We start from the raw sequence: 54,717 nt of genomic DNA on the forward strand, positions 1-54,717 counted from the left end.
TGGCGCTATTGCTGAAGGAGGACACCATCATGACGACAACGGATAGGGACGACATCGACACTATCGGCGACGATGCGCGCTGGGACGCCGTGCAGCGGCGCGATGCCGGCGCCGACGGCAGTTTCTATTATTCGGTGCGCACCACCGGGGTTTATTGCCGGCCCTCGTGCCCGTCGCGTGCTGCCCGCCGCGCCAACGTCGCCTTCCATGCCAGCAGCCAGGCGGCCGAGGCGGCGGGCTTCCGGCCCTGCCTGCGCTGCGCGCCGCACCTGCCGCCGCTGGCCGAGCGCCAGCGCGAGGCGGTGGCGCGCGCCTGCCGCCTGATCGAGGAATCGGAGGAGGAGCCCGATCTGGATACCCTGGCCAAGGCCGCCGGCATGAGCCACTTCCACTTCCACCGCGTGTTCAAGGCCCAGACCGGGATCACGCCCAAGGCCTATGCGGCAGCGAGGCGCGGCGCCCGGGTGCGCCAGGAACTGGAGGGGGGCGCCTCGGTCACCGACGCCCTGTACGGCGCCGGCTATGGCTCCAGCGGACGCTTCTATGCGGCGTCGAACGAGGTGCTGGGCATGCAGCCGTCGAACTACCGCGCCGGCGGGCAGGGCGAGACGATCCGCTTTGCCGTAGCCGAATGCTCGCTGGGCGCGATCCTGGTCGCGGCCACCGGGCGCGGCATCTGCGCGATCCTGATCGGCGACCAACCGGAACCGCTGGTGGAAGACCTGCAGGCGCGCTTTCCCAGGGCCGAGCTGCGCGGCGCCGAAGAAGGCTTCGAGCGCACCGTGGCGCTGGTGATCGGCCTGGTCGAGCAACCGCGCATCGGTCTGGAGCTGCCGCTCGATGTGCGCGGCACCGCCTTCCAGCAGCGCGTGTGGCAGGCGCTGCGCGCGATTCCCTCGGGCCAGACGGTGACCTATGCCGAACTGGCCGAACGGGTCGGCCTGCCAGAGGGCGCGCGCGCCGTGGCCGGCGCCTGCGCCGCCAATCCGGTGGCGGTGGCGATTCCCTGCCATCGCGTGGTGCGTACCGGCGGCGCGCTGTCCGGCTACCGCTGGGGGATCGAGCGCAAGCGCGCACTGCTCGAGCGCGAGGCACAGCAGTGACCGTCATCGATTGGGATGACGTCGGCGTCCGGCTCGACGACGCCGGCTGCGCCGTGATTCCGGGCCTGCTCGATGCGCGCCACTGCGCGCGCTTTATTAGCGCCTACGACGAGCCGCAGCGCTTTCGCAGCCGCGTCGTGATGGAGCGCCACGGCTTCGGCCGCGGCGAATACCAGTATTTCGGGTATCCGCTGCCGGAGCCGCTGGCCGCGCTGCGCGCCAGCCTGTATCCGCCGCTGGCGCGCATCGCCAACCGCTGGCAGGCGGCGCTCGGGCTGGACGTGCGCTTCCCAAGCGACCACGCCGATTTCCTGGCGACCTGCCACGCGGCCGGCCAGCTGCGTCCAACGCCGCTGCTGCTGCGCTACCGCGCCGGCGACTACAACTGCCTGCATCAGGACCTGTATGGCGAACAGGTGTTTCCGCTGCAGGTGGCGGTGCTGCTGTCGCGGCCTGGCGAAGACTTCGATGGCGGCGAGTTCGTGTTGACCGAGCAGCGGCCGCGCATGCAGTCGCGCGCCGAAGTGGTGAATCTGACGCAGGGCGATGCGGTCGTGTTCGCGGTCAACCAGCGGCCGGTGCAGGGCACGCGCGGCGTCTACCGGGTGGCGATGCGGCATGGCGTCAGCCGCGTGCGGCAGGGCCTGCGCCATACGCTGGGGATCATCTTCCACGACGCCACCTGAAGGGCCGCCGCCCTCATGCAGTACACTCTCCACACCGTGCCCACGAAGCGCGGAAACATACTTATCGGAGAGAAGAAAAAGCATGCGCGCGCGCCAGATATCCCTGCAGTGTTCCTTACTCGTCCTGGCTGCCCTCGGCAGCCTGTCGGCACATGCCGTCACCCTGATCGACAACGCCAACGGCTATACGCTGAACGTAAAAGGTGAGCTGGTCCAGTTTACGTCGATCGCCTTCGACGACAAGGGCCGCATCATCGCCGTCGGCAGCGGCGCCGACGTCGCCGCGAAAGCGCCGAACGCGAAGCGCGTCGACATGGGAGGCCGCACCCTGCTGCCGGGCCTGATCGACGCCCACGGCCACGTGTTCGGCCTGGGCCAGCAACTGACCCAGCTCGACCTGTTCCACAGCACCTCGCTGGACGGCGCCCTGAAGTCGATCGGCGACTACGCGCGGGCGAACGCTGGCCACGAATGGATCCGCGGCCGCGGCTGGAACCAGGAAAACTGGAAGCTGGGCCGCTTCCCGACCGCGCAGGAACTCGACGGCGTTATCAAGGATCGCCCGGTATGGCTGGAGCGCGTCGACGGCCACGCCGGCTGGACCAATAGCCGCGGGCTGGCGCTGGCCGGCATCACGAAATCGACGCCAGACCCGGTCGGCGGCAAGATCGTGCGCGACGCCAATGGCGACGCAACCGGCGTGCTGGTCGACACCGCGCAAGAATTGTTGACCCGCGTGCTGCCGCAGCAGACCGAGGCCGAGGGACGCCTGATGCTCGACCGCGCGCTGGCCGAACTGGCGCGCGTGGGACTGACCAGCGTGCACGACGCCGGCGTCGACGTGGCCCAGGACCGCCTGTACCGCGCCTATGCCGATGGGGGCAAGCTGACCACCCGCGTGTACGGCATGATCGCCGGCACCGACAAGGACTTCGACCAGCTGGCCGCCAAGGGCCCGCTGAAGGACTACGGCAACGGCATGTATGCGCTGCGTTCCGTCAAACTGTATTCGGACGGCGCGCTGGGCAGCCGCGGCGCGGCCCTGATCAAGCCCTACAGCGACGAATCGCATTCGCACGGCCTGCTGTTCTACAAGACCGCGCAGATGGACGCCATGATGGCCAAGGCCATGCGCCGCGGCTACCAGGTCAACGTGCACGCGATCGGCGACGCCGGCAACAAGCAGATCCTCGACATCTACCAGAAGGAACTGAAGGCGACGGGCAGCGCAGCCCAGCGCCACCGTATCGAGCACGCCCAGGTCGTGACCCCGGCCGACATCCCGCGCTTCAAGACGCTGGACATCATCCCGTCGATGCAGCCGACCCACGCGACCTCGGACAAGAATATGGCCGAGACCCGCATCGGGCCGGACCGCATCAAGGGCGCCTACGCCTGGCGCAGCTTCCTGCACCAGGGCTCGCGCATCGCCTGCGGTTCGGACTTCCCGGTCGAGTCGCCGAACCCGTTCTTTGGCATCCACGCCGCCGTCACGCGCCAGGACGCGCAGGGGCAGCCTGTGGCCGGCTGGTATCCGAACCAGGCGATGTCGCTCAAGGAAGCCTTCCGCTGCTTCACCCTGGACGCCGCTTACGCCGGGCACCAGGAAAAAGACCTGGGTTCGCTGGAGCCGGGCAAGCAGGCCGACTTCATCGTGATCGACCAGGACCTGTTCCGCATGCCGACCTACGACATCCACAAGACCGGCGTGCTGGAAACCTGGGTGGCAGGGCGCCAGGTATTCAAGAAATGATTTGACGAGGTTGTATAGACAACCTAGACTTCAGAGCAGCTTTACGGCGCGCGCCGCTGGCGTGCGCCGTGTCACCGACCGAAGGAGCCGCCATGTCCCAAGATACCCGTCCTCTCGACGACCCGCGTTTCGACCCTACCCGCGTCATCCAAGCCCCGCGCGGCAGTCAGCTCAGCTGCAAGAGCTGGCTGACCGAAGCCGCCTACCGCATGATCCAGAACAACCTCGACGCCGAGGTCGCGGAAAACCCGCAACGCCTGGTGGTCTATGGCGGCATCGGCCGCGCCGCCCGCAACTGGGAGTGCTATGACCAGATCCTGGCCTCGCTGCGCACACTCGAGGATGACCAGACCCTCCTGATCCAGTCCGGCAAGCCGGTCGGCGTGTTCCAGACCCACCCGGATGCGCCGCGCGTGCTGCTGGCGAACTCGAACCTGGTGCCGAAATGGGCCGACTGGGAACACTTCAACGAACTCGATCGCAAGGGCCTGTTCATGTACGGCCAGATGACGGCCGGCAGCTGGATCTATATCGGCACCCAGGGCATCGTGCAGGGCACGTATGAAACCTTCGCCGAGGCGGGCCGCCAGCACTTTGGCGGCGATATGGCGGGACGCTGGGTGTTGACGGCGGGCCTGGGCGGCATGGGCGGCGCCCAGCCGCTGGCCGCGACCTTCGCCGGCGCCGTCTCGCTCACCGTCGAATGCCAGCAGAGCAGCATCGACTTCCGCCTGCGCACCCGCTACCTGGACAAGCAGGCGCACGACATCGACGAAGCGCTGGCCATGATCCGCCAGCACAAGGACGCGCGCGACGCCATCTCGATCGGCCTCCTCGGCAATGCCGCCGAAGTGCTGCCGGAACTGGTGCGCCGCGCGAAAGAGGGCGGCCTGGTGCCGGACCTGGTCACCGACCAGACCTCGGCCCATGACCTGATCAACGGCTACCTGCCGATCGGCTGGAGCGTCGATCAGTGGAAGGCGGCGCAGCAAGACCCTGCGCAACACCCACGCCTGAAGGCGGAAGCGGCGGCATCGTGCGCGATCCACGTGCGCGCCATCCTCGACTTCAAGGCGCTCGGCGCCCATGCCGTCGACTACGGCAACAATATCCGCCAGGTGGCCAAGGACGAAGGCGTGCAGGATGCCTTCGACTTCCCCGGCTTCGTGCCGGCGTATATCCGGCCGCAGTTCTGCGAAGGCCGCGGCCCGTTCCGCTGGGTGGCGCTGTCGGGCGACCCGGAAGACATTTACAAGACCGACGCCAAGATCAAGCAGCTGTTCCCGCACGACGCCCGAGTGCACCGCTGGCTCGACATGGCAAACGAACGGATCGCCTTCCAGGGCCTGCCGGCGCGCATCTGCTGGCTGGGCCTGGGCGAGCGCCACCTGGCCGGCCTGGCTTTCAACGAGATGGTGCGCACGGGCGAGCTGAAGGCGCCGATCGTGATCGGCCGCGACCACCTGGACACCGGTTCGGTGGCCAGCCCGAACCGCGAGACCGAGGCCATGCGCGACGGCACCGATGCGGTGTCCGACTGGCCGCTGCTGAACGCCTTGCTGAACACGGCCGGCGGCGCCACCTGGGTCTCGCTGCACCATGGCGGCGGCGTGGGCATGGGTTACTCGCAGCATTCCGGCGTGGTGATCGTGGCCGACGGCACCGACGCCGCCGCCAAGCGCCTGGCGCGGGTGCTGGTGAACGACAGCGCCTCGGGCGTGATGCGGCACGCCGACGCCGGCTATGACAGCGCCATCGACTGCGCCAAGCGCAATGGCCTGAACCTCCCAATGATCAAGTAACGCGAGCACAAGCTGATGAACGACACCAACAACTTCACCCTGCAACCAGGCCAGATGGCGCTGAGCGACCTGCGCGCCGTGTGGGCCGGGCGCCAGACTTTGAGCCTCGCGGCCGACGCCTGGGACGCCATCGCGGCATCGGCCGCCACGGTCGAGGCCATCGTCGCCAAGGGCGACCCGGCCTATGGCATCAACACCGGCTTCGGCATCCTGGCCAAGGCCCACATCCCGCACGACCAGCTGGCCACCTTGCAGCGCAACCTGATCCTGTCGCATGCGGTCGGCACCGGCGAACTGCTGTCGGACACCATCGTGCGCCTGATCCTCTTGACCAAGATCGGCAGCCTGGCGCGCGGCTATTCGGGCGTGCGCCCGGTGATCGTCGAGACCCTGATCGCCCTGTACAACGCCAACATCATGCCGGCCATTCCCTGCCAGGGATCGGTCGGCGCCTCGGGCGACCTGGCGCCGCTGGCGCATATGACCTTGGCGATGCTGGGCGTGGGCCAGGTGCGCCACAATGGCGTGCTGGTGGAGGCGGGCGATGCGCTGCGCGCGGCAGGCATCGAAACGGTGACGCTGGCGGCGAAAGAGGGCCTGGCCCTGATCAACGGCACGCAAGTGTCGACCGCGCTGGCGCTGCACGGCCTGTTCATGGCCGAACGCCTGCTGGAAGCGGCGATGGTCACCGGCTCGCTGTCGGTCGACGCCGCGCGCGGCAGCGATGCGCCGTTCGATCCGCGCATCCACGCGGTGCGCGGCCAGCCGGGCCAGATCGCGGCGGCGAAGATCTACCGAGAACTGGTGGCCGGCAGCGCCATCCGCGCCTCGCACCTGGTGGGCGACGAGCGGGTGCAGGACCCGTACAGCCTGCGCTGCCAGCCGCAGGTGATGGGCGCCGTGATGGACCTGATCGCCAATGCCGGCCGCACCCTGCTGATCGAGGCGAATGCGGTGACCGACAATCCCCTGCTGTTCGAGGGCGGAGAAATCATCTCTGGCGGCAACTTCCACGCCGAGCCGGTGGCCTTCGCCGCCGACACGCTGGCGCTGGCGATCGCCGAGATCGGCGCGCTGGCCGAGCGCCGCATCGCGCTGCTGATCGACGCTAACCTGTCCGGCCTGCCGGCCTTCCTGGTGCGCGAGCCAGGCCTCAATTCAGGCTTCATGATCGCCCACGTGACCGCCGCCGCGCTGGCCTCGGAGAACAAGTCGCTGGCCCATCCTGCCAGCGTCGACAGCCTGCCGACGTCGGCCAACCAGGAAGACCACGTGAGCATGGCGACCTTCGCTGCGCGCCGTCTCGACCAGATGGCGCACAATACGGCGGTCATCGTCGGGATCGAGCTGCTGGCGGCAAGCCAGGGGATCGAATTCCACCGCCCTTTGAAGAGCTCCGGGACGCTGGAGTCGGTGCATGCCCAGCTGCGCCAGCACGTCGCCCCCTACGATGCCGACCGCTTCTTCGCGCCCGATATCGAGGCCGCGCGCAAGCTGGTGGTCGACGGCGCGCTGTCGGCGTCGTGCAAGGAGTTGTTCACCGTGCTGCACCCATAAACCTGTAACGGAGAGGAGTCGTGATGGAGTTCCGGTTCAAGGCAGGCAGGCTTCCCATGCTGGTATCGATGCCGCATGCGGGCACCGACATTCCCGACGAGGTAGTGCAATCGCTGGCGCCCTGCGCCGCGGCGCGCGCCGACACCGACTGGCACTTGCCGGAACTGTACGGCTTCCTCGAAGAGATGGGCGTCTCGACCATCTCGGCGCGCTGGTCGCGCTACCTGATCGACCTGAACCGCCCACCGGAGAACACCAATCTGTATCCGGGCCTGGACACGACCGGCCTGTGCCCGCTCGACACCTTCGGCCGCGAGCGTCTCTACAAAGAGGGCATGGAGCCCGATGCGGCGGAGGTGCAGCGCCGCCTGGAACGCTATTGGCGGCCGTATCACGAGCAGCTACGCGCCGAACTCGATCGCCTGAAGGCCGAGCACGGCCGCGTAGTGCTGTGGGAAGCGCATTCCATTGCATCCATCGTGCCGCGCTTTTTCGAGGGCAAGCTGCCGGACCTGAACTTCGGCACCGCGGAAGGCAAATCCTGCGACCCGGGACTCGAGGAGGCCATCCTCGGCGTGGCGCGCGCCCAGGAGCGTTACACGGTCGCCCTGAACGGCCGCTTCAAGGGCGGCCACATCACGCGCCACTACGGCCAGCCGGCCAGCGGCGTGCACGCGATCCAGCTCGAGAAATGCCAGTGCCTGTACATGAACGAGGCGCCGCCGTTCGACTACCGTCCTGACGTCGCGGGCCAACTGCAACCGCTGCTGCGCGATATGGTCAATGCCGCGGTGAACTGGGTGCGTTCATGACGACCGCCCTGTTCGCGCGCCATGCGCTGCTGCCGCAGGGCTGGCGGCGCGACGTGCTCCTCGAATGGGATGCGCACGGCGACCTGACCCGGGTGTCGCCTGGCGCCACGGCGTCCCCCGGCACACGGCAGGCGCAATACGTCCTGCCCGGCATGGTCAACCTGCATTCGCACGCCTTCCAGCGCGCGCTGGGCGGCCTGACCGAAGTCGCCGGCGACGGGCCGGACAGCTTCTGGACCTGGCGCGACCTGATGTACCGCTTCGCGTCCCGCATTACGCCGGACCAGATCGAGGCCATCGCGGCCCAGCTGTTCGTCGAGTGCCTGCGCCACGGCTACACCTCGCTATGCGAGTTCCATTACCTGCAGCGCGACGTCGATGGCGCCGCCTATGCGCGGCCGGCCGAGACGGCCGAGCGTGTGGCCGCGGCGGGGCAGGCGACCGGCATGGGACTGACCCTGCTGCCGGTGCTGTACAGCCACGCCGGTTTCGGTGAGAAACCGCTGGCGCCGGCGCAGGCGCGCTTTCGCACGGACGTCGACGAGGTGCTCGGCATCGTCGAGGCGTTGGCGCCGCTGCGCAGCGGACAGCTGGAGGTCGGCGCCGCGCCGCATTCGCTGCGCGCGGCCACCATCGGCCAGATCCGCGAACTGGCGGCCGGCCTGCCGGGACGTCCGCTGCACATCCACATCGCCGAGCAGCAGGGCGAGGTGGAACAGTGCCTGGCGCATGCGGGACGGCGCCCGGTCGAGTACCTGATGGACCACGTCGCGCTCGATGCGCGCTGGTGCCTGGTGCATGCGACCCATTTGAACGAGACGGAAATCGCGGCGCTGGCGAAAAGCGGCGCGGTCGCCGGCCTGTGCCCGACCACCGAGGCCAACCTGGGCGATGGCCTGTTCCCGTTGGCGCCCTTCATCGAAGCGGGCGGACGTTTCGGCATCGGCAGCGACAGCCACGTGTCGCAAAGCCCGGTGGAAGAGTTGCGCTGGCTCGAGTACGGCCAACGCTTGCTGCACCAGAAGCGCAATGTGGCGCACACGCCCGCCCAGCGCGACGTGGGCGGCTTCCTGTGGCAGGCTGCTTTGGAAGGCGGCGCGGCCGCGGCGGGGCGGCGCGTCGGGCGGCTCGAGGCCGGGAGCCGCGCCGACCTGCTGGTGTTGGACGACAATCATCCTAACCTCGATGGGATCATTGAGGCCGAAGTGCTCGGACGTGTTGTATTCTGTGGCAACGATAACCTGGTGCGCGACGTGCTGTGCGGCGGCCGCTGGGTGGTCGAGAACGGGCGCCACATGGCGCAGGAGGCGATCGCCGGGCGTTACCGGCAAGCGCTGAATCAGTTGCGCGCAGTGTCCCAGGAGGTGGCGAAATGACTGTCTTGATTCCATTTGCAGGCTTGTCCCCGGTGCCGTGGAAGAACGGCGGCGGCAGCACGATCGAGATCGCGATCGGCCCGACTGACGCCGGCTTCGACGATTTCGACTGGCGCGTCAGCCTGGCGACCATTTCCGAGGACGGCGCGTTCTCGCAGTTCCCCGGCGTGGACCGCACCCTGGCGCTGGTCGACGGCCATGGCCTGACCTTGCAGATCGACGGCGAGCCGACCCTGATCAGCGACGCCGAGCCCGTGATCGCGTTCGACGGCGCCTCGGAAGTGCAGGCCCGGCTCAATCGCGGGCCGACCCTCGATTTCAACGTGATGTCGCGCAGCGAGCGTTGCTGGCACCAGTTCGGGCGGCGGCGCCTGAGCGGCGACTCCACCTTCGTGGCGCGCGCCGAGGTGACGGTGCTGTTCCTGGCCGAGGGCGACAGCCTGCAGCTGGCCAGCGACGACGAGCGCATCGGCCTGGTGCGCTACGACGCCGTGATCCTCGACCAGGGCACGGTGTGGTCGCTGGAGGCGGGGCAGGCCACGATCTTCATCGTCGACGTCCATTACTATTCGGAGGACGACGACGAGGCGATGTATGACTGAAGGTCAGCCTGACTGCGTGTTCACCAACGTCCACCTGGCGACGATGGAAGACGGCTACGGCGAGATAAGAGATGCCGCGCTGGCGGTGAAGGATGGCCGCATCGCCTGGGTCGGCAAGCGCGCCGACGCCCCGCAGGCAAGCCGGGTACACGATTGCGGGGGCGCCTGGATGACGCCGGGCATGGTCGACTGCCATACCCACGTGGTCCACGCCGGCAACCGCAGCAATGAATGGGAAGCGCGCCTGAACGGCGCCACCTATGAAGACATCGCGCGCCAGGGCGGCGGCATCATGTCGACCGTGCGCGCCACGCGCGAGGCCAGTGTCGACGACCTGGTCGCGGCCAGCCTGCCGCGCGTGCGCGCCCTGCTGGCCGAGGGCGTGACCACGCTCGAGATCAAGTCCGGCTACGGCCTCGAACAGGGCGCCGAAGAACGCATGCTGCGCGCCGCGCGCCGCATCGGCGAGCTGCTGCCGGTGCGGGTGGCGACCACCTTCCTCGGCGCGCACGCGCTGCCGCCGGAATTCGCCGGCCGCCAGGACGATTACGTGACTGAAGTGTGCGAACGCATGCTGCCGGCGCTGGCGGAGCAAGGCCTGGTCGACGCGGTCGACGCCTTTTGCGAACGGATCGGTTTTACCAGCGCCCAGACCGAGCGCGTATTCGACGCCGCGCGCAAGCTCGACCTGCCGCTCAAGCTGCACGCCGAGCAGTTGTCGGACCAGGGCGGGGCGGAGCTGGTGGCGCGTTACGAAGGCCTGTCGGCCGACCACCTGGAACACCTGAGCCCGCAAGGCATCGCGGCGATGGCGCGCGCCGGCACCGTGGCGGTGCTGCTGCCAGGGGCTTATTACTTTCTGCGTGAGACCGTGATGCCACCGATCGAGGCGCTGCGCGAAGCCGGCGTGCCGATGGCGGTTGCCACCGACTGCAATCCCGGCACCTCGCCGATGACCTCGCTGCTGCTGGCGATGAATATGGCCTGCACCTTGTGGCGCCTGACGCCGCAGGAAGCGCTGCTGGGCGCGACCGCCTATGGCGCGCTGGCCCTGGGCCTGCAGGCCGACATCGGCACCCTGACGGTCGGCAAGCGCGCCGACCTGGCCTTGTGGAAGATCGCCCGTCCCGCCGACCTGGCGTATGCGATCGGCTTCAATCCCTGCCAGGCCGTCGTGAATGGCGGCGTGCTGCGCGCGCCTCATCTGGCTGTCTAGTTCGGCAACACCTGTCCCCTTGCCGCAACACAGGCAGCCACAGTGGGTAGGTGCTTGATCACCCTCAAGCCTGGGTTTCGCGCCTGGTTGATGATGGATTCAAGACGCAATAAAGACTGATAGTTACAGCGGCGGTTACAGCGGTAAGCAAATGTAAGCCTTAATGGATCATTAAGAATGGCCGACTATAGTCATTCATGTGATTCCCATCTCCCCTCCCCATTTGCCAAAATGGGTTTGCCCACGGTGCTACGGCCCGTGGGTTTTTCTTTGTGCGCCGGTTTATTCAATTCCTTAGCTGCGCTGCGAAAGTGCTATCAGGCTGTCGCCGGTAACGCGGCAGATACGCCAATCCGGCATGACGTCCGCCCCCATGGCTTTATAAAACTGGATGGCCGGCTCGTTCCAGTCCAGCACCGACCATTCGAAACGGCCGCAGCCGCGTTCGACCGTCAGTTGCGCCAGGCGTTGGAGCATCTGCGTGCCATAGCCCTTGCCGCGGTGCGCCTGCTTCACATACAGGTCTTCCAGGTACAGGCCCTTCTTGGTGAGGAAGGTCGAGAAATTGTGGAAGAACAGGGCGAAGGTGACGACTTCACCGTTTTCTTCGCCGACGATCGCTTCGCACGATGGATGCGCGCCGAACAGGCCTTCGTGCAGCAGGGCTTCGGTGGCCACTACCATGTGTTCGAGTTTTTCAAAGACGGCCAGCTCCACGATCATGGCGTGGATGTGGGCGACGTCTTGCGGCTGGGCGGGGCGGATGGAGAAATTAACAGTCATGGCGATTCGATGGCATTGTTCAGGTTAGCGGATTGCACGCTCCTGGCGGCAGGCGCGCGCACGGCCCAGGCGACGCTGGCCAGGCACAGCACCATGCCCAGGAATTCGAGGAGGCCCGGGCGATAGTCTTCGAGCTGGACCGACAGCAGCACCGACAGCACGGGCGTGACGACGCCGATGTAGACGGCCTTGTTGGCGCCGATGCGGCCGATCAGGGTGAAATAGGCGAAGAAGGCGATCACCGAGCCGAAGATCGACAGGTAGACCAGGCCCGCCCAATAGGTGGCGCTGTCGGGCAGGGTGAAGGTATTGCCATTGGCCAGCGACCAGACCGCCACCATCGACGCGCCCCACAGCATCGACCAGGCCATCGTCAGTGGAAGGTTGGAACATTGTTCCTTGACCTTGTTGACCACGATGCTGCCGGCCGAGCTGGCCAGGGTGGCGGCCAGCGCCAGCACCACGCCGGCCAGGAAATGGCCGTCGCCGCCTGTTTTCAATTCTTGCCAGGCATCGCTGATCGAGTGCCAGAACAGCAGGGCCACGCCGACGGTGGCGATGGCGCCGCAGGCCCAGGTGCGGCGGCTGATGGCAGTGCCGAAGAAGATGCGGCTCCAGATCGGCGTCCAGAACACCATCAGCGCGAACATCACCGCTACCAAACCGGACACGATGTGCTGCTCCGATTCATAGGTGCAAATATACGAGATGCCGAAGGTCAGGCCGCCCTGCAGCGCCATCCAGCGATGGGTGCGCCAGGGCAACCGCAGGCTGTCGCGGCGCACCAGGCAGATGGCGAACAGGGCAGCAGCGGCCAGGAAGAAACGGTAGGCCACCGACACGGCGGGAGCGACGTGTCCCAGCTGTAAAGTGATGGCCCAGAAGGTCGAGCCCCAGATCAGCGAGGCGACGATGAAGAGGACGGGAGAAGACATTCGCGGGAGTATAGTCCTCCCGCTTTGTTCCTGCCGGCATCTTTTAAGACGACGGGGCGGTGTGCTGTATCAAAACCGCAACATCGTCGTCCGGGTGGTCAATAGGCCAGCCGCATCCGCCGATACAGGAAGCTCAGCACGAACAATGGCCCGATCAGCAAGAAGCGCAGGTCGTCGAAGAACGACGGTTTCTTGCCCTCGATATGGTGGCCGATGAATTGCCCGATCCAGGCCAGCACGAACACCCCGATCGAGGTCACCAGCACGGTGCCCTCCGGCAGCATGTTCAGCAGACCCAGCATCACGGCGGCCATCGCCGCCATCCCGAGCGCGAACGGCCTGGACAGCCTGGCGTAATAGACCAGCGCGGCGGCCACGACCGCCAGGGCCACGATCGGGTGAATTGCCCACAGGATGCCCAGCAGGCTGAACACGATGGCGGGGATGCAGACGAAGTGGATCAGTTCGTTGACGGGATTGCGGTGGCTCTCGGCATAGCGGGCCAGCAAGACGTCGATATCGCGCGGCGTAGAGGAAAATTCCATGACGGCGTCTCCGGTTGTTATGCCGACGATTCTACGCCGGCTTCAGCCGCCTTGTCCCGCCTGCCGCGCGCTTGAAGGCAGGGCCGGCACGGGCGCCGCGGTGTCGGCCGGCTGCAGGCGCAGGTTCGGATGATTCGCGAACAGTTCCGAGATCCATTCGACGAACACCCGCACCTTGGCCGACAGGTGGCGGTTGTGCGGATAGACGATGTGCACCGGCAGCGGATCGCAGCGCCATTCGGGCAGCAGGCGCACCATCTTGCCGGTGGCCAGGTATTCGTTGAGCAGGTAGTCCGTCATATTGATCACGCCCAGGCCGGACAATCCCGCCTGGACATAGGCGCTGGAATCGTTCAGGGCGATCACGCCGGGCAGGGTCATCTCGATGCGCTCGCCATCGTGGTTGTAATCCCAATTCAGGATCTTGCCATTCCTTGCCGAGAAATAATTGACGCAGCGGTGGCGCTCCAGGTCGCGCGGGTGCATGGGCATGCCATAGCGTTCCACATAGGCGGGCGAGGCGGCGGTCACGAAGTTGATCACTCCGACACGGCGTGCGATCAGGTTGGTGTCCAGCAACTCCCCGCCTCGGACCGCGCAATCGACGCCTTCCTCGATCAGGTCGACCGGACGGTCGGTCGTGCCGAGCTCGAGCGTGATGTCCGGATAGCGCTCGAAGAAGTCGGGTAGGGCGGGAATGAGGATCTCGGACGTCAACCCGGTCGGCGTATCGACCCGCAGGCGCCCGCTGGGGCTGAAGCGGTGGCGCGACAGCGATTCCTCGGCATCGCGCACGTCCGACAGGATGCGCACGCAACGCTCATAATAGGCAGCGCCGTCCGACGTCACCGACACATGGCGCGTGGTGCGGTGCAAGAGCTTGGAAGCGAGCGATGATTCGAGCGACTGGATCAGCGTCGACACGGTCGCCTTGGGCAATTGCAGGGTCTCGGCAGCGCGCGTGAAGCTGCCGGCGTCGACCACCTGCACGAAGACTTCCATGGCCTGGAGTTTGTTCATATCCTGTTCTCTGGATCAAGGGGTAGAGAAAAATGCGCGGATTGTTCAGTAATCCGAACAATCAATTCGGTATTGCCATCTTTATCTGATTGTAGATGAAGACTATTATGTGTGCATCGCAACAATGTATTGACCAGGAAGACGGAGCAGGCCATGAGCCATCGGAACATTCAGAACGGAATCTTTACCACGGTAGCAGTCGCCCTGAGCGGCGTGGCACTGGCGGCACTGCTCTGCACCGATGCCTACTCGCGCGCCGCCGGCGCCGAGGCACGTGGTTTCCACGCGCTGTCCCTCGAAATGCAGATGAGCTGCGTGGGCGATTGCGCCGGCGTCGACGCTCGCATCGTCGAGCTCCAGAAACAGGGTGGCGCCCGATGAGCGCCGTGCTGGAAGCCGTCGACCGCACCCTGAAGGTGCGCGAGCTCGAGGTCGGTGGCGCCACCGGCCCGCTGGCCGCACGGTTGTATGCCGCCGGCCCGGCGGTCAAGCGCGACTTGCTGGTGGTGCACTTCCACGGCGGCGGCTTCGATCGCGGCGACCTGGACGAGTGTGACGATTTCCTGCGCACCATGGCCGAATGCGACCACCTGCCGCTGGTGCTGGCCTCCACCTATACGCTGGCGACCGTGAGCCCGTTCCCGGCCGCGGTGGAGGATGCCCATGCGGTGCTGCAATGGGCCAAGAAGAACAAGACCAAGCTGGGCTGGAATGGCAAGCTCCTGGTGACGTCCGGCATCGAAGCCGGCGCCAACCTGGCGGCGGTGTGCGCGCTGATGTCGCGCGACCGCGGCGGCCCGGCCCTGGCTGGCCAGATCCTGGTCATGCCGATGCTCGACCCGGCCCTCTCTACCGGTTCGATGCGCCAAATGACCTATTGTGCCGATCGCGAAAAAGCGGCTACCGTATGTGCGGCCGCCTACCGCGGCTATCTGCCGCATGCGGCCGACCGCTCGCATCCGTATGCGGCGCCGCTGCACTCGAGCCGCCTCAAGAACCTGGCCCCGGCCCTGATCTTGTCGGCCGAAGACGACCCATTGCGCGACGAGGCCGAACAATACGGCGCAAAACTGATCAATGCCGGCATCTGCACCACCGTGCGCCGCATGGCCGCACCAGACCTGCAGGATCCGAACGGGCGCAACGAGTGCGCCTGCAAGGTGCAGGCAATGCTTGAAATCTCCAGCTTCCTCGCGCGGCTGGAGGGGCGCGGGGGCGCCTGACGGTTCAGCACCAGTCCACCTGACGCCTGGCCGAGCCGGGCACACAATCGTATCGCAAGACACCGTGCCAAGTGCATTGGTGGGGGAATCGCTGTAACTGCGTCTTTCGCAGTTTATGCGGGTAAGTAAGAGTAAATCTACAAAGGAGGGTCGCCATGAATCACAACGAGCAGGCACGGGGCCGGCGGTTGCAAGCAGCGCGCGACTGTCCACGGGCCTGAGCCCGGCGCTGCCGGCATGAACTGACCGGCCGCGCTCCATCCAGATACTGAACTTTTTTCCGCGCTGCGGCGCGGAAGGGGATTCTTTTCGCCAGCGTTTCGCTCGACTCGACAAGTCGACGACGCCGGACGGGGTTTTATTGTCTTTTCAATCGTGTTTAATAAGAAGGGTTAATCATGAATAACCAACCAGAACTGGGCAAAACAAAGGGTCTGTTGCAGGGCAACCTGCGCGTGATCGTCGCTGCGCTGGCGCTCGCCGGCGTGGTCGGCGCCGGTGTGACCGGCTGCGCCGACGCCAACAGCAACGATGCGCCGGCCGCGCCCCCGGCGCCGCCGGTGTCCGCCGCCGTGGTGCTGCAAAAACCCGTCCTCGAGACCCAGGAATTCTCGGGCCGCCTCGAAGCGATCGACGTGGTCGAGATCCGTTCACGCGTCTCGGGCTACATCACCGCCGTCAATTTCAAGCCGGGCGCCGAAGTCAAGAAGGGCGACGTGCTGTTCGTGATCGACCCGCGTCCTTACCAGGCCGAGTCCGACCGCACCCAGGCCGCGGCGGCTGCCGCCCGCGCCCGCGCCGACCTGGCGCGCCTGGAGCTGCAGCGTGCCGAGCGCCTGCTGGGCGACAAAGCCATCGCCCAGCGTGAGTTCGACGAACGCGACGCCGGCCAGAAGGAACTCGACGCCACCGCCCGCGCCGCCGCCGCCGAACACGAAGCCGCGCGCCTGAACCTGGCCTATACCCGCGTCACTGCCCCGATCGACGGCCGCGTCTCGAAAGCCGAAATCACCCTCGGCAACCTGGTCGACGCCAGCGCGGTGCTGACCTCGGTCGTGTCGCTGGACCGCATCTACGCCAGCTTCGACGGCGACGAAAGCACCTATCTGCGCGTAAGCCGCCGCACCCACGCCGGCCAGCCGGTCGACGTGAAGGTCGGCCTGGCCGGCGAAGAAGGCTTCCCGCACAGCGGCAAGCTCGAATTCGTCGACAACCAGCTCGATAGCCGCAGCGGCAGCGTGCGCATGCGCGCCACCCTGGCCAACGCCGACCGCCAGCTGGCGCCAGGCCTGTTCGCCCGCGTCCAGATCGCCGGCGGCGCGCCGAGCCAGCAGATCCTGATCCAGGACCGCGCCATCAACACCGACCAGGACCGCAAGTTCGTCTACGTGGTCGATAAAGACGGCAAGGCCGAATACCGCGCCGTCAAGCTCGGACCGCTGGACGATGGCTTGCGCGTGGTGCGCGAAGGCCTGAAACCGGGCGAGAAGATCGTCGTCAACGGCCTGCAGCGCGTGCGTCCCGGCGCGCCGATCGCCGCCCAAACCGTGCCGATGGTGGCCCCCGCGGCCGCAGCCCCGGCGGCCAAGGACGCCAAAGTGGCGCTGGCCGACGTCAAGGAGTAATCGAACATGAACTTTTCCAGATTCTTTGTCGACAAGCCGATCTTCGCGGCGGTGCTGTCGGTGATCATCTTCGTCGGCGGCCTGATTTCGATCTTCCAGCTGCCGATCTCGGAGTATCCGGAAGTGGTGCCGCCATCGGTGGTGGTGCGCGCCCAGTATCCGGGCGCGAACCCGAAGGTGATCGCCGAAACCGTGGCCACGCCGCTTGAAGAACAGATCAACGGCGTCGAGGACATGCTGTACATGTCCTCGCAAAACACCTCGGATGGCGCGCTGATGCTGACCGTCACCTTCAAGATCGGCACCAACGTCGAGCAGGCCGAGACCGCGGTGCAGAACCGGGTCCAGCGCGCCTTGCCGCGCCTGCCGGAAGAGGTGCGCCAGATCGGTGTGACCACGGTGAAATCGTCGCCCAACATCACCATGGTGGTGCACCTGAATTCGCCCAATGGCCAATACGATGACCTGTACCTGCGCAACTACGCGGTGCTGAACGTCAAGGACCAGCTGGCCCGCATCAATGGCATGGGCGAGGTGCAGCTGTTCGGTTCCGGCGAATACGCGATGCGGGTCTGGCTCGATCCGCAGAAGGTGGCAGCGCGCAACCTGACCGCGGGCGATGTGGTCGAGGCGATCCGCGAACAGAACGTGCAGGTCGCGGCCGGCGTGATCGGCCAGGGTCCGGCCAAGGACGCCGACTTCCAGCTGACCGTCAACACGGTGGGCCGCCTGCAGAGCGTCGAGGAATTCGGCGACATCGTCTTGAAGACCAATGCCGACGGCGGCACCACGCTGCTCAAGGACGTGGCGCGCCTGGAACTCGGTTCCAGCTCGTATGCACTGCGCTCGCTGCTGAACAACAAGTCGGCGGTGGCGATTCCGATCTTCGCCGCCCCTGGCGCCAACGACCTGCAATTATCAAGCGACGTGCGCGCCACGATGGATACGCTGGCGCAGGACTTCCCGCAGGGCGTCGAGTACTCGATCGTGTATGACCCGACCCAGTTCGTGCGCGAATCGATCGACTCGGTGATCAAGACCCTGCTCGAAGCCGTGGTGCTGGTGGCACTGGTCGTGATCATCTTCCTGCAAACCTGGCGCGCCTCGATCATCCCGCTGCTGGCGGTGCCGGTCTCGGTGGTCGGTACCTTCGCCGTGATGCTGGCCTTCGGCTTCTCGATCAACACCTTGTCGCTGTTCGGCCTGGTGCTGGCGATCGGTATCGTGGTCGACGATGCGATCGTGGTGGTGGAAAACGTCGAACGGAATATCGCCAATGGCTTGACGCCGCACGATGCGACGATCCAGGCAATGAAGGAAGTCTCCGGTCCGATCATCGCCATCGCGCTGGTGCTGTGCGCCGTGTTCGTGCCGATCGCCTTCGTGGCCGGCCTGACCGGCCAGTTCTACCGCCAGTTCGCCCTGACCATCGCGATTTCGACCGTGATCTCGGCCTTCGTATCGCTGACCCTGGCCCCGGCCCTGTCGGCCTCGATCCTGCAGCCGCATCATGCGCCGAAGGACCGGTTGACGCGCATGATCGACGCCGTGTTCGGCCGCTTCTTCGCCGTGTTCAACCGCTTCTTCGCCCGTTCGTCCGAGAAGTACGAAGTCGGTGTGAAAGGTGTCCTGCGCCGCAAGACCGCCGCCATCGGCGTCTACCTGGCGCTGGCCGTGGCCGCCGTGTTCATGTTCAAGGCAGTGCCGCCGGGCTTCGTGCCGCAGCAGGATAAAGCCTACCTGATCGGCTTCGCCCAGCTGCCGGACGCCGCGTCGCTCGACCGTACCGAAGCCGTGATCCGCCAGATGTCGTCCATCGCCAAGGAAATCCCTGGCGTGGAATCGTCGATCGCCTTCCCGGGCCTGTCGATCAACGGCTTTACCAATGCGCCGAACGCCGGCATCGTGTTCACCAGCCTGAAGCCGTTCAAGGACCGCAAGGGCAAGGACATGAGCGCGGACGCCATCGCGGCCGAGATCAACAAGCGCATGGGCGCCGTCGAAGACGCCTTCGTGCTGGTGCTGTCGCCACCGCCTGTGAACGGCCTGGGCACCACCGGCGGCTTCAAGATGATGATCGAAGACCGCGGCAACGTCGGCTACGACGAGTTGAACAACGCGGTGCAGGCGCTGCAGGGACGCGCCTGGCAGACCCCTGAGCTGGCCGGCGTGTTCTCTGGCTTCCAGATCAACGTGCCGCAGCTGTTCGCCGACATCGACCGCGTGAAAGCCAAGCAGCTGGGCGTGCCGCTGTCCGCGATCAACCAGACCTTGCAGGTCAACCTGGGTTCGGTGTACGTGAACGACTTCAACCAGTTCGGCCGTACCTACCAGGTGCGCGTGCAGGCTGACGCCGAGTTCCGTTCGCACCGCGAGCAGATCGAGCAGCTGAAGGTGCGCAGCAATACCGGCGAGATGATTCCGCTGTCGTCGGTGATGCGCGTGAAGGACACCTATGGTCCGGACCGCGTGACGCGCTACAACGGCTATGTGTCGGCCGAGATGAATGGCGGCGCCGCTCCGGGCGTGTCGTCGGGCCAGGCGCAGGCCATCATGGAACAGCTCGCGAAAGAGACGCTGCCGAAGGGCGTGTCGTACGAGTGGACCGAGCTGACCTACCAGGACATCCTGTCGGGTAACACCATGATCTATGTGTTCCCGCTGTGCGTGCTGCTGGTGTTCCTGGTGCTGGCCGCCCAGTACGAAAGCTGGACCCTGCCGCTGTCGGTGATCCTGATCGTGCCGATGTCGATCCTGTGCGCGCTGGCCGGCGTCAAGCTGTCGGGTGGCGACAACAATGTGTTTACCCAGATCGCCTTGTTCGTGCTGGTGGGGCTGGCCTCGAAGAACGCGATCCTGATCGTGGAATTCGCCCGCGAACTCGAAGACCATGGCCGCAGCGTGATCGACGCCGCCCTGGAAGCTTCCCGCCTGCGCCTGCGTCCGATCCTGATGACGTCGATCGCCTTCATCGCCGGCGTGGTGCCGCTGGTGTTCTCGAGCGGCGCCGGCGCCGAGATGCGCCACGCGATCGGCATTGCCGTGTTCTGGGGCATGCTGGGCGTGACCTTCTTCGGCCTGTTCCTGACGCCGCTGTTCTACGTGCTGCTGCGCATGCTGGCCAAGCGCTTTGAAAAACCTGCGAAGGCGCCTGCCGTGGCGCACAACGCGGAAGGAGTACATTGAGATGAATAATCCATTCATTCGTCGCGGCGTCGCGCCGCTGCTGGCAGCCTTGCTGCTCACCGCCTGCGCCACGCCGGACTTCGTCCAGCCGCACGTCGCCACCCCGACCGCCTTCCGCGAGTCGCAGGCGCCGGCCGCGGCCGACGTCGAAGTAGCGGGCATCGACGGCGCGCGCTGGAAGCCGGCGCAGCCGGCCGAAGCACAGGCGCGCGGCCAGTGGTGGCTGGCCTTCAACGACCCGGCGCTCACCGCGCTGATCGAGGAAGCCGCCGCCAACAACGCCAACCTGTCGGTCGCGGCCAGCCGCGTCAAGCAGGCGCGGGCCATCGCCGGCATCGCCGAAGCCGACCGCATCCCGCAAGTGGGCATCGGCATCGGCGCCCAGCGCGCACGCCTGTCGCCGCTGGAATCGAACCTGCCGCAGGGCGCCGACACCGAAGCGCGCAACAGCTATACGGCGCGCCTCTCGGCCAGCTACGAGGTCGACCTGTTCGGCCGCGTGGCGGCCGGCGTGTCGGCGGCGCGCGGCGACGCGGCGACGTCCGAGGCGAACTTCCGCTCGGTGCTGCTGGCGCTGCAGGCCGACGTGGCCCAGACCTATTTCAGGCTGCGCGCGCTGGACGCCGAACTCGTGACGGTGGACCAGACCGTGCGCCTGCGTGAAGAGAGCGTGGGCGTGACCCAGCGCCGCTTCGACCTGGGCGACATCGGCGAATTCGACCTGTCGCGCGCCCGCACCGAGCTGGCCACGGCGCGCGCCGAAGCGATCGGCGTGCAGCGCCAGCGCGCCACCACCGAGCACGCGCTTGCCGTCTTGCTGGGCAAACCGGCGGCCGACTACGTGGCCGGCCCGAGCCCGCTGCTCGATGCGAGCCTGATGCCAGCGATTCCCGCCGGCCTGCCGTCGTCGCTGCTGGAGCGTCGTCCCGACATCGTCGCCGCCCAGCGTGCGATGGAAGCGTCCAACGCCCGCATCGGCGTGGCGCGCGGCGCCATGTTCCCGGCGCTGACCATCAGCGCCGATGGTGGCGGCGTGGGCGGCGTGTTCTCGGAAGTGTTCAAGTGGAGCAGCCGCTCGTGGGTGGTCGGCGCGCTGGCCTCCATGCCGCTGATCGACGGTGGCCGCAACCGCAACAACGTGCTGCGCAGCGAAGCGGCCCTCGAGGAATCGGTCGGCACCTATCGCCAGAGCGTGCTGGTGGCGTTCGCCGAAGTCGAGGACAATCTGGCCGGCCTGCGCATCCTGGCCGGCCAGTCGGCCCAGATCGACGCCGCCGTGGTCTCGGCGCGCCGTTCGGCCGACCTGGCGCAGAAGCTGTACGACGCGGGCCGTTCGAGCTACCTGGAACTGCTCGACGCGCAGCGCAACCTGGCGGCGGTGGAACGCAGCGCGGTGCAGCTGCGCGGCGACCGCGCGCTGACCACTGTGGCGCTGATCCGGTCGCTGGGTGGCGGCTGGGATGCGGCGCCGGCGGGAACGACGACCCTGGCACAGCGTTGAACTGATTTACCCCTGGCGTTTGTTTGCCCTTTGCGGCGGTGCGTGCGAGCGTACCGCCGCTTTTTTAATGCGATTGCGACATCGTGTTGTGGGCTATCCGTAGAAGCCAACCTCGCGCTGGTGTCGGATGGCGAGAATCAGGATAGCATCCTGTTCTGCTTCATAGCTATAGAGAGCGATATATCCAGTCTTCGCCTGAGAAATAATGAGCTCGCGCAAACCATGTTCTGCTAAGCGACCGATGAGTGGATGCCGGACGAGCACGTCCACTGCCTCGTCAATCAAATCGAGTGCTTCAAGCTGTGCGATCACGCCTTCCGGCGCAAGAAAATCGCTGATCCGTTCAAGGTCGGCCAGCGCGCGACTGGAATAGCTTAGTCTCGCCATGACTTCTTGGCAGGCCTGCCAACCTGGCCATCCTCGAGACGACGGCGCAGATAGGTCCGCACGTCCTCGGCCGTATGACCTTCGCCGTTTTCCAGCATCTCCGTTCTTGCTTGGCGCGCCTGGGCAACGAAGGTCGCGCGTTGCTCGACAGCGTGGGCGGCCTGGCGGATTGCATCCACCATGAACGCATGGGGACTGATGCCGAGTTCTTGCGCCGCGTTGACTGCGCGTTGCTTGAGCTCATCGGGAAGCTTGAGTGATGTTGTCGACATGGTATGCGTCATCTTAAGTGGTGCTACTAAGGTAGCACCTTCGCGACAGAGTTTCAAGGCGTCATACGGGGCGGCCGCTACAATGCAGCCATGCAGAATGCAATTGTTACCACTCTCACCGGCCTGGCGCCGGTTCTCGACACGAGCGTGCGCATCCTCGTCCTGGGCAGCTTTCCCGGCGCCGCCTCGCTGGCCGCGGGGCAGTATTACGCCCATCCGCGCAACCAGTTCTGGCGCCTGATTTCCAGCGTGGTGGACGAGGACCTGGCGGCGCTGCCTTACGTCGAACGCCTGCCGCGCCTGCTGGCGCATGGCATCGGCCTGTGGGACGTGCTGGGCGAGTGCGAGCGGGTTGGCAGTCTGGATTCGGCGATCCGCAAGCCGGCTGCCAATGACTTCGACCGACTGCGCGAGCTGTGCCCCTTGCTCGAGACGGTCGGCTTCAATGGCCAGGCGTCGGGCAAGTTCGCGTCGCAATTCGCAGCAGCTGCTTATCGTACCGTCGTGTTGCCATCCAGTTCGCCAGCGCATATGGCGATGTCGTTCGAACAGAAGCTGGATGTGTGGTCGAGACTCCGGCACGACAAGCAGCGGGGCTAGCGAAGGCGAGTCCCCGTCGTCGCCACCTTCCGCAAATGCGCCAACTTGGCCGAATACACCTCCCGCATATCCCCGCGCGTACTGTGATCGACCGCCAGCGCGATATGCTCGCGCGCATCGCCCAGATGCCCGAGCTTGAGGTGCGCGATCCCCAACCAGAACCTGAACTCATCGTTGTACGGCGCCCGCTTCACCTCGCGTGCGAAAAGCGCCACGGCCCCATCGAAGTTACCGGCCTTGAGCGCCACCATGCCCTGGTCGAAATAGTGATACGGCGGCGTCGGCTCGATCGAGGCGATCCGTTTGGCCAGCGCCTGCGCTTCCAGCGGTCGGCCCAGCGTCAGCAGCAGCGGCTCCAGGTTGCGCAGCACCGACAGGTTCTCGGGCTCGCGCGCCAGCGCGGCCTGATAGGCGCGCTCGGCCAGCGCCAGCTCGCCGTGGCGGTGGTAGATCACGGCCAGCGTATTGAGCGTGGTCGCCGTGCCGGGACGCGCCGCCACCGCCGCGCGCGCCCACCAGTAGGCATCGATGATGCGGCCCTGTATCAGCGCTTCGGCGGCGCGGTTGTTCAGGTAGAGGGCGACGACGTCTTCTTCTTCCAGCTCGCGGGTGCGCAGGCTCGCGGCTTCGTCGCGCGGGATGAAATCGACCACCAGCACCCGCTCCGGGTCGTAGCCGCGCAGGACGTCGGACGCATGCTGGCCCAGGCTGATGTTGATGTGGGCGCTCGACAGGTAGATGCCGTCGGTGCGGCTCCAGCTGTCCGCCACTTCCACGCTCTGGAAGCGCACCGGCATCCCGAGTTCCTTCGCGAAGGCGGCCGTCATGACGACCAGCGACAGGCAGTTGCCCATGCGCGCCTCATACGTTTCGCTGGCGGTGCGCGTGATGCGCGATTCGTATTCCAGTTTCAGGTCGGTCTTGCTGTACAGCGCATCCACCAGGCCATGGCGCATGCCCTTGGCGCGCAGGCGCTGGGTGAAGGTGGCGCTGCGCAGGTAGTCGCGCATCGCGGGACTGAGCGTGAACAGGTCTTGCGCGCCGACCGCTTCGGACGGCGGCGCGAAGCGCTCGTCAGCGAACAGCGCGGGTGGCGGGGAGGTGGGGGCGGTGCTGGCGCAGCCGCCCAGCAGCAGGGACAGCGACAGCAGTCCGGTCACGAGGCGCTTCATGTCTCCTCCCTGTACGCGCGGGTATTTACATCCCAGTATCCGCTTGCGTCAGGCAGAAGTCAAAAGGCTTCAGTCTTCGTGGAACGCTTCCAGCAATTCGTCCAGGATCTCGGCGGTTTCTTCGTCCGACAAACCGAGATAGGCGCAGGCCGCGGCGCCGCCCTTGTTCCACTCGTTCGACTCGGCGTGACCCTGGTAGCGGCAGATCGCATTCTCGGCCAGCAGCGACAACGCGACCAGCGAACGCACCGGCGATGCCGTCGACGTGTCGTCGATCACGGCGTAGTCGTGGTGGTGCAGGATGGCCCACGACACGTGGTCCGACAGTCCCCAATTACGCGCCAGCAGGCAGCCGACGGCGGCGTGGCTGGTGTCGTGGCGTTCGACTTCGAGCGCGGTGAAGGGACGGACGGCTTCGAGCGAGGCCGCGCCATAGGTGACGTTGTAATCCTTGAAACGCTCCATCAGCAGCGGCACGCCGGTATCGCAGAACAGGCCGAAGGTGTGGGCCACGTCCGCTTCGCCCATGCGCAGGCGGCGCGACAGGAACACCATCGCCTGCGCGCGGCGGGTGGAGATGTCCCAGAAGCTGGCCAGGGCCGCGCTGTTGGCGGGAATCGCCTGGCGCGCCAGCAGGCCGGTCATCATGGCCGCAACCTGGTTAATACCGAGGAACAGGATGGCCTGCTCGATCGACTTGGCCTTGCGCCGGCCGCCATAGATGGCCGAGTTGGCAAGTTTCAGGAGGGCGCCGGACATGCCGACGTCGCTCGCCACGATCTTGCCGATGGCGTCCAGCGACGGATCTTCCGCCGCCAGTTCGCGCTGCAGGTCGGCGAGCAGGCTGGGCCGAGGCGGGATGCGGATCGATTTGATCAGGGCATCGACCTGGTCGATCTGCGGAATGGACTCGACGACGGTGTTCATGGAGGTGGAGGCGCGAATGGGCTTCGCGGAAATGCGGAGGACTCTGCCACTATACCCGAGTCATTTCGATATTGCAGCAAGGCAATGCCATTATCACTCTGTTCTTGTGTCAATTTCACCAAAACGGCGGGTCATGCTGTCCCACGCTAGAATCGCCGCATGGCTACTTCTACAATTGCAGGGATCGATTTTTCGGCGCCGGCGGACCTCGTGGCGCGGCAGCTGATCGGCGTGACGGTGCTGGTCGACGGCGTCGGCGGCCGCATCGTCGAGACCGAAGCCTATGACCATGAAGACCCGGCTTCGCACGCGTTTTCCGGACCGACCGAGCGCAATGCGTCGATGTTCGGGCCGCCCGCGCATGCTTATGTCTACAGGTCGTACGGCATCCACTGGTGCCTGAATTTCGTGTGCCAGGAGGCCGGTCACGGCGCCGGGGTCCTGATCCGCGCGCTGGAGCCGGTGGCGGGGCTGGACCTCATGCGGGTGCGGCGCGATGCGGTCGATGAGCGCCTGCTGTGTTCCGGGCCGGGCAAGCTGTGCCAGGCACTGGGCGTGACGCGTGTGCACAATGGCATGGCGTTGTCGGAACAACCATTCGAACTGCTGCCGGCCACGCCGGGATTGACGGTTGTGGCCGGGCCGCGTATCGGGATTTCGAAGGCGGTCGACGTGCCTTGGCGGTTTGGGTTGGCGGGGTCGAAGTTTGTGAGCAGGCCGTTCAGGTAGTGCTTGGGCACCCGCCTTCGCGGGTGCGACGTGGTTGCTTCGCCAAGGGTGGTGATGTCTCAGGCGCGGCGGCGCGTGGAGGCGGCGGGTAGGGCGCGTACCGGGCCGTTTCGCATCGCGCTGCCCGATGCGCGCCGTTCGCCCACGCCCTGGAAGCCGGATTTCGGCGCTTCTTCCGTGATCGTCTCCTGCTGCGTTTCGACGCCGGCTGCGTCGCCGTCCGCTCCCGGCGCGATGCGGAAGATCGCCACCGCCTTCGCCAAGTTGACGGTCTGCTCGTGCAGGCTTTCGGCGGCCGCCGCGGCTTGCTCGACCAGGGCCGCGTTCTGCTGCGTCATGCCGTCCATCTGCCCGACCGCGCGATTGACCTCTGCAATGCCGTCGGCCTGCTCGGTGCTGGCGATGCTGATGCGGCCGATGATGTCATTCACCTGGCGCACCGAGGACACGATGTCGCCCATGCTGGCGCCGGCTTCGCTGACCGAGGCGTTGCCGCGTTCGATGATGTTCACCGAATCGGCGATCAGGCCCTTGATCTCCTTGGCCGCAGCCGCCGAGCGCTGGGCCAGGGTGCGCACCTCGGAGGCGACTACCGCGAAGCCGCGTCCCTGTTCGCCGGCGCGCGCCGCTTCCACAGCCGCGTTCAGGGCCAGGATATTGGTCTGGAACGAGATGCCGTCGATGACGCCGATGATCTCGACGATCTTGCGCGAGCTGGCCTGGATGGATTCCATCGTCGTCACCGCCTGCTGCACTGCCTGGCCGCCGCGCGCCGCCAGTTGCGCCGCCGTCGCCGACAATTCCGAGGCCTGGCGCGCATTGCTGGCATTGTCCTTGACCGCCGTGGTCAGGGTCTCCATGGTGCTGGCGGTCTGCTCGAGCGAGCCGGCCTGCATCTCGGTGCGGGTCGAGAGGTCGAGGTTGCCGCTGGCGATTTCCTGCGACGCCGTGTCGATCGAGCGCACCGCGTTCATCACGCTATGCAGGGCGGCGTTCAGGCGCGCGATGGTGTGATCCAGCGCGCGCGCGGTGTCGTCGATCTCGTCGCGGCCTTTCGCCTGCAAGGGCGGCGCGTCGAGCCGGCCCTCGGCCAGTTCGCCGACCGTGTGCGCGATCGCGTTGATCCCGGCCAGCATCGAACGCCGCACCAGCATCGTCACCGCCAGCGACAGGCCGATCGACAGCAGCACCAGGCCGGCCATGCTCAAGCCCAGGCTGCGGAACTCGGCCTTGGCGGAGGCGTGGGCATCCTCGCTCATCTTCTTCTCGAGCTGGGCCAGGCGCGTCAGTTCGACGTCGAGGGCGACGAACTGCTGCTCGGCCTTCTGCATCGAGTTGGTGGCGATCGACTGGTCGACCGACGCCATCTCGATGGTCTCGCCGACCGCCTTGCGGTAGCTCGTCAGCGCCGCCTGCGAGGCCTCGATCGGCGCGCGCTCGTCCGCTTCGGCTTCTAGCGCGAACTTGCCCAGCTTGTCGCCGATGGCGGCGTGCCTGCGCCCGATGTCGGCCGTCAGGGCCGTCAAGCGGTTCTGGGCGAAGCTGCCGTTGACCCAGGCCAGCAGCTGGTAGGCGTTGGCATGCGCGAAGCGCGCCTCGCCGGCGACGTCGGCCACCGCCTGCAGGCGCGCGGCGCGCACCTGCACCATGTGCTCAAGCGACGCGTTCTGGCGCACCATGCCGTAATAGGCGGCCGCCGAAAGCATGGTCAGCAGGACGAGCACGAGTCCCGGGGCCAGCAGCAGTTTCTGGCCGATCCGCAGTTTGTTCAGCATGGATTACTCCGTGAGAGAAGGCGGCTTCCATGATGCAAGCGCATCCGGAGTCACCGTCATCCCCGCGCAGGCGGGGACCCAAGTTTGCCGGCACCGTGACAGCGCCAGCCGAAACTCACTTCTTATAGATGCCCGCCTCCAGCACCACATCATCGACCAGCAAAATATACGTCGTCTTCGGCTCGATCTTGCCCGTGGTCGGATTCTTGTACTGGTAATCGACCCAGCCCTTGCCCTTGGCTGCGGCCAGCTCGATGATCTCGCGCCGGTATTTCTTGCCGTTCGCATCGGGCACGTCGGTCAGGTCCTTGCCGACGATCGACGGGTTGTACGGGTGCGCCAGCACGATGCCGGTCTTGACGTCGCGCAGGTCGACATACAGCGCGCCCTGGACGAAGCTCGGATCCTTGGCGTTGATGAGTCTCATCATCTCGGCCTTGCCCTTGGCCTTGATCACGGCGGCGCCGCGCTCGGCCATTGCGATGGCATCCTTCTCGGTCGGTTCATTGGCCAGCGCATTCGTGGCGGCCAGCCCCAGGCACAGGGCGGCGGCGGTGGCGATCATCTTCATGGGGACTTCCTTTCAGTTGAATGCTTGTAGGATATTTCTCAAGTGCACGCACTAATGTACCCAGCCGTGACGGTGCCGGATTGCGTTCGCACAATCGCAAGGGCTGCGAGCCGGTCGCGTTGTGTCCTTGCCTCATTTCGTCGCGCCTTGCGACAGGTTTGTCCAAACTCCGGTGCGAGACACCGTGTGGTTGATTGAGGGCAATTCCTGTTGCATATAGGCTCCCTAAGATGAGTTCTTCCCGGCAACTTGCCGCCTGTCATCTCACTGGAGAATTCTCGTGACCACGACTGCATCGACGCCTTCCAAGTTCAAGCCGTATACGCGCCAGTCCATTGTTACTGCGCGCCAATGGGAATGGCTCACGCCCGAGCTGCAGGAAGCCGTACAGGTGGTGTCCCACGTGCTGCCGTTTCGCACCAATGCCTATGTGATGGATGAGCTGATCGACTGGAAGCGCGTGCCCGACGATCCGATCTACCGCCTCACCTTCCCGCACCGCGACATGCTGCCGGCACAGGAATACGAGCAGCTGCGCGAGCTGGTGCTGTACAAGAAGGACGATGCCGCAACCGCGCGCCTGGTGCACGACATCCGCATGCGCATGAACCCGCACCCGGCCGGCCAGATGACGCACAACGTCCCGCGCGTGAACGACGCGCCGCTCAAGGGCTTGCAGCACAAGTACAAGGAAACCGTGCTGTTCTTCCCCAGCGCCGGCCAGACCTGCCATGCCTACTGCACCTTCTGCTTCCGCTGGCCGCAGTTCGTCGGCATGGAAGAGATGAAGTTCGATGCGCGCGAGTGCAGCGAACTGGTGGCCTACCTCAAGATGCATCCGGACGTGACCGACGTCCTGATCACCGGCGGCGACCCGATGATCATGAACACGCGCTCGCTGGCCGAATTCCTCGAGCCCCTGCTGGCGCCCGAGCTGGAACACATCCAGAACATCCGCATCGGCACCAAGTCGGTCGCCTATTGGCCGCAGCGCTTCGTGTCGGACAAGGACAGCGACGATCTGCTGCGCCTGTTCGAGAAGGTGGTGGCGAGCGGGAAGAACCTGGCCATCATGGGCCACTACAACCACGCGGTAGAATTGCGCGCGCCGATCGCCCAGCAGGCGGTCAAGCGCATCGTCGGCACCGGCGCGACCCTGCGCATGCAAGGCCCGCTGATCCGCCACATCAACGAAGACCCGAAGAGCTGGGCCGAGCTGTGGACCACGGGCGTACGCCTGGGCGCCATCCCCTATTACATGTTCGTCGAGCGCGACACCGGCCCGCGCGACTACTTCTCGCTGCCGCTGGCGCGCGCCCATGAGATCTTCCAGGAGGCGTACTCGATGGTCTCGGGCCTGTCGCGCACCGTGCGCGGGCCGTCGATGAGCGCCTTCCCGGGCAAGGTCGTGATCGACGGGGTGGTGACCATCAATGGCGAAAAGCTGTTCGCGCTGCAGTTCCTGCAGGCGCGCAATCCGGAGTGGGTGCGCCGCCCGTTCTTCGCCAGGTTCGACCCCAATGCGACCTGGCTCGACCACCTCAAGCCCGCGTTCGGGCGCGACCGTTTCTTCTTCGAGATGGAAAGCGGCGGTCCGCTGCGCGGCCCCGGCGGGCGTGTGATTCCGCTGGTCCCGGCCGGCCAGCGCGGCGAAGCGCAACCCGACGCGGCCTGACGCCGGACGCAGGTCCGATGATGCAGCCAGCCGCCGTGGCTTGCCCGGCGCCCCTGCGCCTGTCCGGCGTGGGGGTGTTCTTCTACGTGTTCCTGCCGTTCGCGCTGGGGCACTACCTGTCTTCGCTGCTGCGCAACGTGAACGCGGTGCTGGCCTCGCACCTGGTGGGTGCGCTGGCGCTCACGCCGGGCCAGCTCGGATTATTGACCAGCGCGTTCTTCTTCGCCTTCGCCCTGGTCCAGCTGCCGGTCGGGATGGCGCTGGACCGCTATGGGCCGCGCCGGGTGCAGGTGACGATGCTGCTGCTGGCTTCCTGCGGCGCGTTGCTGTTCGCGAACTGCAGCGGCTTTTATGGCCTGCTGGCGGCGCGCGCCGTCATGGGCTGCGGCCTGGGCGGCTGCTTCATGGCGGCGGTCAAGGCGATCGCCACCTGGATCGCGCCGAACCGGCTGCCGTCGGTGCACGGCTACCTGATCGCGGTGGGCGGCATGGGCGCCGCCAGCGCCACGATGCCGGTGCGCGCGGCGCTGGAATACACCGACTGGCGCGGCCTGTTCCTCCTGCTGGCTGCGCTGGTGGCCTGTACCGGCCTGTTGATCGCGCTGCTGTACCCCAGGAACGACGGCCCGGCCGCGCAGCGCGGTCCGCTGCTGCCGGCCCTGCGCGAAGTCTGGCGTGCACCGAGTTTTCGCGCGGTGGCTTCGCTGGTGCTGATCCCGCATGCGGTGTTTTTCGGCGTGCAGGGCCTGTGGATCGGGCGCTGGCTGTCCGACGTGGGCCGCTATCCCGAGCCCGCAGTCGCCTATCTGCTCTACCTGGGGATGGCGGCGGTGGTGTTCGGCGCGATCGCGGTCGGCATGATCACCGAATGGGCCGGACGGCACGGCATGCTGCCGCTCGACGTGGCGGCCGCCGGCATCACGTTTTTCGTGCTGGTGCAGGCGGCGATGGTCATTGGCTACCGGCCCAGTTTCGCGATGCTGTCGGTGATGTTCACGCTGGTGGGCACGATCACCGGCATCGAGTACGCCATCGTGGCGCAATCGATGCCGCGCGAACTGACGGGACGCGCCGCGACTTTCCTGAACCTCTTGATCTTCATCGGCGCCTTCCTGGTGCAGGCCGGCTTCGGGCTGGTGATCGGCCTGTGGGAGCCCGACCTGCTCGGCCGCGCGCCGCCGGAAGCATACCGCGCCGCCTTCGCCCTGCTGGTGGCGATCCAGCTGCCCGGCCTATGGCGTTTCGCGCGCCGGCGCACGGCTGAGCTTTCTCAGCCGTAACGTGCAAGGGCGACTTGTCATATACACTTTCCCCATTCAATATTCCTGGGGAAAGCCATGGGCAAACCACTTCCGTTGATGTGCGCCGGCGCCGCCATGCTGCTGCTGTCCGCCTGCGGCGACAAATCGACCTTGCCGGCCGGCGCCGACATGGGTTCGCAGCCGACCCTGAAGGAGCCGAACAAGACCCTGATCCCGACCGTCCACATCGCCCCGGCCAAGAGCTGGCCGGCGAACATGACGCCGACCCCGGCGCCCGGCCTGGCCGTCAATGCATTCGGCACCGCGCTGGATCACCCGCGCTGGATCTACGTGCTCCCGAACGGCGACGTGCTGGTGGCCGAGACCAATGCGCCGCAGCGTCCCGCAAAGAAGGGCATCGGCAACTGGGTGACGGGCAAGGTCATGGCGCGCGCCGGCGCCGGCGTGCCGAGCGCGAACCGTATCAGCCTGCTGCGCGACGCCGACGGCGACGGCGTGGCCGAACTCAAGAGCGTGTTCCTGAAAGACCTGAATTCGCCGTTCGGCATGGCGCTGGTGGGCGACGTGCTGTACGTGGCCAATACCGATGCGGTGGTGCGCTTTCCGTACAAGGAAGGCGTGACCGAGATCCTGGATAAACCGCAGCAGGTGGCGCCGCTGCCGGGCGGGCCGCTGAACCACCACTGGACCAAGAACATCATCGCCAGCAAGGACGGCAGCAAGCTGTACGCGACCACGGGCTCGAACAGCAACGTCGCCGAGAACGGCATGGATCAGGAACAGGACCGGGCCGCGATCCTGGAGATCGACGTCGCCAGCGGCAAGACGCGCGTGTTCGCGTCGGGCCTGCGCAATCCGAACGGCATGGCCTGGCATCCCGAGACCGGCGTCTTGTGGACCGTGGTGAACGAGCGTGACCTGATCGGCAGCGACCTGGTGCCGGACTACCTGACTTCGGTGAAGGATGGCGGTTTCTATGGCTGGCCGTACAGCTACTTCGGCAAGAACGTCGACACGCGCGTCAAGCCGCCGCGTCCCGACCTGGTGGAAAAGGCGATCGTGCCGGATTACGCGCTGGGCGCCCACGTGGCGGCGCTGGGCCTGGCCTTCTACGAAGGCTCGCTGCTGCCGGCGCAGTTCAGGCACGGCGCCATCATCGGCAACCACGGCTCCTGGAACCGCAAGCCGCGCTCGGGCTACAACGTGGTGTTCGTGCCGTTCAAGGGTGGACGGCCGAACGGGAAGCCGGTGGACATGCTGACCGGCTTCGTCAACCAGGATGGCGAGGCCCATGGCCGGCCGGTCGGCGTCGCGGTCGACCACAAGGGCGCGGTGCTGGTGGCCGATGATGTCGGCAACGTAATCTGGCGCGTGGTGCCGGACGCGGGCTGAATCCTTAACATCCGCACGTCGTTCCCGCGCAGGCGGGAACCCAAGCCCTTCGCGCTGCCGATATCATTGAACGCAGCGTCAGTGCGAGCAAGCTTGGGTTCCCGCCTTCGCGGGAAGTCGTTACCTCCAGTGGAGGTAACGACGTGTTATGGCCGCGTGTCCGAGCGCGCCGTCAGGCGCAACCCGTCACCAGCAACACCGGCATCCCGGTCCACGCGATCGCCACGAACGCCAGCACCGCGCTGGCCGCCGCGACATAATCCACGAACTCGGTCGACCCCTGCCGCAGGCGCCTGGCGCCGGCGGCGCCGCTCCACACGCAGATGGCCAGCGCCAGCAGCGTGACGCCGCCCAGCAGCCACGGGTTCGGCCCTTCGGGCCGCCAGGCGCCCGGCGTGCACTGGGCCGCGGCCAGGATATAGCTGAAGCCGAAGTGCGCGGCCCAGACCAGGAGGGGAAGCGAGGCACGCGTGGCGCGCCGGAAGAATCGGTCGTCCATAGTCAATCCATCACCAGCAGCAGGCCGCGGATCACCACCATGGCGGTCAGGCCCTGCAGCGTCACGTAGTGCCAGATCAGCGCGATATTGTCGCGCGTGGCGCGGTTTTCCGGCTTGACCAGGCCGCGCCAGGCGCGCACGCACAGGTAAGGCGCGGCCAGCAACAGCACGAACAGCATCACGCCCTGGAAGCCGAGCATGATCGAGATCGAGGCGTTCCATGCGTCCTTTGTGCCGTCCAGGTGCACGAGGCGCCAGCTGTGCACGTCGAGCAGGAAGGCGCCCGTGGTGCAGGCCAGCGCCGCCAGCGTCGTCCAGGCCATGCCGTGGCCCTTCAGGCGGCCGCTGAACCAGACCAGGGCGGAGCCCGCCAGCAGCAGGACGGCCGCGCCGATGGTGTACGTCCCGTCGGGCAGCGAGGCGCCCGGCGGCGGGCAGATCTCGAGCCGCATCGAGGTATGGATGTAGGTGTAGGCGAAGGACCAGAAGATCCCGTAGATCACGATCAGCATGATGAAGGTGCCCCACCACGAATGCGAAGCCGTCCCAACCGCGCCGATCGGCAGCTTGATGCCGCCGCCGATCGGCGCATGCGTCATGTTCACGCTGCGATCCGACTGCCACAGCCAGCCGATGATGGAGGCGACGGCGATGATGCCGCAAATAGTGGCCAGCACCATCGCCTTCACGGTCAGCAGCAGGAAGAAGCCGGCCGTGCCGGCGGCGCCGATCACGGTCAGCCAGCTGTCGCCGGGCAGGATCATCAGGTAGTTGGGCGTCGCGCTCACCGGGCTGGTGGCGATCGTCTCGCGGCGGCCGGTGACGGTATTGGGCAGGTAGTGTCGGCCTTCTTCGACCTCTTTCGACAGGGTAGGCTGGTCCCACAACGGGTCATCGGAGGTGACGATCGGGATGCTGCGGTTGCCATAGTCCTCGGACGGCAGCCATTCGAGGGTCGCCGCATTCCATGGATTACCCACCTCTTTCGTCGGGCGGCGCAGGGTGCGGGTGGCGTCGACGATCATGGCCAGGATGCCGAGGGCGAACATGAAGGCGCCGACGGTCGAGATCATATTGAGCCAGTCCCATCCCATCTCGTGCGAGTAGGTATAGACCCGTCGCGGCATGCCGTACAGGCCCGTGATGTGCATCGGGAAGAAGGTGATATTGAAGCCGCCGAACAGCAGCCAGAAGATCGGCTTGGCCCAGCGCTCGGACATCTGGTTGCCGTTGATGAGCGGTAGCCAATAATAAATGGCGGCGAACACCGGGAACACCATGCCGCCGATCAGCACATAGTGCAGGTGGGCGACGATGAAATAGGTGTCGTGCACCTGCCAGTCGAACGGGATCACGGCCACCATCACGCCGGTCAGCCCGCCGAGCACGAAGATGAACATGAAGCCGAGCATGAAAAGAGTAGGAGCATTCAGCTTGATGCGCCCGCTCCACAAGGTAGCGATCCAGCCGAACACCTGGATGCCGGTGGGGATCGCGACCGCCATGCTGGCCGCCGAGATCAGGCTCATCTCGAGCACGCCCAGGCCGGCGGTGAACATGTGGTGGGCCCACAGGCCGAAGCTGAAGATGCCGACGCCGACCAGCGCCACCACGATCACGCGCCGTCCCACCAGGCGGTTCTGGGCGATGGTCGGGATCATGGTCGAGATCATGCCTGCCGCAGGCAGGAAGATGATGTAGACCTCGGGGTGGCCGAAGAACCAGAACAGGTGCTGCCAGATCAGCGGGTCGCCGCCACGCTCGGGATCGAAGATCGGCATATTGAAGGCGCGCTCGAGTTCGAGCAGCGCCGTGCCGGCGATCACGGCCGGGAAGGCGATGATGATCATCACGCCCACCACCAGCATCGCCCAGGCGTAGACCGGCATGCGGCGCAGGGTCATGCCCGGCGCGCGGGTGAACAGGATGCCGACGATCAGCTCGATCGCGCCGGCGATCGCCGAGATCTCGATGAAGCCGATCCCCAGCAGCCAGAAGTCGGCGTTCAGGCCGGGCGAATACTTCATGCCGGTCAGCGGCGGATACATGAACCAGCCGCCGTCCGGCGCCAGGCCCCAGAACAGGGTGCAGAAGAAGGCCAGGCCGCCGAAGGCATAGGCCCAGAAGGCATACGCCGACAAGCGGGGGAAGGGTAGATCGCGCGCGCCCAGCATATTGGGCAGCAGGTAGACCGCGATCGCCTCGACGATCGGGATCGCGAACAGGAACATCATCACGGTGCCGTGCATCGTGAAGATCTGGTTGTAGGTGCTGGCCGCCACCAGGTCGTTGTCCGGCACCGCCAGCTGCACCCGCATGATCAGGGCCAGGATGCCGGCCAGGATGAAGAACAGGATCGCGGTCCCGATGTACATCAGGCCGATATTGGTGTTATTGACCGATTTGAAGAAGCGCCAGCCGCGCGGGGTTTCCCAGATCTCTTCGAGACGGGTCAGCTCCAGCGGTGGGCGGGGCACGGGGTTCGGTAACTGATCGGGTAAGGTAGCGTCGCGCGTCGTCATTTCAGGTGCTCGAGGTAAGTGGCCAGTGCGCGCAGGGTTTCGCCGTCCAGGTCTTGTGAAGGCGGCATGAACACGCCCGGCTTGATGGCTTGCGGGTCGGCGATCCAGCCGGCCAGCGTGCCACGGTGATTACGCAGGGTGCCGGCCGCGATCTCGCGGCGGCTGCCGACATGGGTCAGGTCGGGGCCCAGGCGCGAGGTGTCGGCAATGCGCGCCTGCTCGGAGAACGGCGGCACGTCGGTCACGCCTCGGATCGTGTGGCAGGCCTGGCATTGCTGCGCCAGGAAGGCCTCGCGGCCGCGTTGCAGCACCGTGGTGTCGGCCGGCAGCGCGGGTTGCGCCTGGCGCGCCAGCCAGGCGTCGAATTCGGGGCGCGGCAGGGCGATCACGTGGAAGGCCATGCGCGCGTGCTGCTCGCCGCAGTATTCGGCGCATTGGCCGCGATACACGCCCGGCTTGTCGGCGCGCAGGGTCAGGCCCGTCACGCGGCCCGGGATCATGTCGCGCTTGCCGGCCAGCGCCGGCACCCACAGGCTGTGGATCACGTCGGAGGCCGTCATGCCGAGGTAGACCGACTCGCCGACCGGGATGTGGATTTCATTGGCCGTGATGATCTCGCGATTGGTTGCCGGGTCGCGGTAGCGCACTTCCCACCACCACATCTTGCCGGTGACCGAGATCGTCGTCGCTCCGTGCGAGGTCTGCGGCGCCAGCTGCGCGCTGCGCCAGGTGCTCCAGGCGAGAAGAAAGGTGAGCACCACGACCGGGAAGGCGATGCCGGCGCCAAAGATCCAGATGGCGGGCCGGATCGGGCGCGCCTGGCGCCGCATGGCCAGGGTCAGCAAGGCCATCACGAAGATGAAGATCAGCGTGCCGCCGACAAACAGCACCCAGGTGAACTGGTGAATGATGGCGGCGTCGGCGCCCGCCGGGTGTAGGACGGATTGCAGGTCGTTCATCGCAGCTCGCTCATTTCAGCGTGTACATGAAGGCGGCCATGTGGCGCGCATCTTCTTCGGTAATGCCGAGCGCCGGCATCAGCGTGCCGGGCTTGACCGCGGGAGGGTTGCGCAGGAAGCGCACCATGTTCTCGGGCTGGTTCGGGATGCTGCCCGCGATATAGCTCAGGCGGCCCATGTATTGCAGCGACGGGCCGGCGTCGCCGTTCGTGCCCTGCACCTCGGGAATGAAATGGCAGGCCGCGCACTGGTATTGCTGGGTCAGCAGGCGGCCGCGCTCCGGATCGCCGCCTTCGACACGGCTGGGCTGGTCCTGGCTGCTGCAGGCGCTCGCCAGCGCCGCGCACAGCAGCAGAGCGCTGGCGCGGAGCAGGGGTGGACGGCCGTATTGACAGATATTCATGCGCACGGTTGATTTTTCGTGAAAAGGCTGTGGCTTTTATAATACAAGAAATTAGATGTCATTTTTTTAACTGAACGCCCTAGGTTATGCTATCCAATCGCGCACGACTTATTGTCAAGACCATGGTGCTGACCCTGTTGGGGGCGGGACTGATCGGCGTCGTCATCGGACTGATCGTCCTGCGCGGCGGTTTCTACAACATCGCCGCCACCCAGCAGCACTACCCGCTGATCTATACCGTCTTCGAGGAAGGCTTGCAGTATTCGGTGCAGAACCATGCGCGCGATATCCAGGTGCCCGAGGGACTGGGCGCGCCGGAGCAGCTGCTGCGCGGCGCCGCCGTCTACAAGACCAACTGCATCCAGTGCCATGGCGGGCCGGGTGTGGCGCCGCTCAAGCAGGGCATGAGCATGCAGCCTGTGCCCGGCCCGCTGGTCGACGCCGATCTCAACTGGGAAACGCGCGAGCTGTACTGGATCACGCGCAACGGCATCAAGATGAGCGGCATGCCGGCCTGGGAATACCACCTGAGCGACAACGATATCTGGGCCGTGGTGGCGTTCGTGTCGGCCATGCCGGACATGACGCAGGAAGACTTCCGCCGCAGGACCTCGACCGAGGCCGCGGCGACAACCGTAAGCCAGGGGGAGGCGCCATGACAGTAGCACGCATTCCCGCCATGATGGCGCTGGCCATGCTGGTGGCCGCCTGCGGCCCGACGCGGCCGGCGCCCGGCATCCAGGGCGACCCCGAACGGGGCAAGATCGCGCTGACCCAGTATGCCTGCCATTCCTGCCATGCGGTGCCCAGCATCGCCGGCTCGAAAGTCTATGTCGGCCGTCCGCTCGAGGACATGGCCGAGCGCCGCTACATCGCCGGCAAGGTGCCGAACACCCAGGACAACCTGGTGCGCTGGATCATGGATCCGCAGGCCATCGACCCGGGCAATGCGATGCCGGCCATGGGCGTGAGCGAGCGCGATGCGATCGACATCAGCGCCTATCTGCTCAGTCAATAACCGATCCTTCAATAGGCCGATCCTTGGTATCATCCCCGGTTTGATGCGGGCCGCCCACGGCCTGCACGTTCACGATCGAGGAAGATTGACATGAGATTGGTGCGTTATGGCCGCCCGGGCAAGGAAAAGCCGGGCCTGTTCGACGAAGAGGGCCGCCTGCGCGACCTGTCCGGCATCATCAACGACATCGATGCGTCGGTACTGGGCGACAAGGCGCTGCGCAAGCTGGCGAAGATCGACCATAAAACCCTGCCGCTGGTGCGCGGCAATCCGCGCCTGGGCGTGCCGGTCAAGGGCGTCGGCAAATTCATCGGCATCGGCATGAACTACGCCGACCACGTCGCCGAGACCAAGTCCACGATGCCGAGCGAGCCGGTGTTCTTCACCAAGGCGATCAGCTCCCTGAACGGCCCGGACGATGCAATCGTGCTGCCGAAAGGCTCGAAGAAGACCGACTGGGAAGTCGAGCTGGGCGTGATCATCGGCGAGCGCGCGCAGTACGTGAGCGAAGAAGACGCGCTGAAACACGTGGCCGGCTACTGCGTGGTCAACGACGTCTCCGAGCGCGCCTTCCAGTTCGAGATGGGCTCGCAGTGGGATAAAGGTAAAGGCTGCGACACCTTCGGCCCGGTCGGCCCCTTCCTGGTCACGCGCGACGAGATCTACGACGTGCAAGACCTCGACCTTTACCTGGAGCTGAACGGCAAGCGCATGCAGACCGGGAACACGGCGAGCATGATCTTCAGTGTCGCGCAGATCGTCAGCTATGTATCGCGCTTCATGACCCTGGAGCCGGGCGACATCATCACCACCGGCACCCCGCCGGGCGTGGGCATGGGCCGCTCGCCGCAGCGCTTCCTCAAGAAGGGCGACCAGCTGCGCCTGGGGATTGCGGGCCTGGGCGAGCAGCAGGCGGATGTGGTCGCGTTTCCGAAGTAGCCGACTAATCCGGCATGCGCCACGCGCCCTCTTCGGGCACGCTGGTGCGGGCCGTATTCATCACCATGGCGAGCAGCGTGTAGTAGCCGTTGATCCCGATGAGGTCGACCACGCCCTGCTCGCCGAACAGCGCCAGCGCATCGGCATACACCCGGTCCGACACCGCCTTGTGCTCGTGCAGCTGGGTGCAGAAGTCGTGCACCACCGCCTCGTCCACCAGCATGTCGCCCGGCCGCTCGCGCGCCGCGATGGCGGTGATCACCGACGACGGAATCCCCACCTGGGCCGCGATCGGCGCATGGATCGCCCACTCCACCTGCTGGTCCCACTGGCGCGCCGTGACCAAGATCGCCAGCTCTGATAAACGCACCCCGATCGCGCTGCGGTAGCGCAGGTACTCGCCCATGCGCTGCGCATGGCGCATCAGCTCGGGACTGCGCAGCAGCGGCACGAAGGGGCCGTAGACGGCGCCGCGCGGGCCGGCGGCGATCTCCTGGGCGGCGACGCGCTGGGCGTCGGTCAGTGCGTGATCCGGGATGGGGCCCAGGCGTTCGCTCATCTGATCGCTCATGTGTTGCACCAAAAGTGAATCCACAGAAATATTCGCACGGCCCGCGCTAAAAATCAAAAGTAGCCGTCGCCCGCGCGCTTATCGTCAAGTGTCGGCCCCACTGGAGGTAAGCGTTCATGAGCCACATCATCCACCGCAGCCTGCGCCAGGTGCCGCCCCTCGCGGCCGGTGGCGAAGGCATCGTGCTTCGCGACACCAATGGCAAGACCTATATCGACGCCAGCAGCGGCGCCGCCGTCTCTTCGCTGGGCCACGGCCACCCCGACGTGATCGCCGCCATGCACCGCCAGATCGACCGCTGCGCCTACGCCCACACGGCCTTCTTCACCACCGACGTGGCCGAGCAGCTGGCCAAGCGCCTGGTCGAGGGCGGGCCGGAAGGCATGGGCGGCGTGTATTTCGTCTCCGGCGGCTCCGAGGCGATGGAAACCGCGCTCAAGCTGGCGCGCCAGTACTGGGTCGAGATGGGCGAGCCGCAGCGCACCCGCTTCCTGGCGCGGCGCCAAAGCTATCACGGCAACACGCTGGGCGCGCTGGGCGTGGGTGGCAACGAATGGCGGCGGCGCGCCTTCGCCCCGCTATTGAAGGATGCATTGCGGGTGTCGGCCTGCTACGAGTACCGCGGCCGCGCCAACGGCGTCAGCGTCGACGACTACACCGCCGGCCTGCTCGACGAACTGGAGACGACCATCCTGCGCGCCGGGCCCGAGAACATCATCGCCTTCGTGGCCGAGCCGGTGGTGGGCGCGACCGGCGGCGCGATCCCGCCCACGCCGGGCTACTTCCAGGGTGTGCGCGCCATTTGCGACCGCCATCGCATCCTGCTCATCGCAGACGAAGTCATGTGCGGCATGGGCCGCACCGGCACCATGTACGCGATCGAGCAGGACGGCGTGGCGCCCGACATCGTGGCCGTGGCCAAGGGCCTGGGCGCCGGCTACCAGCCGATCGGCGCGGTGCTGGCGCACAAGGCAATCGTCGAATGCCTGCGCAGCCGCAGCGGCATGTTCCAGCACGGGCACACCTATATCGGCCATCCGGTGGCGGCCGCCGCGGCGCTGGCGGTGCAGCAGGTGATCGAGCGCGACGACCTGCTGGCGCGCGTGCGCAGCCGCGGCGCGGTGCTGCGCCGCATGCTGGGCGACGTGTTCGGGGTGCACGAACACGTGGGCGACATCCGCGGACGCGGGCTGCTGCTGGCGCTGGAATTCGTGCGCGACAGGGAAACGAAGGAGCCGTTCGATCCCGAGCGCAAGCTGCATGCGGCGATCAAGGCCGAAGCGATGGCGCGCGGCCTGCTGGTCTATCCGATGGGGGGAACGATCGACGGGCAGCACGGCGACCATGTGCTGCTGGCGCCGCCGTTCATTGCGACGCCGGCGGATTTGTCGGAGATCGTGTCGCGCCTGAGCGATGCGGTGGAGGCGGCGCTTTCGAATTGAGGCGCTGGTGGTGGGGTAAAAACTTAGATTCCCGCCTTCGCGGGAACGACGTTCAGAGGTGGCGGACTGCGGACGTATGACCGAATCACAACCATCAACACGTCGTTCCCGCGAAGGCGGGAACCCAAGTCAGCCCGCAAACCGGTACCGCAAAATTATGCAACAACCTTGCGAATCCACTTCGCAATATCCTGCACTTCTTCCAGGCACAGCGTGTGCTGCATCTGGTAGGCATGCCACTCGACCTGGTAGCCGAGCGACTCGAGCACCTTGCGCGAGTCTTCCGCACGAGCGAACGGCACCACCGGATCCTGCACGCCATGCGCCATGAAGATCGGCGTGGCCAGGCTGGCTTCATGGCGCTCGGCGCCGGCCACGCCCGCCAGCGGCAGGTAGCCCGACAGGCACATCATGCCGGCCAGCGGTTCCGGGTGGCGCAGGCCGGTCTGCAGGGTCATCGCGCAGCCCTGCGAGAAGCCGGCCAGGATGATGCGCGAAGCAGGGATGCCGCGTTCCTTTTCGCGGGCGATCAGGGCTTCGACCTGCAGCTGCGAGGCGCGCAGGCCGGCTTCGTCTTCGCGCCGCACCAGGTCGGTGGCGACGATGTCGTACCAGGAGCGCATCACGTAGCCGCCGTTGATCGTCACCGGCATCGTGTTCGCATGCGGGAACACGAAGCGGATGCCGGGCAGGCCCGACAAATCCAGTTCGCGCACCATCGGCACGAAGTCGTTGCCGTCGGCGCCCAGGCCGTGCAGCCAGATGATGGCAATGGACGGGTTCGGTGCGGTGTCGATCTCGATATTCTCAAGCAGCTGGCTCATGGCTTCTTTCTTTAGGCGACAGGCGGACGCAATGCCGATTTGGGGCGGAAAGTCTTGCTCACCGCCGGATTGGTTTCCATATACGGGCCGCCAATCAGGTCGATGCAATAGGGGACGGCCGCGAAGATGCCGCCGACGACCGTGTTGCCGGCGTCGTCCTTCAGTCCCTCGAGGGTTTCCTTGATCGACTTCGGCTGGCCTGGCAGATTCATGATCAGGGCCGCGTGATCCGCGGTTTCGCGAATGACCGCGGTCTGGCGCGACAGGATCGCGGTCGGCACGAAGCGCAGGCTGATCTGGCGCATCTGCTCGCCGAAGCCGGGCATTTCCTTGGTGGCGACGGCCAGCGTGGCCTCGGGCGTGACGTCGCGCCGCGCCGGACCGGTGCCGCCGGTGGTCAGTACCAGGTGGCAGCGTGCGCTATCGACCAGCTCGACCAGGGTCGCTTCGATATTGGCGCGCTCGTCCGGGATCAATCGCGTCTCGACGCGAAATGGCGTCGTGATCGCTCCCGCCAGCCACTCGTTCAGCGCCGGGATGCCCTTGTCTTCGTAGACGCCACCGCTGGCGCGGTCGGAGACCGAGACCAGGCCAATCACGAACATGTCGTCACTCTTCGTCGGCGTCGTCATCGTTGCCTTCTTCATCGGCGTCGGCGTCGGCTTTCTTCTTCTTGCCCAGGTCCTTCAGGATCTGGAAAATTTCGCGGTAGGCCTTCGGCGGCTTGGACTCGGCCACTTCCTTGCGCGCGTTGCGGATCAGGGTGCGCAGGTGCTGGACGTCGAGTTCGGGATTCTCTTCGAGCAGGACGGTCAGCGCCTTGTCGTCGGCCAGCAGCTTCTCGCGGCGGCGCTCGAGCGCGTGCAGCGACGCCGTCTCGGCTTTCGAGGCGCCTTTCCAGCTGTCGATGGTGCGCTGGATGATGGCGACTTCTTCCTCGTCCAGGGTGCGCATCTTCTTGCCCACGAACTGCATGGCGCGGCGGCGGCCTTCGTGGTTGGTGATGGTCTGGGTTTCGAGAATGATATCGCGAATGTCTTCCGGCATCGGCACGCGCTTGACACGGTCGCGCGGTGCCTCGACGAGCTGTTCGCCGAGCTTTTGCAACTCATTCGACTGGCGCTTGAGTTCCGACTTGGAAGGACGGTCGTATTCGGGTTCGAACTCGTTCGACTGGAAGCCGACGGAGCCGCGATTTGGATTAGGCATGATATGAATGGATTTGATTGGCGCGGGGCCGATCAGTGAAAACTGTAAACGGCTGCTATGATAACTGTTTTAGGGCCTGCCACGAAAAACACCTATGAACGACAACGCTTTTACCCACACCCAGGATCAGCTCAAACAGCTGGCGCGCGACGTACTGGCGTTCGCCCGCGAGCAGGGCGCGACCGACGCCTCGGTCGAGATCAGCGAAGGGAGCGGGTTGTCGGTTTCTGTGCGTAAAGGCAACATCGAGACGATCGAGCAAAACAAGGACAAGGGCCTGGGCGTTACCGTCTACGTTGGACAGCGCCGCGGCAATGCAAGCACCTCCGATTTTTCGACCGGCTCGCTCAAGGCAACCGTGGAGGCGGCCGCCAATATCGCCCGCTTCACCGCCGAGGACGACTGCGCCGGCCTGCCCGATGCCGATCTCCTCGAGCTCGCGCCGCGTGACCTGCGCCTGTTCTACCCATGGCAGATCAGCACCGAAGAAGCGGTGGAGCTGGCCAAGCGCTGCGAAAACGCCGCCTTCGAGGTCGACAAGCGCATCACCAACAGCGAAGGCGCCAGCGTCTACGTCCAGCAATCGCATTTCGTCGGCGCCAACTCGCGCGGCTTCATCGGCGGCTACCCGTTCTCGCGCCACACGATCTCGGTGGCGCCGATTGCCGGCAAGGGCAATCAAATGCAGCGCGACGACTGGTACACCTCGTCGCGTAATCCCAAGGAACTGGCCAAGCCGGAGAAAGTGGGCCGCTACGCCGCCGAGCGCGCGCTGGCGCGCCTGAATGCGCGCAAGCTCAATACCCGCACCTGCCCGGTGCTGTTCGAAGCGCCGCTGGCCGCGGGCCTGCTGGGCGCCTTCGTGCAAGCCGTGTCGGGCGGCGCCCTGTACCGCAAGTCGACCTTCCTGCTCGACACCCTGGGCAAGCAGGTCTTCCCGTCGCACATCCAGATCGTCGAAGACCCGCACCTGGTCGGCGCGGTCGGCTCGGCGCCGTTCGACGAAGAGGGCGTCAAGACCGTGCGCCGCAAGGTGATCGCCGATGGCGTGCTGCAGGGGTACTTCCTGTCGTCGTACTCGGCGCGCAAGCTGGGCATGAAAACCACCGGCAATGCCGGCGGCTCGCACAATCTCGAGATCGTCTCCAAGGACACCCGTCGCAGCGACGATTTCGAAGGCATGCTGCGTAAACTCGGCACCGGCCTCTTGGTCACCGAACTGATGGGCCAGGGCGTCAACTACGTGACCGGTGACTATTCGCGCGGCGCGTCGGGCTACTGGGTCGAGAACGGCGTCATCCAGTATCCGGTCGAAGAGATCACCATCGCCGGCAATATGCGTGAGATGTTCCAGCAAATCGTTGCCGTCGGTAACGATACCCTCGTACGCGGCAACAAGACCACCGGCTCGATCCTGATCGAGAAGATGGTCGTGGCCGGTAACTGAAAGAGGAGCGCGCCATGGGCCGATTCGTCCGCATCGACAAGGAAAGCAGCCCCAAGACGGTGCTGCTCAATCTCGACCTGGTGGCCACTGTCGAGCTGGCCCCGCAATCCGACCTGCTCAGTTCGGCCGGCGCTGACAGTCGCAAGGTATATGCCACTTTCCTGGCATCCGATAAAACCGCGATCGCGACCCTGCATTTCGACAGCATCGCGGATGCGAATACGTGGGTCAAGACCCATCTGGGCGTCGAGCTCTAAGGTCCGCCCGCAACTGGATTGTTGATCGATAGTGAATTAACAATCCGGTTTCAGTATCTTTATCGCTGCAGCGTGTGCCGGCAAGATGAGCCGGTCTTCCACCACGCGCAAGGAACAGCGATGCAAACAATCGATCAGGAAACCAGTCCGCCCACGGCGCGCGAGCGCCTGCTGCTGCCGCAACTGGACGCCTTCTACCGGCGCGCCGAACCCGCCCTTTACGCCCTGCTGCGCTTTGCCTTCGGCATCGTCATGTTCACCCACGGCTTGCCCAAGGCGCTGGGTATCCCGCACGGTTCCATGGCCGATCCGATGGCCGGCTCGACCCGGCTGATCCAGGACGTGATGGGTTTGCCGTTCGCGCCGCAACTGGCTTTCCTTGTCATGCTGCTCGAGACGGGCGGCGCGCTGATGCTGGCGCTGGGATTGTGGGCGAGGCCCGTCGCGCTCCTGATCGCCCTGCAGATGGTCGGCATCTGCTATGCGCTCGGCCCCACCTGGCCATGGATCGACCGTGGCATCGAGTTTCCCTTCCTGATGGGCTTCCTGGCGCTGTACATCGCGGTGCGCGGCAGCGGGCGCTTCGCGCTGGATCGGCGCTTCGGCGTGGCGATCTGAACCCGGTGCGCCCATAAAAAACGCCCCGGCATGCGGGGCATCGTCGCGACAGCGGGGTGTGCTTACTTGATCGCGCGGATCGCGTTCAGCACCGGCTGCAGCACCGCGGCGCCCAGGCGCGCGCTGCGTGCGCCGTCCCAGCCGACTTGCGGATCCGGGTCGTTGGCGTTGTCCTTGAACGGCAGTTCCAGCGTGAGCGACAGGCAGCCGAAGGCGTGGGTGATGTGCGGCGAACCCATGGTCAGGGTCTCTTCGGTGTACGGAGTGGCGCCGTAGCCGTGCACGTCCTGGAAGTCAGGGCTGGCGATCTTGAAGTCGGCGATGAAGCGGTCTTGCGCTTCGCCCTGTTCCTTGGTGAAGTTCGGCAGCGATTCGCTGCCGGCCACGAACACGTAGGGCAGGCCTTCGTCGCCGTGCACGTCCAGGCACAGGTCGACACCGGTTTCATGCATCTTCTGCAGCACCAGGAACACCTCGGGGCTGCGTTCCATGCTCGGCTTGAGCCATTCGCGGTTGAGGTTGGCGCCGGCCGCATTGGTGCGCAGGTTGCCGCGCACCGAACCGTCCGGGTTCATGTTCGGCACCACGTAGAACACCGATTCCTTCAGCAACTGACGGCCGAACGGGTGGGCCGGATCCAGCAGCGCGTCGAGCATGCCCTCGACGAACCATTCGGCCATCGTCTCGCCCGGGTGCTGGCGCGCGATCACCCACACCTTCTTTTTACCTTCGGCCGGCTCGCCGATCACCAGCATGTTCAGGTCGCGGCCGTCGACGGTCGAGCCCAGGTCGAGCATGCGCACGTTCTCGGCCATCTGGGCGCGGTCCAGCAACTCCAGGTGGCGTTCCCACGAATACGGCTCGAAATAGGCGTAGTAGACGCTGTCCATGCCCGGGGTGTGCTCGATGGTGAGCACCTGGCCATCAAACGAGGTCGGCACGCGGAACCAGTTCACGCGGTCGTAGCTCGCCATCGCCTGGTAGCCTTCCCAGCCGGCCGTATAAGCGGCGTTGCCGGCGTTGAGCAGGCGGATGGAGCAGGCTTCGCCCTGCGCGCCCTGCAGGCGGAAGTAGAACCACTGGATGATGTCGGCGTGCGAGTCCTTGCGGATGTTCAGGTCGATGGCGTTGGCGCTGGTGGCGTTCACGACCTCGATGGCGCCAGCGTCGAATTGGCTGCTGATCTTGATAGACATGGTGTTGTCCTGTGTTGGGAAGGTACGTTGAAGCATCGATGATACTCGTTTTCGGCACACGCTCGCTAGGCGGGCCTGGCGCCGGGCAGGGCGGCGAAATGGCGCTGCAGGGCGTCCAGCGCAACCTTTACCTTGGCCGGATCACCGTCGCGCCGCGGCGTCATGGCCGCGACTGGCAGCGCGGCCAGTTGCCAGTGCGGGAGCACGCGCACCAGCACGCCGCGTTCCAGCGCGGGATGGACATCGGCGTGGCCCAGCAGCGCGAGGCCCATGCCCTGTTCGCACATCTGCTGCAGCGAAAGCTGGTTGTTGCTGACGATGCGCACGCCGACGCGCATGTGCTCGCGCTGCTCCCCCTGCCGCAGGTCGATCTCCATGGACGGCACGCCGTCGTCGCCTTTGGGCTCGATCGCCTGGCGCATCGACCCCAGCCAGTGATGGTCCTGCAGCGCCTGCGGCGTGTCCGGCATGCCGTGGCGTTCGATATAGGCTGGCGCCGCGCACACGATGACGTCGAACCGGCACAGGCGGCGGGCGATCCAGCCCGAATCGGGCAGGCGGCCGGCGCGGATGGCGATGTCGATGCGGGCGTCGATCAGGTCGATCATGGCGTCGTCGACCAGTAGCCGCAGGCGCAATTGCGGCCAGGCGGCCAGTACCGGCGCCAGGGCCGGCGCGATGTGCAGGCCGAAGCCGACCGGCGCCGCCACTCGCAGCTCGCCGCTCGGCGCGTCGCGCGCGTGCAGCAGCGCGTCGCCGGCCGCGTTGGCCGCTTCGAGCAGGTGCAGGCAATGCGGATAGCAGCGCGCGCCCGCCTCGGTCAGGGTCAGCTTGCGTGTCGAGCGGTGCAGCAGCGTCACACCGGCCTGCTGCTCGAGCGCGCGGATGGTCTGGCTGACGGCGGACGGGCTCATGCCCAGCCGGCGCGCGGCGGCGCTCATCGAGCCGCTCGACACTGTTTCGGCGAATACGGCATAGGTTTTCAGGTCGTTCATCTATTAGCCTGGCTTCAAGGTGATAGTGCTTGCAGCCATCTTATCGCCTTATCGTGAAGCCGGTATCGTAGGCGGATCGATCACATCATTGGAGTCACGCATGAACATCGCCCTGATTGGCGCCACCGGCTTCGTCGGCGCCGCCGTCCTGTCCACCCTCCTGCAACGCGGTCACCGGGTCACCGCGCTGGTGCGCGATCCGTCGAAGCTGGCGCCGCAGCCCGGTCTGACCGCGGCGGTGGCCGACGCCTATGACGCCGGTGCGATCGCGGCCGCCGTGCGGGGTCACGACGCCGTCGTCTCGGCCTTCAATCCGGGCTGGAACGATCCTGCCCTGTACGACAACTTCATGCGCGGCAGCGCGGCCATCGAGCGTGGCGTTGAACTCGGCGGCGTGCGGCGCCTGCTGGTGGTCGGCGGCGCAGGCAGCCTGTTCGTGGCGCCCGGCGTGCAGCTGGTCGACACGCCGGCATTCCTCGATCACGTGCCTCCCAATATCGTGCCGGGCGCGCAGGCAGCACGCGACGCGCTGAACACGCTGCGCGCCAACACCACGCTGGACTGGACCTTCCTCAGCCCGCCCGCGATGCTGGGGCAGGAGGAGGGACAGGGGCAGCCGACCGGCGGCTACCGTGTCGGCGGCGAAGACTTGCTGATGGACGGCGACAAGCCGGCCGGCATCGCGGTCGCCGACCTGGCGCTCGCGATCGCCGACGAGATCGAACAGCCGCGCCATCTGCGCGCGCGCTTCACCGTCGCCAGCGCGGCGTAATCAATCGCGCAGGCCGCCGAAGCGGCCGTGATAGGCGGCGTCGGCTTCCGGCGTCGCCGCGTCTTCCTTGCGCAGCATGGCCAGCACGTGCTCTTCGGCGCGCGCGTGGCATAGGCGGTAGATCTCCCGCGCCAGCGCATAGGCGTCGGTTCCAGGCCACGGCTGCGGCAGCAGGGCGAGCGGCAGCATCGGGTCATGCAGCTGCACCCGCCGATAGGCATGGATCAGCAGGGTGCGGATTGCAAACGCATCCTCGGGCTTCACGTCGCCCTGGCCCAGCATGTCGGGCAGCGGCGCGAAGCGCTCGATGAAGCCGCGATAGGCATCCACCACCGCGTCGAGATTCCAGCAGTCTCCCACCAGCTCGGGCAGCGGGCGCGTGTCCATGCCGGGCAGCTCGTCGACCTGGCACACGAACACCTTGTCGGTGGCGTCCGCGCGCGCCAGGATCTCGCGCAGCGTGTCGCGCTCGGGCGCCGGATGCGCCATCACCCCCGTCGCCAGCATCGCGAAACCCTCCCACTCGAGTTCCTTGCGCAGCAGGGTGCGCAGCTCGCTGTCGATGCTGCCGCTCTTGCCATGCGGCGCCAGCACGAAGGTCCAGCGCCCGTCCCAGTCCAGGCCCGGCGCCGAATAGATGCGGCGGTTGGCGCGCTCGAAGCGGGGCAGCGCCTTCGGCTCGATCGCATAGCGGCTGCGCCGGCCTTCGCGGCTGGCCGTCAGCCAGCCTTCCTGCACCAGGCGGAACACGCTGGTGCGCACCAGCCGGTCGCCGACCCCGAGCGGGCCTACCAGCTCGATCATGCTGCCCAGCCAGAAGGCGCCGCCGTGCGGGGCGATCGTGTCGCCGCACACCGTCACCACCAGCGACTTGTGGCGCGGCGGATCGAGGGCCAGGTTGTGGGCGATCCACTCAGTGCTGGAGAGTCGTTTCATCATTGCGGTCAATTTTTCTTGCTGCGATATGATTCAAAATTATTGTGTACATCAAGTTTTTTGTATCGTATTATGATTTGGACGGGTTTGCAATTGTAGAGAACCACGGGGGAAGCTATGTACGCACAAATGGTGGAGACCGGCCTCAAGAAAGTCCGCACAGAACAGGACATGAGCGCCGAAGAGCAGGCGTTCCAGGCGCGCATCGACGCCGGGATCAAGATCGAACCGAAGGACTGGATGCCGGAAGCGTACCGCAAGACGCTGATCCGCCAGATTTCGCAGCACGCGCATTCCGAGATCGTCGGCCAGCTCCCGGAAGGTAACTGGGTAACGCGTGCGCCGACCCTGCAGCGCAAGTCGGTCCTGCTGGCCAAGATCCAGGACGAGGCCGGCCACGGCCTGTACCTGTACAGCGCCGCCGAAACGCTGGGCGTCTCGCGCGACGAGCTGCTGGCCGCCCTGCATGCCGGTAAAGCCAAGTATTCGAGCATTTTCAACTATCCCACCTTGAGCTGGGCCGACATGGGTGCGATCGGCTGGCTGGTGGACGGCTCGGCCATCATCAACCAGATCCCGCTGTGCCGCTGCTCGTACGGTCCGTATGCGCGCGCCATGGTTCGCGTCTGCAAGGAAGAATCCTTCCACGCGCGCCAGGGCTACGACATCATGATGGCGCTGGCCAAGGGCACGCCGGAGCAGAAGGCGATGGCTCAGGATGCGCTCAACCGCTGGTGGTGGCCTTCCTTGATGATGTTCGGCCCGTCGGATGCCGAATCGGTCAACAGCGCGCAATCGACGGCCTGGCGCATCAAGCTGTTCTCGAACGACGAGCTGCGCCAGCGCATGGTCGACCAGACCGTGCCGCAAGCCGAATACCTGGGCCTGACGGTGCCCGATCCCGACCTCAAGTGGAACGCCGAACGCGGCTCCTACGATTTCGGCGAAATCGACTGGTCCGAGTTCTACAACGTCCTGAAGGGCAACGGCCCCTGCAACCGCGAGCGCCTGCGCACGCGCGTCAAAGCCTGGGACGACGGCGAATGGTTCCGCGACGCCCTGGTCGCCCACGCCGACAAGCAAGCCGCCAAAAAAGCCGCAGCGTAGGGTTGGCGGCTCCGCCGCCGACGCGTTCAACCTACGTTCGAGCTACCTGTACGCATCACGGAGACACATCATGAGCAAAGAATGGCCCCTGTGGGAAGTCTTCATCCGCAGCCAGCACGGCCTCGCCCACAAGCACGTCGGCAGCCTGCACGCGCCTGACGCCGAGATGGCGGTCAACAACGCGCGCGACGTCTACACCCGCCGCAACGAAGGCGTCTCGATCTGGGTCGTGCGCGCCGCCGACATCGTCGCCAGCAGCCCGCTCGATAAGGAATCGCTGTTCGAGCCGGCCAACAGCAAGGTCTACCGCCACCCGACCTTCTTCCCGATGCCGGAAGAAGTCAAGAACCTGTGAGCCTGCAGATGGACGCCAAATTCCAGTACCTGCTGCGCCAGGGCGACAACGCCCTGATCCTGTCCCAGCAGCTGTGCCAGCTGGTCGGCAAGGGCCCCGCGCTCGAAGAAGACATGGCCCTGTCCAACGTCGCCCTCGACCTCCTAGGCCAGACCCGCATGTGGCTGAGCTACGCCGGCGAGCTCGAAGGCAAGGGCCGCGACGAAGACCGCCTGGCCTTCCTGCGCGACGCCATTGAGTACCGCAGCTGCCTGCTGGTCGAGCAGCCCAACGGCAGCTACGCCGACACACTGATGCGCCAATTCCTGTTCGACACCTGGCACTACTTCCTGATGGATGGCCTGACCCGATCCAGCGACGAGCGCATCCGAGAGATCGCCGCCAAGTCGATCAAGGAAGTGACCTATCACCTGCGCCGCAGCGGCGACCTGGTGGTGCGCCTGGGCGACGGCACCGACAAGAGCCGCGCCATGATGCAGACCGCGCTCGACGAACTGTGGATGTACAGCGGCGAGATGTTCCTCTACGACGAGATCGACAATGCGATGGTGGAGCAGGGAATCGCTCCGCCTGTCGATGCGATTCGCACGCAATGCCTCGACCACATGGCCGAGGTCTTCGCCGACGCCACCCTGGCGATGCCGTCGCCCGAGGCCTGGATGCAGCGCGGCGGCAAGCAGGGCCGCCACAGCGAACGCCTCGGTTTCATCCTGGCCGAGATGCAGTTCCTGCAGCGCGCCTATCCGGGAGCGGCCTGGTAATGACCGCCCTCGACGTCACCGTTGAACAGGTCTGGGACTGGCTCGGTGAGGTCGCCGATCCGGAGATCCCGGTCATCTCGGTGGTCGACCTGGGCATCGTGCGCGCCGTGCGCCTGGAGGGCGAGACATGCGTGGTCACGATCACGCCGACGTATTCAGGATGCCCGGCGATGCAGGTGATCTCGGAATCGGTCAGCGCAGCCCTGCGCGCGCATGGCATCGAGGATGTCCGCATCGAGAGCCGCCTGTCGCCGGCCTGGACCACCGACTGGATGAGCGCTGCCGGCAAGGCTGCCCTGAAAGGTTATGGCATCGCGCCGCCGGTGCAGCAGGCGATCGACATCAGCGGCCTGCACGCCGGCATCCGCCGCCGTGCCGCGCCCGACGTCGCCTGCCCGCATTGCGGCTCGCCCCATACCCAACTGACCAGCGAATTCGGCTCGACCCCGTGCAAGGCGCTGTACAAGTGCCTCGACTGCCGCGAGCCGTTCGACTACTTCAAATGCCACTGAGGCTAGCATGAGCAAGTTCCATCCATTGACCGTATCGAAGGTGAAGCACGAGACGCGCGACGCCATCGCCGTCACCTTCGACGTTCCGCCCGAGCTGAAAGACACCTTCGCCTATCGCCAGGGCCAGTACCTGACCCTGCGCGCCACCATCGATGGCGAAGAGGTGCGCCGCTCGTACTCGATCTGCTCGGCCGTGCAGGACGCGCAGCTGCGGGTGGCGATCAAGCGCTGCAGCGGCGGCCTGTTCTCGGGCTGGGCCAACGACAGCCTGCAGCCCGGCGCCACGCTGGACGTGATGCCGCCCAGCGGCAACTTCAACGTGCCGCTCGACGCAGCCAGCAGCCGCCACTACCTGGCGTTCGCCGCCGGCAGCGGCATCACGCCGATCCTGTCGCTCGTCAAGACCACGCTGCAGGCCGAACCCGAGAGCCGCTTCACCATCGTCTACGGCAACCGCGCCTCGTCGAGCGTGATCTTCCGCGACGAGCTGACCGACCTGAAGGACCAGTACATGGGGCGCCTCCGCCTGGTGTACGTGATGAGCCGCGAGCAGCAGGACATCGAACTGTTCAACGGCCGCATCACCGAAGACAAGTGCAGCCAGTTCCTGCGCCACTGGATCGATATCAGGGACATCGACGTCGCCTTCATCTGCGGCCCGGAAGACATGATGCACGGCGTCTCGCGCGCGCTGCAGGAAGCCGGCCTGCCGAAGGAGCAGATCCGGATCGAACTGTTCGCCGCGAGCGCGCCGACGCGTGAGCGCAAGCCGCGTTCGGCCGAATCGGCAGCACGAAACCTGACTGAAGTGACCGTGATCATGGACGGCAACGCCGCCAGCTTCACAATGGACAAGGACAAGGAATCGCTACTGGACGCCGGCCTGCGCGCCGGGCTCGACATGCGTTACTCGTGCAAGGGCGGCGTGTGCTCGACCTGCCGCTGCAAGGTGCTCGACGGCGAGGTCGAGATGGACGTGAACTACGCGCTCGAGGATTACGAAGTGGCGCGCGGGTTTGTGTTGAGCTGTCAGAGCTTCCCGGTCACCGACAAGGTTATCGTCGATTTCGATATCCACGAATAAGCGAATCGATCGATTAGCCCGCAGTCCAAAGACCGTCGTTCCCGCGAAGGCGGGAACCTAAGTCCGCTGCTACGCCACGAAAGTCAACTTAGGTTCCCGCCTTCGCGGGAACGACGTGCAAGAGATAGCGACAAAAAATGGAGACAACAATGACCTACGAATCCATACAATTCAAGATCGAAAACGGCATCGCGCTCCTGACCCTGAGCCGCCCTGACCGCCTGAACAGCTTCACCCAGGCCATGCACCTCGAAGTGCGCGACGCCCTCGACAAGCTGCAGGCTGACAGATCGGTGCGGGTACTGGTGCTGACCGGCGCCGGCCGCGGCTTCTGCGCTGGCCAGGACCTGTCCGACCGCGCCGTCGATCCCGGCGCCCCGAGCGTCGACCTGGGCGCATCGGTCGAAAAATTCTACGCCCCGCTGGTGCTCACCCTGAAGAACCTGCCGATGCCGGTCATCTGCGCCGTCAATGGCGTGGCCGCCGGCGCCGGCGCCAACCTGGCGCTGGCCTGCGACATCGTGCTGGCCGCCAAATCGGCCAGCTTCATCGAGGCCTTCAGCAAACTGGGCCTGATCCCCGACACCGGCGGCACCTGGCACCTGCCGCGCCTGATCGGTCACGCGCGCGCCATGGGGCTGGCCATGCTGGGCGAAAAACTCAGCGCCGAGAAAGCCGAGGAATGGGGCCTGATCTGGCGCTGCGTGCCCGACGAAGCCCTGATGGATGAAGCCATGGCGATGGCCGAGCACTTCGCCGCCGCGCCGACCAAGGGACTGGCCTTCACCAAGAAAGCCTTCCAGGCCAGCCAGGCCAACTCGCTCGAAGACCAGCTGCAGCTGGAGGCCGGCATGATGCGCGAACTCGGCTACAGCCACGATTACCGCGAAGGCGTGGCTGCCTTCATGGCCAAGCGCACACCGCATTTCAAGGGAGAGTGAGCATGCACGCCATCCCTCCAGGCAGCACGGTCGCCGTCATCGGCAGCGGCGCCATGGGCGCCGGCATCGCGCAAGTCGCGGCCACCGCCGGCCACCAGGTCATGCTGTTCGATACCCGCCCGGACGCCGCCGACAAGGCCATCGCCGGCATCGGCAAGACCTATGCGAAGCTGGTCGAGAAGGGCCGCATGGGCGCGGTCGAATCCGACCTGGCGCGCGAACGCCTCAAGCGCATCGCGTCATTGCACGAAGCCGCCGGCGCCGTCCTCGTGATCGAGGCCATCGTCGAGAACCTGGACGCCAAGCGCGCCCTGTTCGCCGAGCTGGAAGGCATCGTCGGCCAGCACTGCATCCTGGCCACCAATACCTCGTCGATCTCGGTCACGGCCATCGGCGCGCAACTGCGGCACCCGGAACGCCTGGTCGGCATGCACTTCTTTAACCCGGTGCCGCTAATGGCGCTGGTCGAAGTGGTCGAAGGCCTGGCCACCGGCCGCGAGGTCGCGAACGTCGTCCACGCCACCGCCGAAAGCTGGGGCAAGAGCCCGGTGCATGCCAAGTCGACGCCCGGCTTCATCGTCAACCGCGTGGCCCGGCCGTATTACGCCGAAGCCCTGCGCCTGCTGCTGGAACAGGCCGCCGACGTGGCGACGCTTGACGCCGTGATGCGCGACTGCGGTGGTTTCCGCATGGGGCCTTTCGAGCTGATGGACCTGATCGGCCACGACGTCAACTTCTCGGTCACCAACTCGGTGTTCGCCGCCTATTACAACGACCCGCGCTTCACGCCCTCGATCCTGCAGCAAGAACTCGTCAGCGCCGGCTTCCTGGGCCGCAAGACGGGACGCGGCTTCTACCGCTAC

Annotated in this window: 55 protein-coding genes (1 of these 55 only partly in view); 34 read left to right on the forward strand and 21 right to left on the reverse strand. The window is 66.0% G+C overall.

Annotated features, from left to right (window positions below; translation table 11 throughout):
- Nucleotides 1–29 precede the first annotated feature (29 nt).
- The 9 genes from ada (at nt 30) to hutI (ending at nt 10,907) form a co-directional block, all read left to right on the forward strand.
- On the forward strand, nt 30–1,103 hold the full coding sequence (ada, locus tag AC3A6F_RS14210; protein ID WP_487681745.1) for a bifunctional DNA-binding transcriptional regulator/O6-methylguanine-DNA methyltransferase Ada: 1,074 nt from the start codon (nt 30–32) through the stop codon (nt 1,101–1,103).
- A complete protein-coding gene (locus AC3A6F_RS14215; protein WP_487681747.1) occupies nt 1,100–1,789 on the forward strand; it encodes a 2OG-Fe(II) oxygenase in 690 nt (229 codons plus the stop codon). Before ada ends, AC3A6F_RS14215 begins: the two co-directional genes overlap by 4 nt.
- Before the next feature lie 82 nt (nt 1,790–1,871).
- Nucleotides 1,872–3,542, forward strand: coding sequence for an amidohydrolase (locus AC3A6F_RS14220; RefSeq protein ID WP_487681748.1), 1,671 nt, complete (start codon nt 1,872–1,874; stop codon nt 3,540–3,542).
- Between the two features lie 92 nt (nt 3,543–3,634).
- A complete protein-coding gene (gene hutU / locus AC3A6F_RS14225) occupies nt 3,635–5,344 on the forward strand; it encodes a urocanate hydratase (protein ID WP_487681750.1) in 1,710 nt (569 codons plus the stop codon).
- 15 nt (nt 5,345–5,359) lie between these two features.
- Nucleotides 5,360–6,901, forward strand: coding sequence for a histidine ammonia-lyase (gene hutH / locus AC3A6F_RS14230; protein WP_487681752.1), 1,542 nt, complete (start codon nt 5,360–5,362; stop codon nt 6,899–6,901).
- 23 nt (nt 6,902–6,924) lie between these two features.
- Nucleotides 6,925–7,713 carry an N-formylglutamate deformylase gene (gene hutG / locus AC3A6F_RS14235; RefSeq protein WP_487682093.1) on the forward strand — a complete coding sequence of 263 codons (789 nt, stop codon included), beginning with the start codon at nt 6,925–6,927 and terminating at the stop codon, nt 7,711–7,713.
- Nucleotides 7,710–9,089 (forward strand): formimidoylglutamate deiminase, encoded by a 1,380-nt coding sequence (locus AC3A6F_RS14240; RefSeq protein WP_487681754.1) that lies wholly within the window; start codon nt 7,710–7,712, stop codon nt 9,087–9,089. The genes hutG and AC3A6F_RS14240 overlap by 4 nt, the downstream gene beginning before the upstream one ends.
- Nucleotides 9,086–9,691, forward strand: coding sequence for a HutD/Ves family protein (locus AC3A6F_RS14245; RefSeq protein ID WP_487681756.1), 606 nt, complete (start codon nt 9,086–9,088; stop codon nt 9,689–9,691). The genes AC3A6F_RS14240 and AC3A6F_RS14245 overlap by 4 nt, the downstream gene beginning before the upstream one ends.
- Nucleotides 9,684–10,907 (forward strand): imidazolonepropionase, encoded by a 1,224-nt coding sequence (gene hutI / locus AC3A6F_RS14250; RefSeq protein WP_487681758.1) that lies wholly within the window; start codon nt 9,684–9,686, stop codon nt 10,905–10,907. The genes AC3A6F_RS14245 and hutI overlap by 8 nt, the downstream gene beginning before the upstream one ends.
- Before the next feature lie 294 nt (nt 10,908–11,201).
- Here the strand turns inward: hutI and AC3A6F_RS14255 are convergent, their stop codons facing one another.
- From AC3A6F_RS14255 to AC3A6F_RS14270, 4 genes are all read right to left on the reverse strand, one after another.
- Nucleotides 11,202–11,690: an N-acetyltransferase family protein gene (locus AC3A6F_RS14255; protein ID WP_487681760.1), complete on the reverse strand. Its 489-nt coding sequence runs from the start codon at nt 11,688–11,690 to the stop codon at nt 11,202–11,204.
- Entirely contained in the window at nt 11,687–12,625 is a 939-nt protein-coding gene (locus AC3A6F_RS14260) for a DMT family transporter (RefSeq protein ID WP_487681762.1), read from the reverse strand. Before AC3A6F_RS14260 ends, AC3A6F_RS14255 begins: the two co-directional genes overlap by 4 nt.
- A 98-nt stretch (nt 12,626–12,723) precedes the next feature.
- Nucleotides 12,724–13,170 (reverse strand): Mpo1 family 2-hydroxy fatty acid dioxygenase, encoded by a 447-nt coding sequence (locus tag AC3A6F_RS14265; RefSeq protein WP_487681764.1) that lies wholly within the window; start codon nt 13,168–13,170, stop codon nt 12,724–12,726.
- A 42-nt stretch (nt 13,171–13,212) separates the two neighbouring features.
- Nucleotides 13,213–14,190 (reverse strand): LysR family transcriptional regulator, encoded by a 978-nt coding sequence (locus AC3A6F_RS14270; protein ID WP_487681766.1) that lies wholly within the window; start codon nt 14,188–14,190, stop codon nt 13,213–13,215.
- Between the two features lie 153 nt (nt 14,191–14,343).
- On the opposite strand from AC3A6F_RS14270, the gene AC3A6F_RS14275 reads away from it, so the two are divergent.
- The 5 genes from AC3A6F_RS14275 (at nt 14,344) to AC3A6F_RS14295 (ending at nt 21,725) form a co-directional block, all read left to right on the forward strand.
- Nucleotides 14,344–14,571 carry a hypothetical protein gene (locus AC3A6F_RS14275; RefSeq protein ID WP_320474015.1) on the forward strand — a complete coding sequence of 76 codons (228 nt, stop codon included), beginning with the start codon at nt 14,344–14,346 and terminating at the stop codon, nt 14,569–14,571.
- Nucleotides 14,568–15,413 (forward strand): alpha/beta hydrolase, encoded by an 846-nt coding sequence (locus AC3A6F_RS14280; RefSeq protein ID WP_487681769.1) that lies wholly within the window; start codon nt 14,568–14,570, stop codon nt 15,411–15,413. Before AC3A6F_RS14275 ends, AC3A6F_RS14280 begins: the two co-directional genes overlap by 4 nt.
- A gap of 398 nt (nt 15,414–15,811) precedes the next feature.
- Entirely contained in the window at nt 15,812–17,038 is a 1,227-nt protein-coding gene (locus AC3A6F_RS14285; protein WP_487681770.1) for an efflux RND transporter periplasmic adaptor subunit, read from the forward strand.
- Nucleotides 17,039–17,044: 6 nt separating this feature from the next.
- The gene (locus AC3A6F_RS14290; protein ID WP_487681772.1) at nt 17,045–20,224 is read left to right on the forward strand and encodes an efflux RND transporter permease subunit; all 3,180 of its coding nucleotides are present in this window, start codon (nt 17,045–17,047) and stop codon (nt 20,222–20,224) included.
- A gap of 1 nt (nt 20,225) precedes the next feature.
- Nucleotides 20,226–21,725 carry an efflux transporter outer membrane subunit gene (locus AC3A6F_RS14295; protein ID WP_487681774.1) on the forward strand — a complete coding sequence of 500 codons (1,500 nt, stop codon included), beginning with the start codon at nt 20,226–20,228 and terminating at the stop codon, nt 21,723–21,725.
- A gap of 93 nt (nt 21,726–21,818) precedes the next feature.
- Here AC3A6F_RS14295 and AC3A6F_RS14300 read toward each other — a convergent pair whose 3' ends face one another.
- Complete coding sequence (locus AC3A6F_RS14300) at nt 21,819–22,112, reverse strand: type II toxin-antitoxin system RelE/ParE family toxin (RefSeq protein WP_487681776.1); 294 nt, start codon at nt 22,110–22,112, stop codon at nt 21,819–21,821.
- Nucleotides 22,100–22,396 carry a CopG family ribbon-helix-helix protein gene (locus tag AC3A6F_RS14305; protein WP_487681778.1) on the reverse strand — a complete coding sequence of 99 codons (297 nt, stop codon included), beginning with the start codon at nt 22,394–22,396 and terminating at the stop codon, nt 22,100–22,102. The genes AC3A6F_RS14300 and AC3A6F_RS14305 overlap by 13 nt, the downstream gene beginning before the upstream one ends.
- A 78-nt stretch (nt 22,397–22,474) precedes the next feature.
- On the opposite strand from AC3A6F_RS14305, the gene AC3A6F_RS14310 reads away from it, so the two are divergent.
- On the forward strand, nt 22,475–22,984 hold the full coding sequence (locus tag AC3A6F_RS14310; protein WP_487681780.1) for a DNA-deoxyinosine glycosylase: 510 nt from the start codon (nt 22,475–22,477) through the stop codon (nt 22,982–22,984).
- Here the strand turns inward: AC3A6F_RS14310 and AC3A6F_RS14315 are convergent.
- Both AC3A6F_RS14315 and AC3A6F_RS14320 read right to left on the reverse strand, forming a co-directional pair.
- Nucleotides 22,981–24,156, reverse strand: coding sequence for a tetratricopeptide repeat protein (locus AC3A6F_RS14315; RefSeq protein WP_487681782.1), 1,176 nt, complete (start codon nt 24,154–24,156; stop codon nt 22,981–22,983). The two genes, AC3A6F_RS14310 and AC3A6F_RS14315, sit on opposite strands and share 4 nt — an antisense overlap.
- A gap of 69 nt (nt 24,157–24,225) precedes the next feature.
- Nucleotides 24,226–25,083, reverse strand: a complete 858-nt coding sequence (locus AC3A6F_RS14320; protein ID WP_487681784.1) for an HDOD domain-containing protein — start codon at nt 25,081–25,083, stop codon at nt 24,226–24,228.
- A gap of 159 nt (nt 25,084–25,242) precedes the next feature.
- Here AC3A6F_RS14320 and AC3A6F_RS14325 point away from each other — a divergent pair, with 159 nt between their 5' ends.
- A complete protein-coding gene (locus AC3A6F_RS14325) occupies nt 25,243–25,812 on the forward strand; it encodes a DNA-3-methyladenine glycosylase (RefSeq protein ID WP_487681786.1) in 570 nt (189 codons plus the stop codon).
- 59 nt (nt 25,813–25,871) lie between these two features.
- On the opposite strand, the gene AC3A6F_RS14330 is transcribed toward AC3A6F_RS14325, so the two are convergent.
- Together AC3A6F_RS14330 and AC3A6F_RS14335 are read right to left on the reverse strand one after the other, a co-directional pair.
- Nucleotides 25,872–27,587, reverse strand: a complete 1,716-nt coding sequence (locus AC3A6F_RS14330; RefSeq protein WP_487681788.1) for a methyl-accepting chemotaxis protein — start codon at nt 27,585–27,587, stop codon at nt 25,872–25,874.
- Nucleotides 27,588–27,702: 115 nt separating this feature from the next.
- Nucleotides 27,703–28,158 carry a cache domain-containing protein gene (locus AC3A6F_RS14335; protein ID WP_487681790.1) on the reverse strand — a complete coding sequence of 152 codons (456 nt, stop codon included), beginning with the start codon at nt 28,156–28,158 and terminating at the stop codon, nt 27,703–27,705.
- A 280-nt stretch (nt 28,159–28,438) separates the two neighbouring features.
- Between AC3A6F_RS14335 and AC3A6F_RS14340 the strand changes: the two genes are divergently transcribed.
- Genes AC3A6F_RS14340 through AC3A6F_RS14350 form a run of 3 tightly spaced genes read left to right on the forward strand, consistent with a single transcriptional unit; the run spans nt 28,439 to nt 32,487 of the window.
- The gene (locus AC3A6F_RS14340; RefSeq protein WP_487681792.1) at nt 28,439–29,833 is read left to right on the forward strand and encodes a KamA family radical SAM protein; all 1,395 of its coding nucleotides are present in this window, start codon (nt 28,439–28,441) and stop codon (nt 29,831–29,833) included.
- A 17-nt stretch (nt 29,834–29,850) separates the two neighbouring features.
- Nucleotides 29,851–31,113, forward strand: a complete 1,263-nt coding sequence (locus tag AC3A6F_RS14345) for an MFS transporter (RefSeq protein ID WP_487681794.1) — start codon at nt 29,851–29,853, stop codon at nt 31,111–31,113.
- 57 nt (nt 31,114–31,170) lie between these two features.
- Nucleotides 31,171–32,487: a PQQ-dependent sugar dehydrogenase gene (locus tag AC3A6F_RS14350; RefSeq protein ID WP_487681796.1), complete on the forward strand. Its 1,317-nt coding sequence runs from the start codon at nt 31,171–31,173 to the stop codon at nt 32,485–32,487.
- A 172-nt stretch (nt 32,488–32,659) separates the two neighbouring features.
- Here AC3A6F_RS14350 and AC3A6F_RS14355 read toward each other — a convergent pair whose 3' ends face one another.
- From AC3A6F_RS14355 to AC3A6F_RS14370, 4 genes are read right to left on the reverse strand one after another with little or no spacing between them, the layout of a single operon-like run.
- Nucleotides 32,660–32,986: a hypothetical protein gene (locus AC3A6F_RS14355; protein ID WP_487681798.1), complete on the reverse strand. Its 327-nt coding sequence runs from the start codon at nt 32,984–32,986 to the stop codon at nt 32,660–32,662.
- Nucleotides 32,987–32,988: 2 nt separating this feature from the next.
- Nucleotides 32,989–35,508, reverse strand: coding sequence for a cytochrome c oxidase subunit I (gene ctaD / locus AC3A6F_RS14360; protein WP_487681800.1), 2,520 nt, complete (start codon nt 35,506–35,508; stop codon nt 32,989–32,991).
- Nucleotides 35,505–36,467, reverse strand: coding sequence for a cytochrome c oxidase subunit II (gene coxB / locus AC3A6F_RS14365; protein ID WP_487681802.1), 963 nt, complete (start codon nt 36,465–36,467; stop codon nt 35,505–35,507). The genes ctaD and coxB overlap by 4 nt, the downstream gene beginning before the upstream one ends.
- A gap of 10 nt (nt 36,468–36,477) precedes the next feature.
- A complete protein-coding gene (locus AC3A6F_RS14370; RefSeq protein ID WP_487681804.1) occupies nt 36,478–36,870 on the reverse strand; it encodes a c-type cytochrome in 393 nt (130 codons plus the stop codon).
- A gap of 122 nt (nt 36,871–36,992) precedes the next feature.
- Between AC3A6F_RS14370 and AC3A6F_RS14375 the strand changes: the two genes are divergently transcribed.
- The 3 genes from AC3A6F_RS14375 (at nt 36,993) to AC3A6F_RS14385 (ending at nt 38,827) form a co-directional block, all read left to right on the forward strand.
- Complete coding sequence (locus AC3A6F_RS14375) at nt 36,993–37,529, forward strand: c-type cytochrome (RefSeq protein WP_487681806.1); 537 nt, start codon at nt 36,993–36,995, stop codon at nt 37,527–37,529.
- Nucleotides 37,526–37,888, forward strand: coding sequence for a c-type cytochrome (locus AC3A6F_RS14380; protein WP_487681808.1), 363 nt, complete (start codon nt 37,526–37,528; stop codon nt 37,886–37,888). The genes AC3A6F_RS14375 and AC3A6F_RS14380 overlap by 4 nt, the downstream gene beginning before the upstream one ends.
- A gap of 90 nt (nt 37,889–37,978) precedes the next feature.
- Nucleotides 37,979–38,827, forward strand: coding sequence for a fumarylacetoacetate hydrolase family protein (locus AC3A6F_RS14385; RefSeq protein WP_487681810.1), 849 nt, complete (start codon nt 37,979–37,981; stop codon nt 38,825–38,827).
- 4 nt (nt 38,828–38,831) lie between these two features.
- On the opposite strand, the gene AC3A6F_RS14390 is transcribed toward AC3A6F_RS14385, so the two are convergent.
- Nucleotides 38,832–39,386, reverse strand: coding sequence for a carboxymuconolactone decarboxylase family protein (locus tag AC3A6F_RS14390; protein ID WP_487682095.1), 555 nt, complete (start codon nt 39,384–39,386; stop codon nt 38,832–38,834).
- A gap of 128 nt (nt 39,387–39,514) precedes the next feature.
- On the opposite strand from AC3A6F_RS14390, the gene AC3A6F_RS14395 reads away from it, so the two are divergent.
- A complete protein-coding gene (locus AC3A6F_RS14395) occupies nt 39,515–40,840 on the forward strand; it encodes an aspartate aminotransferase family protein (RefSeq protein ID WP_487681812.1) in 1,326 nt (441 codons plus the stop codon).
- Between the two features lie 155 nt (nt 40,841–40,995).
- Here AC3A6F_RS14395 and AC3A6F_RS14400 read toward each other — a convergent pair whose 3' ends face one another.
- Genes AC3A6F_RS14400 through yjgA form a run of 3 tightly spaced genes read right to left on the reverse strand, consistent with a single transcriptional unit; the run spans nt 40,996 to nt 42,873 of the window.
- Nucleotides 40,996–41,664 (reverse strand): alpha/beta hydrolase, encoded by a 669-nt coding sequence (locus AC3A6F_RS14400; protein ID WP_487681814.1) that lies wholly within the window; start codon nt 41,662–41,664, stop codon nt 40,996–40,998.
- Between the two features lie 11 nt (nt 41,665–41,675).
- Nucleotides 41,676–42,296 (reverse strand): molybdopterin adenylyltransferase, encoded by a 621-nt coding sequence (gene mog / locus AC3A6F_RS14405; protein WP_487681816.1) that lies wholly within the window; start codon nt 42,294–42,296, stop codon nt 41,676–41,678.
- Nucleotides 42,274–42,873 carry a ribosome biogenesis factor YjgA gene (gene yjgA, locus AC3A6F_RS14410; protein WP_487681818.1) on the reverse strand — a complete coding sequence of 200 codons (600 nt, stop codon included), beginning with the start codon at nt 42,871–42,873 and terminating at the stop codon, nt 42,274–42,276. The genes mog and yjgA overlap by 23 nt, the downstream gene beginning before the upstream one ends.
- 94 nt (nt 42,874–42,967) lie before the next feature.
- On the opposite strand from yjgA, the gene pmbA reads away from it, so the two are divergent.
- The 3 genes from pmbA to AC3A6F_RS14425 all read left to right on the forward strand — a co-directional run bounded on the left by pmbA (nt 42,968) and on the right by AC3A6F_RS14425 (nt 45,195).
- Nucleotides 42,968–44,320, forward strand: coding sequence for a metalloprotease PmbA (gene pmbA / locus AC3A6F_RS14415; RefSeq protein WP_123068822.1), 1,353 nt, complete (start codon nt 42,968–42,970; stop codon nt 44,318–44,320).
- Nucleotides 44,321–44,334: 14 nt separating this feature from the next.
- The gene (locus tag AC3A6F_RS14420) at nt 44,335–44,577 is read left to right on the forward strand and encodes a hypothetical protein (protein ID WP_487681820.1); all 243 of its coding nucleotides are present in this window, start codon (nt 44,335–44,337) and stop codon (nt 44,575–44,577) included.
- A 120-nt stretch (nt 44,578–44,697) separates the two neighbouring features.
- Nucleotides 44,698–45,195 (forward strand): DoxX family protein, encoded by a 498-nt coding sequence (locus AC3A6F_RS14425; protein WP_487681822.1) that lies wholly within the window; start codon nt 44,698–44,700, stop codon nt 45,193–45,195.
- A gap of 62 nt (nt 45,196–45,257) precedes the next feature.
- Here AC3A6F_RS14425 and AC3A6F_RS14430 read toward each other — a convergent pair whose 3' ends face one another.
- Entirely contained in the window at nt 45,258–46,391 is a 1,134-nt protein-coding gene (locus tag AC3A6F_RS14430) for a M14 family metallopeptidase (RefSeq protein WP_487681824.1), read from the reverse strand.
- A gap of 65 nt (nt 46,392–46,456) precedes the next feature.
- Complete coding sequence (locus tag AC3A6F_RS14435) at nt 46,457–47,386, reverse strand: LysR family transcriptional regulator (protein WP_487681826.1); 930 nt, start codon at nt 47,384–47,386, stop codon at nt 46,457–46,459.
- A gap of 100 nt (nt 47,387–47,486) precedes the next feature.
- Here AC3A6F_RS14435 and AC3A6F_RS14440 point away from each other — a divergent pair, with 100 nt between their 5' ends.
- Entirely contained in the window at nt 47,487–48,158 is a 672-nt protein-coding gene (locus AC3A6F_RS14440) for an NAD(P)-dependent oxidoreductase (RefSeq protein ID WP_487681828.1), read from the forward strand.
- Here AC3A6F_RS14440 and paaX read toward each other — a convergent pair whose 3' ends face one another.
- Nucleotides 48,159–49,097: a phenylacetic acid degradation operon negative regulatory protein PaaX gene (gene paaX, locus AC3A6F_RS14445; RefSeq protein ID WP_487681831.1), complete on the reverse strand. Its 939-nt coding sequence runs from the start codon at nt 49,095–49,097 to the stop codon at nt 48,159–48,161.
- Nucleotides 49,098–49,211: 114 nt separating this feature from the next.
- On the opposite strand from paaX, the gene paaA reads away from it, so the two are divergent.
- From paaA to paaH, 7 genes are all read left to right on the forward strand, one after another.
- Complete coding sequence (gene paaA, locus AC3A6F_RS14450; RefSeq protein WP_320474046.1) at nt 49,212–50,201, forward strand: 1,2-phenylacetyl-CoA epoxidase subunit PaaA; 990 nt, start codon at nt 49,212–49,214, stop codon at nt 50,199–50,201.
- 70 nt (nt 50,202–50,271) lie between these two features.
- Nucleotides 50,272–50,556 carry a 1,2-phenylacetyl-CoA epoxidase subunit PaaB gene (gene paaB, locus AC3A6F_RS14455; protein ID WP_487681834.1) on the forward strand — a complete coding sequence of 95 codons (285 nt, stop codon included), beginning with the start codon at nt 50,272–50,274 and terminating at the stop codon, nt 50,554–50,556.
- A gap of 8 nt (nt 50,557–50,564) precedes the next feature.
- Entirely contained in the window at nt 50,565–51,317 is a 753-nt protein-coding gene (gene paaC, locus AC3A6F_RS14460) for a 1,2-phenylacetyl-CoA epoxidase subunit PaaC (protein ID WP_487681836.1), read from the forward strand.
- The gene (paaD, locus tag AC3A6F_RS14465; RefSeq protein WP_487681838.1) at nt 51,317–51,829 is read left to right on the forward strand and encodes a 1,2-phenylacetyl-CoA epoxidase subunit PaaD; all 513 of its coding nucleotides are present in this window, start codon (nt 51,317–51,319) and stop codon (nt 51,827–51,829) included. Before paaC ends, paaD begins: the two co-directional genes overlap by 1 nt.
- 7 nt (nt 51,830–51,836) lie before the next feature.
- Nucleotides 51,837–52,913, forward strand: coding sequence for a 1,2-phenylacetyl-CoA epoxidase subunit PaaE (gene paaE, locus AC3A6F_RS14470; protein ID WP_487681840.1), 1,077 nt, complete (start codon nt 51,837–51,839; stop codon nt 52,911–52,913).
- Nucleotides 52,914–53,062: 149 nt separating this feature from the next.
- Complete coding sequence (gene paaG, locus AC3A6F_RS14475) at nt 53,063–53,854, forward strand: 2-(1,2-epoxy-1,2-dihydrophenyl)acetyl-CoA isomerase PaaG (protein ID WP_487681843.1); 792 nt, start codon at nt 53,063–53,065, stop codon at nt 53,852–53,854.
- 2 nt (nt 53,855–53,856) lie between these two features.
- Nucleotides 53,857–54,717: the 5' portion of a 3-hydroxyacyl-CoA dehydrogenase PaaH gene (gene paaH / locus AC3A6F_RS14480; RefSeq protein WP_487681845.1), read on the forward strand. Its footprint extends 669 nt past the window's final position; only the first 861 of its 1,530 coding nucleotides appear in the window; it begins with the start codon at nt 53,857–53,859; its stop codon lies off the right edge, out of view.

It is taken from the genome of Massilia sp. Soil_C_3, assembly GCF_057657035.1.

Excerpts from the sequence above, each read along its gene's own strand:
- ada (WP_487681745.1), top strand. The coding sequence starts at position 30 with ATGACGACAACGGATAGGGACGACATCGACACTATCGGCGACGATGCG.
- AC3A6F_RS14220 (WP_487681748.1), top strand. The coding sequence starts at position 1,872 with ATGCGCGCGCGCCAGATATCCCTGCAGTGTTCCTTACTCGTCCTGGCT.
- hutU (WP_487681750.1), top strand. The coding sequence starts at position 3,635 with ATGTCCCAAGATACCCGTCCTCTCGACGACCCGCGTTTCGACCCTACC.
- hutH (WP_487681752.1), top strand. The coding sequence starts at position 5,360 with ATGAACGACACCAACAACTTCACCCTGCAACCAGGCCAGATGGCGCTG.
- hutG (WP_487682093.1), top strand. The coding sequence starts at position 6,925 with ATGGAGTTCCGGTTCAAGGCAGGCAGGCTTCCCATGCTGGTATCGATG.
- AC3A6F_RS14240 (WP_487681754.1), top strand. The coding sequence starts at position 7,710 with ATGACGACCGCCCTGTTCGCGCGCCATGCGCTGCTGCCGCAGGGCTGG.
- AC3A6F_RS14245 (WP_487681756.1), top strand. The coding sequence starts at position 9,086 with ATGACTGTCTTGATTCCATTTGCAGGCTTGTCCCCGGTGCCGTGGAAG.
- hutI (WP_487681758.1), top strand. The coding sequence starts at position 9,684 with ATGACTGAAGGTCAGCCTGACTGCGTGTTCACCAACGTCCACCTGGCG.
- AC3A6F_RS14255 (WP_487681760.1), bottom strand. The coding sequence starts at position 11,690 with ATGACTGTTAATTTCTCCATCCGCCCCGCCCAGCCGCAAGACGTCGCC.
- AC3A6F_RS14260 (WP_487681762.1), bottom strand. The coding sequence starts at position 12,625 with ATGTCTTCTCCCGTCCTCTTCATCGTCGCCTCGCTGATCTGGGGCTCG.
- AC3A6F_RS14265 (WP_487681764.1), bottom strand. The coding sequence starts at position 13,170 with ATGGAATTTTCCTCTACGCCGCGCGATATCGACGTCTTGCTGGCCCGC.
- AC3A6F_RS14270 (WP_487681766.1), bottom strand. The coding sequence starts at position 14,190 with ATGAACAAACTCCAGGCCATGGAAGTCTTCGTGCAGGTGGTCGACGCC.
- AC3A6F_RS14275 (WP_320474015.1), top strand. The coding sequence starts at position 14,344 with ATGAGCCATCGGAACATTCAGAACGGAATCTTTACCACGGTAGCAGTC.
- AC3A6F_RS14280 (WP_487681769.1), top strand. The coding sequence starts at position 14,568 with ATGAGCGCCGTGCTGGAAGCCGTCGACCGCACCCTGAAGGTGCGCGAG.
- AC3A6F_RS14285 (WP_487681770.1), top strand. The coding sequence starts at position 15,812 with ATGAATAACCAACCAGAACTGGGCAAAACAAAGGGTCTGTTGCAGGGC.
- AC3A6F_RS14290 (WP_487681772.1), top strand. The coding sequence starts at position 17,045 with ATGAACTTTTCCAGATTCTTTGTCGACAAGCCGATCTTCGCGGCGGTG.
- AC3A6F_RS14295 (WP_487681774.1), top strand. The coding sequence starts at position 20,226 with ATGAATAATCCATTCATTCGTCGCGGCGTCGCGCCGCTGCTGGCAGCC.
- AC3A6F_RS14300 (WP_487681776.1), bottom strand. The coding sequence starts at position 22,112 with ATGGCGAGACTAAGCTATTCCAGTCGCGCGCTGGCCGACCTTGAACGG.
- AC3A6F_RS14305 (WP_487681778.1), bottom strand. The coding sequence starts at position 22,396 with ATGACGCATACCATGTCGACAACATCACTCAAGCTTCCCGATGAGCTC.
- AC3A6F_RS14310 (WP_487681780.1), top strand. The coding sequence starts at position 22,475 with ATGCAGAATGCAATTGTTACCACTCTCACCGGCCTGGCGCCGGTTCTC.
- AC3A6F_RS14315 (WP_487681782.1), bottom strand. The coding sequence starts at position 24,156 with ATGAAGCGCCTCGTGACCGGACTGCTGTCGCTGTCCCTGCTGCTGGGC.
- AC3A6F_RS14320 (WP_487681784.1), bottom strand. The coding sequence starts at position 25,083 with ATGAACACCGTCGTCGAGTCCATTCCGCAGATCGACCAGGTCGATGCC.
- AC3A6F_RS14325 (WP_487681786.1), top strand. The coding sequence starts at position 25,243 with ATGGCTACTTCTACAATTGCAGGGATCGATTTTTCGGCGCCGGCGGAC.
- AC3A6F_RS14330 (WP_487681788.1), bottom strand. The coding sequence starts at position 27,587 with ATGCTGAACAAACTGCGGATCGGCCAGAAACTGCTGCTGGCCCCGGGA.
- AC3A6F_RS14335 (WP_487681790.1), bottom strand. The coding sequence starts at position 28,158 with ATGAAGATGATCGCCACCGCCGCCGCCCTGTGCCTGGGGCTGGCCGCC.
- AC3A6F_RS14345 (WP_487681794.1), top strand. The coding sequence starts at position 29,851 with ATGATGCAGCCAGCCGCCGTGGCTTGCCCGGCGCCCCTGCGCCTGTCC.
- AC3A6F_RS14350 (WP_487681796.1), top strand. The coding sequence starts at position 31,171 with ATGGGCAAACCACTTCCGTTGATGTGCGCCGGCGCCGCCATGCTGCTG.
- AC3A6F_RS14355 (WP_487681798.1), bottom strand. The coding sequence starts at position 32,986 with ATGGACGACCGATTCTTCCGGCGCGCCACGCGTGCCTCGCTTCCCCTC.
- ctaD (WP_487681800.1), bottom strand. The coding sequence starts at position 35,508 with ATGACGACGCGCGACGCTACCTTACCCGATCAGTTACCGAACCCCGTG.
- coxB (WP_487681802.1), bottom strand. The coding sequence starts at position 36,467 with ATGAACGACCTGCAATCCGTCCTACACCCGGCGGGCGCCGACGCCGCC.
- AC3A6F_RS14370 (WP_487681804.1), bottom strand. The coding sequence starts at position 36,870 with ATGAATATCTGTCAATACGGCCGTCCACCCCTGCTCCGCGCCAGCGCT.
- AC3A6F_RS14375 (WP_487681806.1), top strand. The coding sequence starts at position 36,993 with ATGGTGCTGACCCTGTTGGGGGCGGGACTGATCGGCGTCGTCATCGGA.
- AC3A6F_RS14380 (WP_487681808.1), top strand. The coding sequence starts at position 37,526 with ATGACAGTAGCACGCATTCCCGCCATGATGGCGCTGGCCATGCTGGTG.
- AC3A6F_RS14385 (WP_487681810.1), top strand. The coding sequence starts at position 37,979 with ATGAGATTGGTGCGTTATGGCCGCCCGGGCAAGGAAAAGCCGGGCCTG.
- AC3A6F_RS14390 (WP_487682095.1), bottom strand. The coding sequence starts at position 39,386 with ATGAGCGAACGCCTGGGCCCCATCCCGGATCACGCACTGACCGACGCC.
- AC3A6F_RS14395 (WP_487681812.1), top strand. The coding sequence starts at position 39,515 with ATGAGCCACATCATCCACCGCAGCCTGCGCCAGGTGCCGCCCCTCGCG.
- AC3A6F_RS14400 (WP_487681814.1), bottom strand. The coding sequence starts at position 41,664 with ATGAGCCAGCTGCTTGAGAATATCGAGATCGACACCGCACCGAACCCG.
- mog (WP_487681816.1), bottom strand. The coding sequence starts at position 42,296 with ATGACGACGCCGACGAAGAGTGACGACATGTTCGTGATTGGCCTGGTC.
- yjgA (WP_487681818.1), bottom strand. The coding sequence starts at position 42,873 with ATGCCTAATCCAAATCGCGGCTCCGTCGGCTTCCAGTCGAACGAGTTC.
- pmbA (WP_123068822.1), top strand. The coding sequence starts at position 42,968 with ATGAACGACAACGCTTTTACCCACACCCAGGATCAGCTCAAACAGCTG.
- AC3A6F_RS14420 (WP_487681820.1), top strand. The coding sequence starts at position 44,335 with ATGGGCCGATTCGTCCGCATCGACAAGGAAAGCAGCCCCAAGACGGTG.
- AC3A6F_RS14425 (WP_487681822.1), top strand. The coding sequence starts at position 44,698 with ATGCAAACAATCGATCAGGAAACCAGTCCGCCCACGGCGCGCGAGCGC.
- AC3A6F_RS14430 (WP_487681824.1), bottom strand. The coding sequence starts at position 46,391 with ATGTCTATCAAGATCAGCAGCCAATTCGACGCTGGCGCCATCGAGGTC.
- AC3A6F_RS14435 (WP_487681826.1), bottom strand. The coding sequence starts at position 47,386 with ATGAACGACCTGAAAACCTATGCCGTATTCGCCGAAACAGTGTCGAGC.
- AC3A6F_RS14440 (WP_487681828.1), top strand. The coding sequence starts at position 47,487 with ATGAACATCGCCCTGATTGGCGCCACCGGCTTCGTCGGCGCCGCCGTC.
- paaX (WP_487681831.1), bottom strand. The coding sequence starts at position 49,097 with ATGATGAAACGACTCTCCAGCACTGAGTGGATCGCCCACAACCTGGCC.
- paaA (WP_320474046.1), top strand. The coding sequence starts at position 49,212 with ATGTACGCACAAATGGTGGAGACCGGCCTCAAGAAAGTCCGCACAGAA.
- paaB (WP_487681834.1), top strand. The coding sequence starts at position 50,272 with ATGAGCAAAGAATGGCCCCTGTGGGAAGTCTTCATCCGCAGCCAGCAC.
- paaC (WP_487681836.1), top strand. The coding sequence starts at position 50,565 with ATGGACGCCAAATTCCAGTACCTGCTGCGCCAGGGCGACAACGCCCTG.
- paaD (WP_487681838.1), top strand. The coding sequence starts at position 51,317 with ATGACCGCCCTCGACGTCACCGTTGAACAGGTCTGGGACTGGCTCGGT.
- paaE (WP_487681840.1), top strand. The coding sequence starts at position 51,837 with ATGAGCAAGTTCCATCCATTGACCGTATCGAAGGTGAAGCACGAGACG.
- paaG (WP_487681843.1), top strand. The coding sequence starts at position 53,063 with ATGACCTACGAATCCATACAATTCAAGATCGAAAACGGCATCGCGCTC.